Origin of the sequence: Streptomyces sp. NBC_00207 (genome assembly GCF_045160965.1) — a bacterium.
In the GTDB taxonomy this organism is placed as follows: domain Bacteria; phylum Actinomycetota; class Actinomycetes; order Streptomycetales; family Streptomycetaceae; genus Streptomyces.
In genome coordinates, this window is the sequence record NZ_CP130715.1 from 3169407 (window position 1) to 3226606 (window position 57200).

Consider the following 57200-nt stretch of genomic DNA (forward strand, 5'->3'; position numbering starts at 1 on the left):
GCACACCGACGGCGTGACGGAGGCCCGGGACGCGGCGGGGCACTTCTATCCCCTGGCCGCCCGGGTGCCCGTACTGGCACGGGACCCGGGGGGCCTGGTCCGGGCGGTGTGGCGGGACCTCGCGGCCTTCACGGACGGCGGTCCGCGCGACGACGTGGCCCTGCTGCTGCTCTCGCTGGACGGACCGGGATGACGCGGCGGTCCGGCCTACGACTCCTTGATGAACGCGCGCACCAGCTTGCAGGTGACATTGGACGGCCGGTGGATCCCCGTCCGGACGGCCATCGTCCGGATCTTCCGGTTGGTGGCGCGCCGAGGGTCGTACGTCCCCGAGTCGAGCAGGGATATCGCCAGCCGCATCGCCTTCAGACGGCGGTTGTGGCTCTCGTACCACTCGCGGGGCAGGCCCGCCGGCAGCGGCTTCTTCTTGACGGGCTGGACGGTGGTGGCAGTGGCCATCTACAGCCTCCCAAACGGTAGTTGGCTTCCTGTCGTTCTTCCTCGATTTTACCGGGGACCACTGACAAAAGCCCCTGGCCAGACAGGCCCTGGGTAGGGTTGGCGGCATGGAGATCTGGATCAATCCCGCCTGTTCCAAGTGCCGCAGTGCACTGACCCTGCTGGACGCCGAGGGCGCCGACTACACCGTGCGCCGGTACCTGGAGGACGTGCCCTCCGAGGACGAGATCCGCGAGGTGCTCGGCCGGCTCGGGCTGGAGCCGTGGGACATCACGCGCACCTCGGACCCGCTGGCCAAGGAGACCGGCGTACGGGAGCTGCCGCGCGAGGAGACCGAGGCCGCGCGCGGGCAGTGGATCGCCCACCTGGCCGCCCACCCGAGGCTGATCCAGCGCCCCATCATCACCGCCGAGGACGGCACGGCCGTGGTCGCCCGCTCCGAGGACGCCGTCCGCGAGGCCCTCTCCCGCAAGGCCTAGTTCGTACCGGCCCGGCGGCGCGCTACGCGGCCTGGTCCGCCAGCCGGCGGGCGATCTCCCCGGCCGCCGTCAGCGGCAGCGCGTGGTGCGCGACGCCCTGCAGTACGTCGACGCGCGCGCCCGGCAGCGCCTCGCGGGCGGCCCGGGCCGCGCGGGCGGCGTCGTGGCAGCGGGCGTGCTCCGCGAACAGGACCTCGACCCGGGTGCCCGGCGGTTCCGCGAGCGTGCCCAGGTCCGGGCGCGGCCCGGTGACCGGGCGTACGGAGGGAAAGCCGGCGCTCTCGCCCTGCAGCCGCAGCCAGGCCGGGTCGAGGGCGGCCCCGCGGGTCTCCCAGCCGAGGAAGGAGCGGATCCGCTCCGGGGTGGGCCGCACCAGGACGGGCAGCGCGCGCAGTACGTACCCGGGGCGGAGCCCGGCGAAGACCCCGGTCGGGTCGAGCAGCACGAGGCGGCCGAGCCGGGCCGCGCGCGCGGCGGCGTAGTGGGCGGCGATCCACGCCCCGTACGAGTGCCCGCCGAGCGCGACCGGTCCGTGCGGGCCGAGACCGTCGAGGACCGCGTCGAGCCAGCCGACCAGGTCCGCGGCGGACCGGAGCGCCCGCCCCGGCTCCGGGACGCTGAGCCCGGGGTCGCCCACCAGGTCCACGGCGTGGATCCGGTGCGTGCGGGCCGCCCCGGCGGCGGCGCAGGCGCCCCACACGGTGGAGGTGGACCCGCCGCCGGGCAGCAGCACCAGCGGCGGGGCGCCGGCCGGGCCGCAGCTGTTGACGCGGGTGATCCCGTACGGGGTGGGCAGGTCGACGGTCTCGACGGGCCCGGGCCACTGGCCGAGCACCTCGTCGTAGGCGGCGCGGAAGGAGGAGGCGCGGAAGGAGGAGGTCCGGGACACGACGGGCTCCGATGTCTCGCTGGGCGATAATCTCGCTCAGCGAGAGATCCTAGACGGAGGCGATGTGGACGACAACCGGCAACCCGGCACCCGGGAACCCGACAACCTGCAGCTGGTGCACCTCCTGCGGGCGGTGACCGTGGAGTTCGGCCTGCGCCAGGCGGAGTTCGCCGCCCGCAACGGCATGCACGCCACCGACGTGCGGGCCCTGATCTGCCTGCTCGACGCGGCCCGCGCGGGCGAACCGGCCACGGCCGGACTGCTCGGCGCCCGGCTCGGCCTCAACTCGGCGGGCACCACCTCCGTGATCGACCGGCTGGAGCGGCTCGGCCACGTGGCCCGGATCCGCGACGAGCGCGACCGGCGGCGGATCCTGCTGCGCGTGGAGCCGGCCGCGATCCGCCTGGGCCGGGAGTTCTTCGGCCCCCTGATCGACGGGGTGCTCCAGGTGCTCGACTCCTTCGATCCCGCCGAACGGGACACCGTGCGCCGCTTCCTGACGGCCACCCACACCGTGTTCACGGGGGCGGGCGCGACGGCCTTCATCTCGCCCCCACCTCGCACCTCGTAGGGTGGGATTCGCACCAAAGAGGGACGAAGCACACCAAAGGATCCGTCGTGAACGAGCAGCAGCAGCCTCAGACCAGCCCCGGCGCATCCCCGGTCGCGCCGCGGCGGCGGGGGGCCGACTGGATGTTCGGCGGGGTGTACGGGACGGTCCTGGCCAGCGGGCTGCTGGCCGCGCTGGACCAGAAGGGCGGGGACTTCACCCCCTTCTACGACGCCAGCTGGGTGCTCGTCACGGCAGCCACCGCCGCACTCGCACACGGCTACGCGCACCACATGGCCTCCCACCAGCAGGACTCCGCCTCGCACCGGTGGCGGATGCTGGTCCTGGCGCTGTGGCACGAGTGGCCGATGATCGCGGCCACCCTCCCCACCGTCCTGCTGCTGGTCGCCTCGGGGATCGCCGACTGGGACTCGTACGGGGTGACCGCCGTCGGGCTCGGCCTGAACACCGCGCTGCTGTTCGCGTGGGGTTCGGTCGTGGCGCTCCGCGTGGGCTACGGGATGACCTCCGCCCTGCTGATCGGCCTGGCGGACGCCACCATCGGCCTGGCCATCATCGTGGCGAACGCGGTCATCAAGTAGCCCGGCCGGCACCTCACCCGGCCATCACGGCGCCCGTCCCGGCCGTCACCCCACCCGGTCGTCGCGTCACCCGGTGAGCTGCGCCTCCGCCTCCGCGAGGATCTCCGTCAGCCGGGCCCCGAACTCCGCTCCGCGCGGATCCGGCACGCCCGTGCGGGCCGCGGTGAGCAGCGCGTCCAGGGCGCGGCCGTAGGCGCCCGGTACGTCGCTCCAGCCGGGCAGCTCGTACACGCCCTCGGTGCCGCGCAGTTCCAGGCCCACACCGGCGGCGGCGCGCGGCGCGCCCAGGCTGAGGACGGCGGTGCTGGCCGCGCCGGAGGCGTGCCGCAGTGCCAGCTGGACCACGTCGGAGGGGCCGCGGGTGGCGCTGACCCCGGTGACGTCGCCGAGGACCGGGATCAGTACGGAGAGGGCGTGCGGGCCGACGTCCCACAGCCCGCCCTTGGCCTTGCGCCAGGGCGAGTCGGCGTACGCGCTGGGCGTGCCGTCGGGCGGGAAGACGGCGCCGAGCCAGTGCGCGGCCGCGGTGAACCAGCCGGAGCGTCCGGCCTGTTCCGTGACCCAGCCGGCGGTGGGCTCGGCGAAGCGCAGGGTGAGGAAGACGACGGAGGCGACCCCGTGGCGGGCGGCCGCGTCGGCGACGGCCCGGGCGTCCTCGACCGTCGTCGCGACGGGTTTGTCGAGCAGCAGGTGGCAGCCGGCGGCGGCCGCGCGCACGGCGAGCGGGGCCTGGACGTCGGGCGGCAGGGCGAAGGCCACGGCGTCACACTCGGCGAACAGCTCGTCGGGGTCTTCGTACACCTTCACGTCGTGCGCGCGGGCCAGCTCGGCCGCGGCTTCGGGCCGGCGGCCCCACACTCCGACGAAGTCGGAGCCGGGGTGCGCGGCGAGGGCGGGCGCGTGGGTGCGGTGGGCCCAGGGGCCCGTGCCCAGCAGCCCGACCCGCGGTCGGGGGTCTCCGGCGGGGTTCAAATCAGACGAAATGCTCACGCGTTCAGTCTGCCCCACTGGGACGGGCGTTCCACCACCAACCCGCTCGCGCCCCGCACAGCCCACCCGACCTGCGGCGTAAACCTCGGTAACACGGGGTTCACACATGGGCAACGGAAGGGAAATCGCGGGCGGGCACGCTGCGGTCATCACCGCAGCGATGAAGCAGCGACCAGCAGCACCCGCAGAGTCTGAGGATGGGGCCCGTGAGCTACAAGGCTGAGTACATCTGGATCGACGGCACCGAGCCGACGGCGAAGCTTCGCTCCAAGACGAAGATCCTGGCGGACGGCGACGCGCTGCCGATCTGGGGCTTCGACGGATCGAGCACCAACCAGGCCGAGGGCCACGCCTCCGACCGCGTGCTCAACCCGGTGTTCTCCTGCCCGGACCCGATCCGCGGCGGGGACAACGTCCTCGTGCTGTGCGAGGTCCTGAACATCGACATGACCCCGCACGAGTCGAACACCCGCGCGCTGCTGCGTCCGATCGCCGAGAAGTTCGCCTCCCAGGAGCCGATCTTCGGCATCGAGCAGGAGTACACGTTCTTCGACGGCACCCGCCCGCTCGGCTTCCCGGTCAACGGCTTCCCGGCGGCGCAGGGCGGCTACTACTGCGGCGTCGGCTCGGACGAGATCTTCGGCCGCGACATCGTCGAGAAGCACCTGGACCACTGCCTCGCGGCGGGCCTGAGCATCTCCGGCATCAACGCCGAGGTCATGCCCGGCCAGTGGGAGTTCCAGGTCGGCCCCGTCGGCCCGCTGGAGGTCTCCGACCAGCTGTGGATCGCGCGCTGGCTGCTCTACCGCACCGCCGAGGACTTCAACGTCTCCGCGACGCTGAACCCGAAGCCGGTCAAGGGCGACTGGAACGGCGCGGGCGCGCACACCAACTTCTCCACGAAGGCGATGCGCGAGGACTACCGCGCGATCATCTCGGCGTGCGAGGCGCTGGGCGAGGGCAGCAAGCCGCTCGACCACGTGAAGAACTACGGCGCCGGCATCGACGAGCGCCTGACGGGCCTGCACGAGACCGCCCCCTGGAACGAGTTCAGCTACGGCGTCTCGGACCGCGGCGCCTCGGTCCGCATCCCGTGGCAGGTGGAGAAGGACGGCAAGGGCTACATCGAGGACCGCCGCCCGAACGCGAACGTGGACCCGTACGTCGTGACCCGCCTCATCACGGACACCTGCTGCACCGGCCTGGAGAAGGACAACCTGGTCTGACCGTCCGGTCACCCCGAGCGCACCGACGACGCCCGCCGAGCCCCCACAGGCCCGGCGGGCGTTGTCAGTGCCGCGTGCCACGGTTGTCCGCATGACGGCGATCAGGATCCACACGGAACGCGGCGAGTCCTACGAGCGGCCCGCGCTCGGCACCCTGTCCCAACTCGTGGAGCGCATCGGCGCGGACGGCGACCGGTTCGTCATCGTCGAGCGGCTCGCCGAGGACCCGGACGTCTACATACAGGTGTGGCACGACGAGGGGGACGACTACCAGCTGGAGCACCGGGACGGTTCCGCGGACCGCCACTTCCAGGCGTACCTGTCCACGGCGGCAGAGGTGGTCGAGGTCATGGCCCGCTGGGCTCGCCAGGAGAAGGCATGGGACCTCGGCCCGGCCTGGCAGCGCCTGGAGCTCCCGGTGGAGTAGGGGCAGGCCGGTCGCGTGGGACGGTTCCGCCCACGATGCGATACGGGTGGTCGGGCCGGACGGGCGGAAGCGGCCGGGGGGTTGATGGATTGTCCGGGTTTGGAAGGCACCTAGGCCGGAATCTGAGATTCCGATCCAGGATATGAGACGCAGCCTGCCCGGGAGGGAGGACATCTGCTTGAATGGGGCCATGGCCAGCCATTCGCACACCTCGTCAGGTCGCAGCGACCTCGAGCCGTTCTGGCCCTCCCGTCAGGATCACGACTACGACCGGGAGTGTTGCCGCGCGAAGAACGCGCCGGCCCTCTAAAGCCTCCGGGACCTCCTTCCGACCTTCCCCCAGGCCTTCGGTCTGCGCGGTGCGACATCGATGACGTCCGTACGTCTCCCTGCCGACCACTCCGCGTGAAAGAGCTGACCACTCATGGCGAACACCCGTTCCCTCACCTCCGCTTCCGCTGCGACCGCTTCCCTGACCTATCCGCCTCATCCGCGCCACCGGCTGCGCTCCGTGGACCGGGACGAGGTGGCCCGGGTCGTGGACCTGCTCCCGCCCGGCGCCACCTGGCTGCCCGCGCCCCAGCACACCCTCCCGACGCTCCCGGGTCAGCCGCCGATGGTCGGCTACCTCGTGCTCGTACCGGCCGACCAGCAGCCGCCGCTCGGCTTCGCCCCGCACGCCGTGGCCGCCCCGCTCGCGCCCGCCCCGGTCCCGGCCACGCCCGCGACGGCCGTGACGGGCGACGCCCTGGTCCGCATCGACTCGGCGCAGCGCACCGCCGAGGTCGACGGCCGGGTGCTCGACCTGACGTACCTGGAGTTCGAGCTGCTGGCCCATCTGGTGCAGCACCCGCACCGGGTGCACAGCCGGGACCAGCTGGTCACCACGGTCTGGGGCTACGGCCACGTCGGCGACGGCCGGACCGTGGACGTCCACATCGCCCGTCTGCGCCGCAAGCTGGGCGCGTCCCACCGCAGTGCGATCCAGACGGTGCGCCGGGTGGGCTACAAGTACGCGCCCTGACCGGCCGGTCGGCGTACGCGGCGGGCCCGTACTCCCGGGTGGAGTACGGGCCCGCGTGCGTCAGAGGGTCAGGCGGCCGGACGGCCGCGGCGGCTCAGGCGGCCGAGGCGGCCCCGGCGGCGGCCTTGGCGCGCCGGCCCGCGACGAAGCCCAGCAGGACGTCGACCACGAGGAAGACGACCAGGCTGATTCCGAGCAGCGGGATGAACCAGCCGACCACGGCCGTCACCGCGGCCAGCGGCAGGAGCGTGGTCGCCGGCAGCTTCCGCCAGGCGCCGCGCGGCTGCGCCCGGCCCGCGGACAGCTTGCGGTCCTTCGTCGGACGGCGCAGCCACCACATGCGGTAGCCCCAGAAGACGAGGAACATCACGGCGACGGCGAGCGCGGCCAGCACGATCTGGTTGGCGAGCCCGAAGGTCTGGCCCATGTGCAGGTCGATGCCGAAGCGGGTCATCTTGGCGAGCAGGGGGTAGTCGGCGAAGCGCAGTTCGTCCATGACCCGGCCGTCCGCGGGGTCGACCGCGACCGCGTCGAAGTGCACCGGCACCTGCTTGTCCTGCTCCTTGATCACGTATCCCTTGCCCTTGGCGGGCAGGGTCACGCGGATCGCCTCGGTGACTCCGGCATCCCTGGCGGCCTCCACGGCGCGGTCGAGGCCGACGTCGGCCGTGGGCGCGGGGGCGGGCATCTGCGTGCCCTCGGGCATGGTGTGGCCCGCGTGTTCGTCGGCGCCGGACTCCGCTCCGGGCTTCAGCTTGGCGGAGACGGCCGGCGTGGCCCCGCCGAGGCTGTCCTGGAGCTGCCCGATGTTCTCGCCGGCGTACTTCGACCAGGTCAGGCCGGTGGCGGAGAGGACGACGAGGCCGGCGACGGACCACAGTCCGACGACCCCGTGCCAGGACAGGGTGCGGCGGCGGCCGGTGGCCTTGCGGTCCGGGAGGACCAGCTGCGACGTCCGCTTGCGGCGGCGGCCGATCCACAGGGCGAGGCCGCCGAGCGCGACCACCCACATCCAGCTCGCGGCGAGTTCGCTGTAGTTCCGGCCGAACTCCCCGAGCTGGAGGCTGGAGTGGAACTCGCTCAGCCAGGCGCGCAGGGGCAGCGCGTCACCGACGGTTTCGATCTGCCCGCGCACCTCGGCCGTATACGGATCGACGAACACGGTGAGGGTCTCGCCCTCCGGCAGCCCCTCGCTCTCCATGATCACCCGGGTGGTGGCCTCGGCGTCGGGGGCCGGCCACACGGACAGGACCGAGCCCTCGGGGGCGGCGCCCTTGGCGGCCTCGACCTGGGCGCTGAGCGGCAGGACGCTCTCGCCGACACGGACGACGGTCAGCTCGTCGGAGTAGGCGATCTTCTCGGCCTGCCAGGAGGCCGCGTAGAGCAGGCCGGTGGCGGAGGCGAGGAAGAGCAGCGGGGCGATGAGCAGGCCCGCGTAGAAGTGCATGCGCAGGAGCAGCGGCCGCAGGGCGGCCCAGCCGCCGCGGCTCTTGGGTATGTCGGATGAGTCGGCGTCCGGGGTGCGGACGTCCTGTACCTCGTCAAGGGACATGGTGGTTCCTCGGTGTGGGCGAAGGCATGGGGACATCGGCCCCAGGGCTCGCCACCCCTCTCGCCGAGGGAGCGCCGGGTCAGGCGCGAGCAGGACGGCCGGGGGCCGTGAAGCGGGGGAACGGGCCGGATCCGGGCGGCCCGCGGCGCACCACGGCGTGGGCGTGCACGGCCCCGCGCAGGCGGCGCGGCCGCTCGCAGGGGACGGGGAAGGCGGGCGCGGCCGGTACGGCGGCCACCCGCGCCCGCACCAGGGCGAGTGCGCGGGCGAGCGGCCGGGCCGCGTGGAGGGCGGCGGCGCCCAGGACCCGGGCCAGCCGGAAGACGGCGGCCTCGCCGCGCGCCAGCCAGGCGGCGCAGAGCAGCCCGGCGAGGAGGTGCGCGGCGATCATCCCGACGCCGCCGTCGGCGGCCATCCCGGCGAGGCCCGCCATGTCGGCCGTCCCGGCGGCGTCGGCGAATCCGGCCGCATCGGCCATCCCGGCCGGATCGGGCATCCCCGCCAGGTGCGCCGCACCAGGGGTTGCGGAGGTCATCGCGTCGCCGGCGCCGGCGCCTGCCGTGTGGTGGTGGTGCCCCTCCGCCGCCGCGGGGGCGGCGGCGACGTGCGCCGCGGCCCGGCTCCCCGAGAAGAGGAGGTGCAGCACCCCCTGGACGGCGAGCACGGCCGCGGTGATCCCCACGGGCCCCCGCCGCCGCCCGGCGGCGAGCCAGGCGAGCCCGCCGGTCACGGCGAAAGCGCTCAGAAGGCCGATCAGGGGAACATCCGTGCCGGACATGTACGAATGCCCCACCGCACCCAAAGCCACGCACACCGCCGCGAATATCGCGGCCCGTGTGGCGCGCAGGGGCGCGGATTTTTCAGACATGGCCGGGACATGTTCGCACGGGGCCCGGTGGTGCCCGCCAGAGGGCGGTATCCGATCATGGAAGCGTGAATCCAATTCCACTGGGAGCGGTGTACGCCGGCGGAGTCCAGCTCGGGGCGTACGCCCTGGAGCGGATGGACGCGGCGGAGCGGGAGCGACTGCTCCGCACCTGCTCGACGAACGTCGACAACCTCGCCGCCGGGCGCTGGGAGACGCTGCTGAGCAGCGCCGTCGTCGTCGAGGAGCCGATGCCCCTGCCCTACGCCCTGCTGCTCGTCGCGGTCCTCGGATACGCCGAGTACGCGTACGGCGCCTGGTGGACGGCCGCGGTGTTCCTGTTCGGGCACGCCACGGCGACCCTCCTCGTGTACGGCGCCCTGCGCAGGACGACCGATCCGCGAACCCGGCGCGCCCTGGACGTGGGGACGAGCTACGGCTTCAACGCCGTGCTCGGCGCCCTGACCTCGGCCCTGCCGCGCGGGGCGGTCCGCACCGCCGCCCGGGCCGGCCTGCTCGCGCTCGCCGCGGCGCCCGTACTGAAGCGCGGGCGGACCTTCACCGACGCCGGACACCTGGCGGCGCTCGGGATCGGCATCGGGGTCTCCCTGGCCCTCGATTGCCTTTCCGGTGTGAAACATCAGAAAATTGCCTAAATCGCCGCATGACTGCACTGCTGGAGCCGCCACGATGACCGCCACCCCCTCCACCACCGTCGCCAACCTCCGCGACCTCGGCGGCACCCCGCTCCCCGGCGGCCGCAGCGTCCGCCCCGGCCTGGTGCTGCGCTCCGGCCAGCTCGACCGGCTCGACCTCGACGCCGATCCTGCGGTGGCCGCGCTGGGTGTGCGGACCGTCATCGACTTCCGCACCGACGCCGAGCGCGCCGACCACCCCGACCGGATACCCGGCGGGGCCCGGCTGCTGATCGGCGACGTCCTCGCGGACAAGCTGCGGGAGGCCGGCAAGAAGCCCGCCGCCTCGCAGCTCAAGGACCTGCTGTCCGACCCGGCGGTGGCCGAGGAGCACCTGGGCGGGGGCAAGGCCCAGGCCCTCTTCGCCGACACCTACCGGTCCTTCGTGAACTCCGGCTCCGCGCAGGCCGCGTACCGGATGCTGCTCACCGAGGCCGCCGACCCGACGGCCGGCCCGCTGCTCTTCCACTGCACGGCCGGCAAGGACCGGACCGGCTGGGGCGCGACGGTCATCCTGGCGCTGCTCGGGGCGGACGCCGAGACCCTGATGGCCGAATACCTCTCCGTGAACCCCGCGGTCAAGCAGGCCTTCGCCCCGATGATCGAAGGTTTCACCGCGGCCGGCGGCGACCCGGACATCGCGCTCGCCCTGATCGGCGTCTTCCCCTCCTACCTGGAGGCTGCGCTGGACGAGGTGGAGACGCGCTACGGCTCCATGGAGAAGTACGTCCGCGAGGGACTCGGCGTCCCCGACGAGACCGTCGACGCACTGCGCGCCCGCCTGGTGGCCTGACCCGGCACCCCCCGCCCCACCGTCCCGCCGCCCCGGCGACCGGGCTGGCAGGCCCTCCGGACGGGTGACCATCCGACGATTCGCTCGTTCTGCTGAACGTGACTGCGCCGGATACCGCCACCCGCCCCCTGCCTCCCGTGTCTCCCGTGCCGCCGGACGTCGAGCAGGCCGAAGCCGCCATCGTCGAGCACTACCCGCGGCTGGTGCGGCTCGCCTATCTGGTGCTGCCGCCCGCCCTCGGCCGCAACCGGCGCGTGCTCACCGCCCACTCCCTCGTGCAGCGGGCGCTGCCGCGCGGGCGGCGGGACTCGGCGGCGGCCGCGGCGGCCGTGCAGGGCGGGGTTCCGGGCCAGCGGGCCGGGGCGGACGACTCCGGTTACGCCTACGTCCGGCTGCGCGTGCTGCGCGCCGCCCTGGAGGCGGGGATCCCGCTGACCTTCCGGGCGCTGCCCCGGCGCGCGCAGCTCCCGCCGCTGCTCCCCCAGGTGTGGGGGCTGCGGCTGTTCCCCCGCTCGGGCGGGGCCGAGGAGCTCGCCCTCGACCAGTGGCTGGCCACCCTCGACGGGCCCGGCCGGGCCGCCTGCGTGCTGCGGGCCCTGGAGCGGCTGCCCGAGCCGGAGGTGCTCCGGGTGCTCGACGAGGCGGGGGTGCCGGATCCGGCCGCCGCCGTCGCGGAGTCCGGGGATCCGGCGAACGACGCCCTGTTCGCCTCCCCCGAGTTCGACCCGTGCGTGCTCCAGGCCCGGCCCACCGACCTGCTGCGGCGGCGCCGGCTCGGCAGGGCCGCGCTGGCCGCCGCGGCCGCCCTCGCCGTGTGCGGGGCGCTGCTCGCGCTGCCCGGCGGGGGCTGGGGATCGGACGGGGCCGCCGCCCCGCTCTACTCCCGCAACGCCGAGGCCGAGCAGGCCCTGGATCCCGGGAAGCTGGTCCGGGCCGCGCCCACGCTCTGGCGCACGTCCTCCCGTACGGACTTCTCCACCTGGCCCGCCCGCGGGGACCGCGTCGACGACGAGGCCCTGCTGCGCCGGGCGCTGGCGGTCTGGGCCCGGCCCGGCTCCTCCGTGGTCGTCTCGGCCACCCCGGGATCCCCCGCCGGGCCGCCGATGGGGCCGGCGCAGCTGCTGTTCGCGGGCGCCGTCGACCAGGCCGTCGTGGTCCTGTTCCACGACGGCCTGCGGGTGGTCCGCTACGCCGAAGCGCGCACGGGGACCACCGGCGCCGCCCTCGACTTCGCCCGGACCGACGGCGCCACGGCCGACACCGCGACCGCTCTGGTGCTCAGCCGCGTCGACGGCAACGTCCGCTACCTCACCGCCCCCTGGGTCACCGGCGCGTCCCTGCGGGACCTGCTCAAGCCCGGCGGCCCGGCGGCGGTACTGAAGCCGGCTCCCGACGGGGTGACCCCGCCGGTCGCGAGCCCGGCCCCGGCGGGCAGCTGTACGAGCTGGAACGCCCTGTCCCTGACCGGCGACGGCACCACCCGGCTGATCACCGACCTCGGCGAACTGACCCCGGCCCGGCTGACGTCGGGCGCGCCGGGCGCCGAGCGGGACGTGACGGAGGCCGCGGAACTCGGGGACTGGTCGAAGATCGCCTGCCTGCTGCCCTCGGTGCGTTCGCACGGGGTCCGTACGGTCAACGCCTGGACGTACGCGAAGCAGCCGCTGCCGGAGGGCGACGGTACGGCGGCCTGGCTCTGTACGCGGGCCGAGACCTGGCAGGGAGCGGCGGACCGGGTGCAGGCGCAGTTCCTGGCCCCGGGCTCGGCGACGGCGGCGCAGGCGGCCAAGTCCGAGGGGTCCGTGGCGTGCGGGCCGCGGGAGCCGCGGGTGCTGGCGGGCGTGCTGTGGAAGTCGCGGGCGGGCCAGTGGTACGTCCTGGCGGCGGGCAGTGCGCAGTTCGCCTCGCTGTCGGTGTCGGGCGGCGGGGTGAGCGGGTCGTCGAACGGCAACCGGCTGGCGGTCAAGGCTCCGGCCGGTGCGCAGGTGGACCTGTCGGGCAGGCTGACGGACGGGACGAAGGCGGGGACGCTGCGCTAGGCGGGGAACGCACCGGGAGGGGGCGGCGGGCCGGGCTGCAGAGGCGGGTGAAGATTCAACGACCAAGCCCGGTCGAGGAGTTGGCGGGATCCGGACATGACGGTCGTAGCGTGCACATGGCATGATCGGCTTCCGGTTACCGATCGGTAATCCCCCACACCCCTCACCCGCCTGAAGGTCAACCACGTGCGCATGCTCGCCCGACGCCTCCTGCTCCCCGGCCTGACCGCCCTCGCGCTCGCCGCCACCGGCTGCTCCTCGACACCCCACACCGGCGCCGCCGAACCGGCCGCCCCCGCCCCCCTCACCCCGTCGGCCGACGGCACGTCCCAGCAGCTCGACGTGGCCGCGGCGCCACAGGGCTCGCCCACACCCGCGGCCGTGTCCCGGGGCGACGGCAAGGGCAAGACCGAGAAGTCCTCGCTGAAGGTCGCCTCCTACGACAGCAAGAGCGGACGGGCCGTCATATCCACGGCCCCCGAGGGGCCCACCCGCGCGCCGTCCCCGGGCAAGTCCCCCGAGGCCGCCAAGCCCGTCGCGGCGGGCGACGTCATCGCCAGCGCCCCGGCGCCGGGCGCCCCCAACGGCCTGCTCGCCAAGGTCACCGAGGTCGTCGGCAAGACCGACCGCGGCACCGAGGTCAAGACCGCCGCCACGACACTGAACTCCGTCCTGGGCGACGACAAGGCCGACGGCAAGGTCCCCGTCGACCCGGCAGCGGTCGTCGTCGAGCCCCTGATGAAGGGCGTCACCTTCTCCTGGGCCAAGGGCGACGGCCTGAAGTTCGGCCCCGAGGGCGCCAAGCTGCCGCTCGGGAACCTCCGGCTCGACGTCAACGCCTCCGTCGACACCGCCCCGGACGCGCCCGCCTCGGCCGGCGCCTCCGTCTCCGGCTTCGTCCAGCTCGCCCCGCAGGTCGAGTTCCAGTACGACGGCAGCAAGGGCGGCGGCGCCGGCCCGCGCGGCGCCTACCTCGGGATGAGCGGCGACTGGTCCTCGCAGTGGAAGCTCCAGGGCCGCGCCGCCGCGAGCACCGGAGCCCCCAAGCGGATCCCCTTCGCCAAGCTGCACAGCTCCCCGGTCATCCAGGTCGGCCCGGTTCCGGTCGTCGTCAACCTCGACCTGACCACCTACATCCAGGTGGAGGCCGACGGCCGCGTGACCCTCGACGTCCAGCAGGACGTCAAGGGCGACTTCAAGGTCGGCGGCAGCTACGCCTTCGGCAAGGGCTGGACGCCGGTCAGCACGTCGAACGTCCAGAGCACGCCGGTCCAGGCGACCGTCACCGCCAGCGGGCGCGTCAAGGGCGCGCTCGGCGCCGAGGCGTCCGTCGGCCTCTACGGCGCGGTCGGCGTCACCGCCGACTTCGCCCCCTACCTGCGCGGCGAGGCGGACGCCAAGGCGACCGCGTCCAGCGACGGCAAGACCTCCGTCAGCGGCGCCTGGGCGGTGTACGGCGGATTCGACCTGAGCGGCAACCTCCACCTCCAGCTGTCCCTGTTCGGCACGCCCGTATTCGAGCGCAAGATCCCGCTGGGCGCCCTGAACCGCGAGTGGGCGCTCGCGAGCGGAAACACCGGGCGGTAGCCGCACGGCGGCTTACGCCGGCCCCCTGCGCGAGAAGTCGGCGCAGGGGGCTTCTCACTCCCAGTACCCATCAGTACATTGACAGCATGTCTAATACGCCGCTCGCGCCCGCCCCCGTGGCGTCGGAACACGTGGACCTGAGGCCCCGGAACGTGTCCTTCGGCTGGGAGGACACCCCGCTCCACTGGCTGCCCGGCGAACCCTTCGCCGGACACATGATCAATGTGCTGCACCTGCTGCTCCCCGCGGGCGAACGCTGGTTCGTGCACGTCTACAAGCAGGTCCTCCCCCACATCAAGGACGAGCAACTGCGGGCCGACGTCGTCGGCTTCATCGGCCAGGAGGCCATGCACGCCACCGCCCACGACGACGTGCTCCCCCACCTGAAGCGGCTCGGGCTGGACCCCACCCCGTACACCGCGCAGGTGGACTGGCTGTTCGAGAAGCTGCTCGGCGACCGGACCCTCCCGCCGGGCAGGGCCCGGCACTGGTGGCTGATGGAGCGGGTCGCGATGATCGCGGCGATCGAGCACTACACGGCGTTCCTCGGCGACTGGGTGCTGAACGCCGACGCCCTGGACCGGCGGGGCGCCGACCCCACCATGCTGGACCTGCTGCGCTGGCACGGGGCGGAGGAGGTCGAACACCGCTCGGTGGCCTTCGACCTCTTCATGCACGTGGACGGCAACTACCGCCGCCGGGCCCGGACCTGGGCCACCGCCTTCACGGCCCTGGTCTTCCTGTGGCAGCGCGGCGTGCGCTTCTTCATGGAGAACGATCCGCAGCCGACCGGCGTCAAGGCCTCCTTCGGGCAGTTCTTCCGGGCGGGGCGGCAGGGAGTCCTGCCGTCCACCGGCGCCATGCTGAAGTCCATACCCACGTACCTCTCCCGCACGTACCACCCCTCCCAGGAGGGCTCGACGGCCCAGGCGGTGGCCTATCTCGCCACCTCCCCCGGTGCGAACGGCGGTGCCCGGGCATGAAGCGCGCCCTCGTGGTCACGGCGGTGGCCGGTGCGGCCTGGATGACCAGGCGCGCCCTGAACCGCCGCATCGGGAAGTCCCCGCTCTGGCCCCTGCCAGCCCTGGACACACCGGTCTCGGGCCACTCCCCGCGCCGTGCGCTGCGCGCACTGGTCGTCTCCCGTACGGAGCCGGCGGAGGGCGTGCTGCAACTGGCACTGGAATCCCCGGACCTCCCGGCGTGGACCCCGGGCGCGCACGTGGACGTCACCCTGCCCTCGGGGCTGGTCCGCCAGTACTCCCTGTGCGGCGACCCCGCGGACGGCGGCAGGTACACGATCGCGATCCGGCTGGTCGAGGACGGCCGCGGCGGCTCCCGCGAGGCGCACGACCAGCTGGTCGAGGGCGCCGAGCTGGAGCTGCGCCCGCCGCGCAACCGCTTCGGGCTGGTCCCGGCGCCCTCGTACGTCTTCGTCGCGGGCGGCATCGGCATCACCCCCATCCTGCCGATGCTCCGGGCCGCCACGGCGGCGGGCGCCGACTGGACCCTCCTGTACGGGGGCCGCTCCCTCGACTCGATGCCCTTCCTGGACGACCTCGCGGCCTACGGCGACCGGGTCACGGTCCATCCCGAGGACGAGGTGGGCCTGCCCGACCTGGCCCCGCTCGCCCAGGCGGCGCCGGGCACCCTGGTCTACTGCTGCGGACCCGAGCCGCTGATGCAGGCCGTCACGGCGGCGGCCCCGGACCCGGCGGCGGTCCACCTGGAACGCTTCTCGCCGGCGGCGGCGCCCGGCCCGGCGAAGCCCTTCACCGTCGAACTCCGACGCTCCGGACGGGTCGTCGAGGTCGCGGCGGACGAGACCACCCTGGCCGCGGTGCGCCGGGAGCTGCCCGCCACCCCGTACTCCTGCGAGCAGGGTTTCTGCGGGACCTGCCAACACCGCGTCCTGTCGGGCGCGGTGGACCACCGCGACGAGCTGCTCACGGACCAGGAGCGGGCGGACTCGATGCTGTTGTGCGTCTCGCGCGCGAAGGGGGACCGCCTCGTCCTGGACCTGTGAACGCTCCCCAGTAGGGTGTCCGCATGACAACCGGGGTGCGACGCAGGATGGGTGTCGAGGAGCGGCGGCAACAGCTGATCGGGGTGGCCCTGGAGCTGTTCAGCCACCGGTCGCCCGACGATGTGTCGATCGACGAGATCGCGGCGGCCGCGGGGATATCCCGGCCGCTCGTCTACCACTACTTTCCCGGCAAGCTCAGCCTGTACGAGGCCGCGCTGCGCCGGGCGGCCGACGAGCTGGCACTGCGCTTCGTGGAGCCCCGGGAGGGGCCCCTCGGGGCGCGGCTGCTGCGGGTGATGGGGCGGTTCTTCGCCTTCGTCGACGACCACGGGCCGGGTTTCTCGGCGCTGATGCGGGGCGGTCCGGCGGCCGGCAGCAGCCGGGCCAACGCGATGATCGACGAGGTCCGGCAGGCGGCGTACGAGCAGATCCTCACGCACCTGGGCATCGGGCTGGAGGATCCCCCGGCGCGGCTGGAGCTCGTGGTGCGGTCCTGGGTGTCGCTCGCCGAGTCCACGGCACTGATCTGGCTGGACGGTCGCAGGATCCCGCGGGGCGAGCTGGAACTGCAGCTGGTGCACGACTTCGCCGCGCTGGCCGCGGTGAGCGCCGCCTACGACGCGGAGATGGCGGGGATCCTCGTACGGATCCTGGCCGACGAGCCGGCCGACGGACCGTTCGGGGAACTGGTCGGGCGCCTCGGCGGGCTCGTTCCGGGCCCTTGATCATCGGCAGCACCTGATCACCGATAATGCCCGCGTGATCATTGACGACGGGATCTTGTTCCGGCGGGCCGCGGAGAAGGACGCCGGCACGCTGGTGCGGCTGTACGACCAGGCCGCCCGCTGGATGCGGAAGCACGGGATCGACCAGTGGAAGCCCGGTGACAAGGACGCCGCCCACTTCCGCTCGCGCATGGGCGACGGCGAGGTGTGGCTCGGCGGCGACTCGGACGGCCGGGTGATCGGGGCCTACGAGCTGTGGTGGTCCGACGAGGAGGCGTGGGGCGTCCAGCCTCCGGTGGCCGGGTACGTCCACCGCCTGATGGTGGAACGCGAGGCCGCCCCCGCCGGCGCCGGGCGCCGCCTGCTCGAACATGCCGAGCGGCGGATCGCCAGGACCGGACGGGAGCGGGCGCGGCTGGACTGCGTCTCCACCAACCCCCGGCTGCTCGCGTACTACCGGGGTGCGGGCTACCGGGTGGTCGGGGAGCTCCCCAACAAGGTGGGGAAGGACGGCAGGACCTACGGGGTGATCCTGCTGGAGAAGCGGCTGGACGAACTCACCGTCGTTTGAAGACCGAGACGGTGCGGGCGGGGACCGTGAACTCTCCTGTCGTGGTGTCGTACGCGGACTGCCTGACCGTGGGGTCGGAGCCGGCGGCCTGGACCGGGTGCAGCCGGTAGGCGGTGCCCGCGAGGGCGGGGACGCGCTGGGGCTGGGCGGTGGGGGTGGCGTTGAAGACCACCACCAGGTCGCCCAGGGTCATGGTGATCACGCCCGGGGTCTCGTCCTTGCCCGAGAGGGGGAAGGCCAGCCGCGACTGGACCGCCTCCGCCGTGGTGAGGGCGAACTCCGGCTCGGTGGTGCGGATCTTCAGCAGGTCGCGGTGGGCCGCCGCGGTGGCGGTGATGTCCCCGCAGGTGGGGGCCGGTCCCGTCAGGAGGGGCTTCGCGTGGAGCCACTTCGAGGCGTTGTCGGCGGCCGGCGGCAGGCCCCGGCCGAAGCCGTTGCCGCTGCGGCAGTCCCACTGGATCGCGTTGAACCAGTCGCCGCTGTCGTAGGAGTTGCGGTCCAGGGACTTGGAGCGCAGCAGGTCCGTGCCCGCCTGGGAGAGGGAGGGGCCCTGCGAGAGGGTGGCCGTCGCCATGGCCAGGACCTGCATGCGGGCCTTGTCCGCGTTGCTCGTGGCCGGCGGGAGCTTGTAGGTCAGGGCGTCGGCGAGGGTCTCGTTGTCGTGGGCGTCCGCGTAGGCGAGGGCGTCACCGGGGGCGGCCGCGTAGCCGGCCGGGGCCCCGTTGTAGTCCAGCTCGGAGCCCTTGGTGCGGCGGCCGGTGGTGTCGGTGAAGGCGTACGAGGCGAGGTTGCCCGACAGGCCCACCTTGATCAGGTCCTGGGCGTGCAGCAGGCGGGCCTTCTGCTCGGCCGGGGTGCCGTTGGCGGGCGAGGAGTTGGGGCTGGTGAACAGGCCCGAGGCGAAGCCCTGGACGCGCGGGTCCTCGTCGAAGGGGCCGCCGCCGCGGACCCCGTCGCGCGCCCGGTCGGAGAAGGTGGCGATGCCGGTTCCGGCCATGTTCTTCTGCGTGGCCTGCACGAAGCGGGCGTCGTCGGCGACCTCGCCGAAGTTCCAGCCCTCCCCGTAGAGCACGATCTTCTTGCCGTCGACCCCGTCCTTGGCGAGGGTCAGGCCGTCGAGGGCCGTGCGGACGGCCAGGATGTTGGCCTTCGGGTGGTGGCCCATCAGGTCGAAGCGGAAGCCGTCGACCTTGTACTCCTTCGCCCAGGTGACGATCGAGTCGACGACCAGGCGCCCCATCATGGCGTTCTCGGGGGCGGTGTTGGCGCAGCAGGTGGAGGTGGCGACGGAGCCGTCGGCCAGCAGGCGCTGGTAGTAGCCGGGGACGATGCGGTCGAGGACGGACTTGTCCGACTGGCCGGCGGCGACGGTGTGGTTGTAGACCACGTCCATCACCGTGCGCAGCCCGGACCCGTTCAGGGACTGGACCATCCTGCGGAACTCGACGGTGCGGGCCGTGCCGTTCGGGTCGCTCGCGTAGCTGCCCTCGGGGACGGTGTAGTGCAGCGGGTCGTAGCCCCAGTTGTACGCGTCCTTCGCGGCCGCGGCGGCCACGCAGGCCTGCTGCTCCTGCGAGTCCGGCGCGTACACCGCGAGGTCGCAGGCGGGCTCGGTGCGGTCCGCCGGCTTCTCCGGGATGGTGCCGATGTCGAAGGCCGGGAGGAGGTGGACGTACGAGGTTCCGGCGGTGGCCAGGTCGCGCAGGTGCTGCATGCCCGCCGAGGCGGTGTCGGTGAAGGCGAGGTACTGGCCGGGGTGGGTGCTGGTGCGGTCCGCGACGGAGAAGTCGCGGATGTGGAGCTCCTGGATCTGCGCGGAGGTGAAGGGGACGGGTGCGGGCTTGCGCAGGTCCTTCCAGCCGGGCGGGGCGAGCTTCGGGTCGGCCAGGTCCACGGCCAGGCTGTGGGTGGAGTCGGCGGTCAGGGCGGTGGAGTACGGGTCGGTGACCAGGTTGCGGACGATCTGCCCGGTGGTCGGGGCCCAGACGGTGACGGCGTAGCGGTACGGCTTCCCGGTCCAGGAGCGCTCGCCGCGCACCGACCAGACGCCGGTGGCGTCGTCGCGGCGCATGGCGACCGTGCGGCCGTCGAGTTCGAGGGAGACCTGCTGGGCGGTGGGGGCCCAGACGGAGAGGGTGGGGCGGCCGTCCTTGAAGACCGGGCCGAGGGCCGCGGTCGTCGCGTACAGGTCGTCCAGGACGCCGGCGAGCTGGACGCCGGTGGCGGCGAGGACGGCGCCGTTCGCGGCGCGGGCACTGGCGACGAGCTGGCCGCGCAGGGCCTCGCGGACCCGGTCGCGGTCGCGCGGGTCGACGGTGTACGCGGCGTACGCGGACAGGTGCGGGAACTTCTTCTTCTGGGCGGCGGTGAGCTCGGCCCGGTTCAGCCGCAGCCACTGGGCGGGGCCGGTCAGGGTGCCGTTCTCCGCCTTGACTGCGCCTTCGCGGGAGGCGAGGAGCTGGACGGAGGCGGCGGCCGCGGGGGCGTTCCAGGCCAGGGTGTCGCGGTCGATCCAGACCGCCTGGGACTTGGTGAGGTCCAGGGCGGCCGAGGAGCCGGCGGGCTGCGGGAGGAGGTACTTCTCCTTTCCGCCGAGCATCCAGACCTCGTGGCCGGTGGCCTTCAGGTCCAGGGACTGGTCGGAGGGGAGGTCCTTCTCGTCGCCCTTGTGGAGGATGTAGCCGAGGCTGGTGGCGCCGGCCGAGAGCGGGACCTCGTAGACCGCGCCGTAGGAGTCGGTGCGGGCGGGCAGCAGCGGCTTGGACCAGTCGGTCGGGGTCGCGGCGCCGGTCCAGACGTGCAGGCCCCAGCCGTCGTAGGCGCCGTCGGGGCGCTGGTAGTGCAGGACGGCCTTGGCCTGGTCCTGCGGCGGGTAGGCCGGGCGGTCGGTGCGGGCGGGCTCCTTGCCCTGCTCCAGCCAGATCTCGCCGGTCTTCGTCACGTCGATGGTGCGGTCGGCGGCGACGTCCTTGTTGCCGTCCTTGTCGATGACGAGGTAGCCGACGGAGGAGGCGCCGGGCTTCAGCCTGACGTACGCGAAGGCGCCGTAGGCGTCGCGGCCGGTGAAGCCGTGGCCCTCGGGCCAGGGGGTGGCTTCGCCGTCGGCGAGGTCGCCCCAGGCGTAGAGCCGCCAGTTCGTGTAGTCGCCGTCGGGGCGGTTGTAGTGGACGACGGCGTAGTCGCGCTGGGTGGCGGTGGGGATCCCGGCGGGCGGGGCCTGGCCGGCGACGGATTCGGCGAGGGCGCTCGCGGTGCGGCCGGCGGCGTCGACCACGACGGCCTTGTAGCGCAGGGCGGTGCCGGCCGGGGCGGTGACGTGCTGGGTGACCTTGTAGGGGGCGTGGTCGGCGGAACCGAGCACCTGCCACTTGTCGTTGCCGCTCTGCGCGGCGAAGACGACCCGGTTCAGGCCGCCGCCGGTGACGTCGGCGGAGAGCTCGACGGTGCCGGTGGCGCCGGGGGCCGGGGCCTTGAGGCTGAGGGAGGGCTTGGCGGTGGGGGCGGCGAGGGGGGCGACGGCCTGGAGGACCACCGAGCCGTAGGCGGGGACGACGACGGTGAGCTTGCCCGCAGCGGAGGCGCGGAGCAGGGCGGTGCCGCCGTAGAGGGTGCGGTACTGGGCGCCGGCCGGGGCGTCGATCTCGACGGTGCGGGACTCGGCTCCGTTGTTGGCGGCGACCAGGTACTCGGTGCGGCTGCGGGCGTCGGTGCGCGCGAAGGCATAGACGGAGCCGTCGGCGAGGCGCTCGCTCTGGATGCCGTCGCGCAGGGCGGGGTGGGCCTTGGTCAGCTTCGCGAGAGCACTGATCTGCTTGTAGAGGGGGTGCTCCGGATCGTAGGCATCGCTCGCATGCGTGCGCACCGTTCCGAGCTGGTCGTCGTCCAGGTAGTCGGCGACCTGCGAGGCGAAGAGCGGCTGGCGGGAGTCCTTGTCGCCGCCCGCGCCCGTGAAGCCCTGCTCGTCACCGGAGTAGATCACCGGGTTGCCCCGGGAGAGGAACATCAGCTCGTTGGCCAGCCGGTAGCGGTCCAGCAGCTCCTGCTCCCCCGCGCCCGGCCGGTCCTGCTTCAGGAAGGTGCCGAAGCGGCCCATGTCGTGGTTGCCGAGGAAGGTCACCTGCTCGTAGGCGTTGGCCTTGTCGCTGGTGTACCGGTAGTCGTCGCCCAGGACAGAGGCCAGCCGGCCGGCCCCCGCGCCCTGGGAGGCGTACGCGCGGATGGCGTCCTGCAGCGGGAAGTCGAGGGTGGCGTCGAGGCGCCCGCGGGTCACGTACGGGGAGGTGACGGCGGTGTCGGCGGAGTAGACCTCGCCGAACATGAAGAAGTCGTCACGGCCGCGCTTCGCCGCGTACTGGTCGAGGGCGGTCGCCCACTGCGTCCAGAACTCGGTGTTGACGTGCTTGACGGTGTCGATCCGGAAGCCGTCGATGCCGAAGTCCCTGACCCACTTCTCGTAGATCTTCTCCATGCCGTCGACGACCTCGGGACGCTCGGTCCACAGGTCGTCGAGGCCGAAGAAGTCGCCCTGGTCGGAGGATTCGCCGGCGAAGGTGGAGTCGCCCCGGTTGTGGTACATCGTCGGGTCGTTGAGCCAGGCGGGGACCTTGAGGTTCTTCTTCGCGTCCGGCACGAAGGGGGTCCTCGGGAAGGACTCCCCGTCCACCTTGGGGAACTTCCCCTTCCCCGCCGCGTAGTCCTTGTCGTCGAAGGGCACGCCGTCCTTCGTCAGGTACGGGAACGCCCCCTTCGACAGGTACGAGTAGGACGCCTCCCGGTAGTCGACGACGTCCGCGGTGTGGTTGGTGATGACGTCGAAGAAGACCTTCATCCCCTTCCCGTGCGCCGTGTCGATCAGCCGCTCCAGGTCGGCGTTGGTGCCGAAGTGCGGGTCGACCTGGGTGAAGTCGGTGATCCAGTAGCCGTGGTAGCCGGCGGAGACGTCATCGCCCTTGCCCTGCACCGGCTGGTTCTTGAAGATCGGCGCCATCCAGATGGCGGTGGTGCCGAGCCCCTTGATGTAGTCCAGCCGGTCGGTGAGCCCTTTGAGGTCACCGCCCTGGTAGAAGCCCTTGTCCTTCGGGTCCAGGCCGGTTTCCAGGCGGGAGCCGGTCAGGCCGCCCCGGTCGTTGCGCGGGTCGCCGTTCGCGAACCGGTCCGGGAGCACGAAGTAGAACTGGTCCCGGGTCAGGTCGTGGCGGGCCGGCTCGGCGGCCAGCTTCGCGTCCGAGGGCGGGGCGGGCGGCTTCGCGGCGGCAGCGGCCGCGGCGGGGAGGGCGGGCAGGAGCGTCACGGCCAGGGCGGCGGCGAGCACTCCTGCGGCAGGGCGTATCAAGGCGGGTCTCCTTGTGTACGTGTCGCAGGGATGAGGGCCGCCCGGCGGTGGCGGGGAGAGAGTGGTGCCGGGCGGCCCTGGTCGGTGGAGCGGCGGCTCAGTTGCGCCAGGTGTCGGTCAGCGCGACCTTGCCGCTCGCGGGGACGGTGGCGGTGCGGTTCGCGCCGCTCTCCCAGGTGACGTTGCCGGCGGCGTCCTTGCGGACGTACTTGTACGCGAAGGACGTGCCGGCCGGGAGGGTGACGTCGAGCTTCCAGACCGGGTAGGCGGCCGCGTCGAGCTTGAGGGCGGCGGCGGTGTTCCAGGCGCCGAGCTCGGCCCGGTCACCGGTGACGTAGATGTTCTGGCCGGGAACGGTGGTGGCGTTGACGGCGAAGGAGGCCCCGGCGGAGCCCGCCGGGGTACCGGAGCAGGTACGGGCCCCGGCGTGCAGGGCGAGGGCCGTCCCGGCCGCGACGGTGGCGGTGAACTGCCCGCCCGAGCCGACGGTGACCGTCCGCCCGCTCTGCACGTCGCAGTAGTCGCCGCCCGGCAGCGAGGTCTGGAAGGTCCGGGTCAGGGCGGAACCCTCGTGGTTGATCACCACGTACGCCTTGGTGCCGCGCCCGAAGGCGATCTGGTCGCCGCCGTTGTCCCACCAGTTGCCGACGGACTGGCCGCGGGCCGTGTTGCGGAAGCCGACCATGGAGGAGATCTCCCGCCAGGCGTGCTGGCACTTCCAGCCGTCGGCGTAACAGGCGCTCACCGCACCGCCGTTCGGCGGGCCGGCGTCCTTGTCGGTCCACTCGTAGCCGGAGTGCACGTCGGGCGAGCCGTACGGCCAGGCCAGCGCGAAGACACTGGCCAGCGTGTAGGCGGACCCGTCCTTGTAGCTGAGGGTGTCGCCGCCCCGCTCGGTGTCGTGGTTGTCGACGAAGACCCCGGCCTGCCCGCTGGGCATGTAGCCCCAGGCCTCGCCGAAGTTCTTCAGGTAGGCGAGGTTCTCGCTCTGGAAGACCCGCTTGAGGTCCCGGGCGTACCGGAACTCCTGCACGTCCCCGTTGCCGAGGTACTCGCTCGGCGAGACGGCCTCCCCGGCCCCGTGTATCGCCTCCTGCTTCCAGTACACGCCGGGGTTGGTGAGCCGGGACTTGATGTTGGCGAGGTCGGCGGCGGGCATGTGCTTGGCGGCGTCGATCCGGAGGCCGTCCACGCCCAGCGACAGCAGGTCGTTCAGGTACCCGGCGATGCGCCCGCGCACGTGGTCCTCACCGGTGTCCAGGTCGGCGAGCTGCACGAGCTCGCAGTTCTGGACGTTGCCACGGTCCTGGTAGTTCGAGATCGAGGCCCGGCAGTCGTCCATGTCGGCGCCGGAGTAGAGGCCCGGGTAGTTGTACTTCGTGTACGAAGTACCGCCGGTGCCCGTGAAGGTGGCGCCGGCGTCGGCCGGGCCGGCCATGTGGTTGATGACGGAGTCGGCGACGACCTTGACGCCCGCGGCGTGACAGGTGTCGACCATGGCCTTGAAGGCGGCCCGGTCCCCGAGCCGCCCGGCGATCTTGTAACTGACGGGCTGGTACGAGGTCCACCACTGCGCGCCCTGCACGTGCTCCTGCGGCGGCGACACCTGCACGTACCCGTACCCGGCGGGCCCGAGGGAATCGGTGCAGGCCTTGGCGACGGAGTCGAAGCGCCACTCGAACAGGACGGCGGTGACGTCCTTCTCACCGGGCGGCGCGGCGGCGGCCTGCGGCCCGAGGCCCGTGAGGGTGGCCGCGGCAAGTGCGGTGGTGGCGCAAAATGTTGCAGCTCTGACGGCTCTGGCAGGCATGCGGGGGGCCTCCTGGCGGAAGAGGTGGGGATTGGAGCGACCGTAGGGGCCAGGTAGGAGCCCTGCAAGAGTTTGCGCAAGAGATTGCAGAATTGTTTCCGAGGCGTGTCCTGCTACACGGCGCCCCTGGACTCCGGCCCCGGCACAGCGAGTTCACGCCTCGGGACACGGTCGCGACACCCTCCCCCCGCCGGGTACGGGCACCCGACGTACGGGCCGGGCCCCACGGCCGGCCTCACCCGCGACCGGCATCGCCCGCGGGGGTGGAGTACGTACGGGACGGGAACATCCGGTCACACCGGGCGGGATGTTTTTCGACCGGCGACAATAACTCGATCTCAATTCCTGCCCGATTACTGCTGAACGGGCGCTTCTCCATCCGGACCGGCGTGCGGCGACAGCACCCTCCGAACCGGCGCGATATGCCTTCGAGGACACACGGCGTCGACGGAAGGCTGAAGACGATGGTCGGGCGAAGGAATTTCCTCATGGCCGGGGCCGCCGGGGGTGCGGCCATGCTCTCGGGGAGCGGTCAGGGACAGGCGCACGCGGATCCCGGTCCCGGCCATCATCACGGTCACGAACCGGCGCCTTCGGACGCCCCGATTCCGAAGACTCCTCCGCTGGAGAAGTTCGTCGACCCGCTGCCCACGCCGGAGACGGCCGTCCCGGACACCTCCGCCTATCCGGGCGCGGACTACTACGAGTTCACGATGCGGCCCGGCACCTGGCAGTTCCACCGGGACCTCGGGCCGGCCGACGTGTGGGGCTACTGGGCCAAGAATCCGGACGATCGCCACCGGCCGATCGGCATGGGCTATCTCGGGCCGACCATCAGCGTCATCAAGGACCAGCCGACGGTCGTCAAGTACCGGAACAAGCTGCCGACCACGCACCTCTTCCAGTTCGTCATCGACGCGATTCGCAGCGGGGACCCCCAGCTCGCCCCGATCGCCCCGCCTCCCTACACGAGCGAGCCGCCCTTTCCCGAGAACGTCAACGTATGGAACGTCGTGCACCAGCACGGCGGTTTCACACCACCGCAGTCCGACGGAATGCCCCTGCATTCGTTCAGCCCGGACGGTATCCACGCCGAGTCCTACACCACGCTGGAACCGGACCGCGTCAAACGCAACGAAGCGATCTGCGCGTACACCAACCACGAGCGCTCGTCCATGCTCTGGTACCACGATCACGGCATGGGGATGACCAGCGTCAACGTCTATGCGGGCCTCGCCGGCCTGTACCTCATCCGCGACCCCGCCGACGAGCGGCTCGGGCTGCCGCAGGGCGAGTTCGAGGTCCCCCTCATCCTGCAGGACCGGACCTTCCACCCGGACGGCAAGCTCGCCTACACCATGACCCAGCAGGAGGGCGAGGACACCCCGGTCGTCAACGGCAAGGCGTACCCCTTCCTGGCCGTCGAACCGCGGCGCTACCGGCTGCGGATCCTCAACGCCTCGAACGAGCGCTTCTGGCGGCTGAGGATCGACCCTCCCAGGGACGTGGTGCTCCAGCCCAATCTTCCGTTCTGGCTGATCGGCACCGACGGCGGATTCCGCGCCCCGCTGCAAATGCTGAATTTCCTGATCGGGCCGGCCGAGCGGTACGACCTGATCGTCGACTTCAGCGGGATGCCCATGGGCTCGAAGTTCACGCTGACGAACTACCACGCACCGGTGCACTACCCGGGCGTGCCCGGCCAGGGACCGGAGATCTCGGAAGTCATGCAGTTCCAGGTCACCAAGCCGCTGTCCGGTGCGGACCGGACGACGCCGCCCAGGAAGCTGAAACTGCCGGCGGTCGCACCCATCGAGCCGGAAACGGAGATCCACCGGCGGGAATGGGTCGTGTACCAGCACAAGCTCTTCAGCACCATGACGTTCAACGCGGTGCCCTTCATGGAGCCGTCCCAGGACTTCATCAAGGCCGGTGAGAAGGAGATCTGGGAGTACGTCAATCCCAACCACGACGCCCACCCGATGCACGTCCACCTCGTCAACTTCCAAGTGCTGAACAGGCAGCCGATCGACGCGGCGGCCTACCAGGCGGATTACGAGAAGTGGATCGACGGGGGCCGCAAGGCGGCGGACAAGCCGGTCCTGGGGAACTACTTCACCGGCCCGCCGATCCCGCCGGACCCGGACGAAGCGCTCTCCTACAAGGACACCTTCAAGTCCTATCCGGAGACGGTGACCAGAATCGTCACCGACCCGTGGAGCCCGCCGATGGAAGAGATCGCCGGGATTCCGAACAGCGCAACCGTGCTCCCGGCGACGTACGTCCACCACTGCCACCTCCTCGAACACGAGGACGACGACCTGATGCGCCCGTTCACGATCGTCGACCCCGGCGCCCCCGACGTGGAACCGGGCGGCGACGGCGGCCACGGCGGCGGTCACGGCCACTGACGGCATCGCCCGTCGGCGGCAGGCTCCCGGCGGGGCGGAACAGGCCCGCACCGCCCCGCCGGAAGGTCTACGGCACCTGCGCCGTCGAGCCCCGGACCACCAGCTCCGGCTGGAAGACGTACTCCGTGCGCTGGACCGGGGTGCCCGAGACGGCCTCCAGGAGCGCGCCCACCGCTGCCGTCGCCATCGCGCGCACCGGCTGGCGGACCGTCGTCAGCGGCGGATCCGTGAACGCGATCAGCGGGGAGTCGTCGAAGCCGACCACCGACACGTCCTGCGGCACCCGCAGGCCCCGCTCGCGCGCCGCGCGGATGACGCCCAGCGCCATCGGGTCGCTTCCGCACACGATGCCCGTGCAGCCGCGGTCCAGCAGGGCCATGCCCGCCGCGTGGCCGCCCTCCACCGTGAACAGGGTGCGCTGGATCAGGCCTTCCGCCTCCGCCTCCGGCACGGCGGCGAGGAACCCCTGCTCCTTGCGCGCCGACGGCACGTACCGCGTCGGGCCGATCGCCAGGCCGATCCTGCTGTGGCCCAGGTCCTCCAGGTGCCGCACGGCCATGTCGGCCGCCGCCCGGTCGTCCGGGGAGACGAAGGGCGCGCTGATCTGCTCGTTGAAGCCGTTGATCAGCACGAAGGGGACCCCGCGCGCGGCGAGCCGCTGGTAGCGGGACGGGTCCGCGTGGGAGTCCGCGTGCAGGCCCGACAGGAAGACCATCCCCGTGACCCCGCGCGCCTCCAGCTGCTCCACCAGCTCGTCCTCGGTGGCCCCGCCGGGGGTCTGCGTGCACAGCACCGGCGTGTACCCGTGCCCGGCCAGCGCCTGCTCTATGACCTGCGCGAAGGCCGGGAAGATCGGGTTGGTGAGCTCCGGGATCAGCAGTCCGACCAGGCCGTTGCTGCGCCGCTTGAGCCGTACGGGCCGCTCGTAGCCGAGCAGGTCGAGCGCGGCCAGCACCTTGTGCCGGGTGCCGGCCGCGACGCCCGCCTTGCCGTTGAGCACGCGGCTGACCGTCGCCTCGCTGACCTGGGCCTGCGCGGCGATGTCCGTCAGCCGGAGGGGGGAGGTCACCCCGACGTCACCCGCCACCACACCGTGGTGTCGGCCGGCAGCACGCCGTCCTCGACCGCCTCGCCGCTGGAGAGCAGGGCCTCGCCGGCGACGGGGAACCGTACCGCCGTGCCGGTGGTGTTGGCGGTGCAGAGGAAGTTCCCGCGGCGGAAGACCAGGACTCCGGCGGGAGCCTCCTGCCAGTCCACCGACTCGCCCGCGCCCAGGTCCGGGCGCTCGCGGCGCAGCCGCAGGGCGGTCCGGTACAGCTCCAGGGTGGAGGACGGGTCGCCGGTCTGCGCCTCCACGCTCAGCTCCGCCCAGGAGTCCGGCTGCGGGAGCCAGCTGCCGCCGGTGCCGAAGCCGTACGGGGCCTGCGTACCCGACCACGGGATGGGGACCCGGCAGCCGTCGCGGAAGCCGTCCTGTCCCGCCGCGCGGAAGAACGACGGGTCCTGGCGGACCTCGTCCGGCAGGTCGGTGACGTCGGGCAGGCCGAGCTCCTCGCCCTGGTAGACGTACGCCGAACCGGGCAGCGCCAGCATGAGCAGGCTCGCCGCGCGGGCCCGCCGCAGACCGAGCTCGCGGTCCCCGGGCTCACGCAGCTGGGTGCCGAGGCCGGCCGGGTTGGCGAAGCGGGTGGCGTGCCGGGTCACGTCGTGGTTGGACAGCACCCAGGTGGTGGGGGCGCCGACCGGGCGCATCGCGGCCAGCGAGCCGTCGATGACCTCGCGGAGCGCCGTCGCCTCCCAGTCGCTGGTCAGGTACTGGAAGTTGAACGCCTGCTGCATCTCGTCGGGGCGGACGTAGCGGGCCGTGCGCTCGACGGTCGGGGTCCATGCCTCGGCGACCAGGACGCGGTCGCCCTCGTACTCGTCGAGGATCCGGCGCCAGGAGCGGTATATCTCGTGGACGCCGTCCTGGTCGAAGAAGGGCATGACGTCGTTGCCGAGCAGCTTGAGCTGGTCCCTGGCACCGAGGTCGGGCAGTCCGGGCGCCTTGACCAGGCCGTGGGCCACGTCGACGCGGAAGCCGTCGGCGCCGAGGTCGAGCCAGAAGCGCAGGATCGAGCGGAACTCGTCCTGGACGGCCGGGTGCTCCCAGTTGAAGTCGGGCTGCTCGGGTGCGAAGAGGTGCAGGTACCACTCTCCGTCGGCGACCCGGGTCCAGGCGGGCCCGCCGAAGATCGACTCCCAGTCGTTGGGCGGCAGTTCGCCGTTCTCACCCTTGCCGGGACGGAAGTGGAAGCGCTCCCGCAGCCGGGACCCGGAGCCTTCGCGCAGTGCCTGCTTGAACCATTCGTGCTGGTCGGAGCAGTGGTTCGGGACGAGGTCGACGATGATGCGCAGGCCCAGTCCGTGGGCCTCGCGGATCACGGCGTCGGCGTCGTGCAGGGTGCCGAACATCGGGTCGATGGCCCGGTAGTCGGCGACGTCGTAGCCGGCGTCGGCCTGCGGGGAGGCGTAGAAGGGGCTGAGCCAGACGGCGTCGACGCCCAGCTCCTTGAGGTAGGGCAGGCGGCTGCGGATGCCTTCGAGGTCCCCCATGCCGTCCCCGTTGGAGTCGGCGAAGCTGCGCGGATAGACCTGGTAGATCACCGCGTCTCTCCACCAGCCGGGCAGGGTGCCGGTGGAGGTGGGAAGTGCGTCGGCGAGGTGCTGGGTCATGTCGTCCTTGGAGAGGTCGGGCCGGTGATGCGGGAGCAGGCGGGTGGTCAGCCCTTGGTGGCGCCTGCGGTCATCCCGGCGACGAGGTGGCGCTGGGCGAAAACGAAGAAGATCGCCGCGGGGATGGCGATGAGGACCGATGCGGCGCTCATCGCACCCCAGTTGGAGGTGTACTGGGTGACGAAGGTCTGCAGGCCGCCGGCCAGGGTGAGGTTCTCCTCGCCGACCATGAAGGCGGAGGCGTACGCGACCTCGCCCCAGGCGGTGATGAAGGCGTAGAAGCCGGTGACGGCGAGGCCGGGCTTGGCCAGCGGCAGGATCAGCCGCCAGAAGGTGCCGAAGGGGTTGAGCCCGTCGACCCGGCCGGATTCGTCGATCTCCACCGGGATGGTGTCGAAGAAGCCCTTCATCATCCAGGCGCAGAACGGCACGGCGATGGTGAGGTAGGTGATGATCAGGCCGATCGGCTGGTTGAGCAGGCCGAGGTCGCCCATCAGGTTGTAGAGCGGCACGATGAGGATGGCCATGGGGAACATCTGCGTGATGAGCAGGGTCCACATGAGCGGCTTCATGCCGGGGAACTTGAAGCGGCTGACCGCGTATCCGGTGGTGGCGGCGATGAACACACCGAGGACGGTGGTGACGCCGGCGACCAGGACGGAGTTCCCGAACCAGCTGAGGAAGTGGCTCGACTCCAGCAGGTACGTGTAGTTGCCGAGGGACGGTTCCTTGATGAAGTCCGTGGTGACCGCGTGCTCGGCGGGCTTGAGGGAGGTCAGCAGGATCCACAGCACCGGGAACACGGCGATGACGGACGCGCCGAGCAGGGTGAGGTGCAGTCCTACGGAGGCGAGCGGGGAACGGCTGCCCCGGGTACGAGCGTCGGTCATGGTCACCACACCTCTCCCTGCTTGCGCAGCGAGCGCCGGTAGACCAGCGCGAAGATCATGAGCAGGGCGAGGATCAGTACGCCCCAGGTCGCGGAGCCGGCGAAGTCGCGCGGGCTCGACACGAACGCCTCGCGGAAGGCCTGGGTCACCAGGATCTCGGTGGAGTCGCCCGGTCCGCCGCGGGTGAGCAGGAAGATCACCGGGAACATGTTGAAGGTCCAGATGGTGGAGAGCAGGATCACCGTCATGCTCACCGCGCGCAGGCCGGGCAGGGTGATGTGCCGGAACCGCTGCCAGGCGCTGGCGCCGTCCATCTCGGCGGCCTCGTAGAGCTCGCCGGGGATCGACTGCAGTCCGCCGAGCAGGGCGACCATCATGAAGGGGACGCCGAGCCAGACGTTGACGGCGACGACCGAGAACTTGGCCCAGGTCGGGTCGTCGAGCCACGGGATCGCGGCGATGCCGCCACCGTCGAGGATCTTGTTGAGGATGCCGTTGTCACGGTTGAAGAGGAACCGCCAGGCGAAGACGGAGACGAAGCCGGGGACGGCCCAGGGCAGGATGAGCGCCATCCGGTAGGCGGCGCGGCCCCTGAAGTCCCGGTTGAGCATGTTGGCCAGGATCAGGCCGAGCGTGAAGGTGACGGACACGCACGCGACGGTCCACACCACCGTCCACACCAGCCGCTGCAGGAACACCGGGTCGCCGAGGACGTCCACGTAGTTGTCGAGTCCGACGAACTCGTACGTGGCCTCGATGTGGCGGGCGCCGATGGTGCGCGAGACGTTGCGCTCGTTGGCGTCGGTCAGCGACAGGTAGATGCCGCGGACGAGCGGCCAGCCGATGATCACGCCGAGGACGAGCACCACCGGGGCGATCATCGTCCAGGCGTACCAGTGGGTGGCGAGGGCGCGCCTCAGTCCCCCCTTGGTCCCACCGGGAGCCTTGCTGTCAGTCCTGCGGCTCCGGCCGCGGGCGGCGGTGTCGTCTCCGACTCCGTCGCCCGCGGCCTTCGCCACCGACTGGCTGGTGTGAGCAGCCATGGTTTCGTTACTTCCAGCCCTTGAGGATCTTGCGGAACTCGACGCCGGCCGACTTGGCCGCGTCCTCCGGGCTCGACGCCCCGGTGATCGCCTTGGTGTATTCGACCTTCAGCGGCTCGAAGAGGGAGCCGTTCTCCGGGATCCAGGCGCGCTCGACGGCCTTGTCCACGGCCGGCTTGAAGAACTGGACCATCTCGCTGCCCTTGACGTCCGGCTGCTCGTAGGCGGCGGTACGGGTCGGCAGCAGGCTCAGCTCCTTGGCGGACTGCACCTGGACCTCCTGCGAGGTCATGTACTCGACGAAGGCGTGCGCGGCGGCGCGGTTCTTGGAACCGGCGTAGACGCCGAGGTCGTGGCCGCCCTGCGGGGCACCGGCCTTGACGGAGCCGGCCGGGACGGCGGCGATGCCGAGGTTGGCCTTGTCCTTGAACTGGTCGCCGGCGTAGGTGTCGGCGACGGCCCACGGACCGTTGATCATCATGGCGGCCTCGCCGGACTTGAAGGCCGTCTGCATGTTGGTGTAGCCGTCGGTGGCGTTGGTGATCGCCGCACCGGAGGTGACCAGGTCACGAGCGGTCTTGAAGGCCTTGACGCCCGCCGCGTTGTCGACGGTGACCGCCTTGTTCTTCGCGTCGACGAGGTCGCCGCCCTCGCCGTAGATCAGCGGGAGGAACCAGTAGGAGTCGTCGCCGCGCAGGTAGAGAGCGGCCTTGCCGGTCTTCCCCTTGATGGCGGCGGCGGCGGTCTTCAGCTCCTCCAGCGTCTTGGGGGGCTGGACGCCGGCGTCGGCGAGCATCTTCTTGTTGTAGAAGAGGCCGAGGGTGTCGATGACCTGCGGCACGGCGTAGGTCTTGCCCTCGAACTTGCCGCTGGCCGCGGCCTGCGGCAGGAACTCGCTGTCGACCTTCTTCGCCATGTCCGCCGGGACCTCGTCGAGGTAGCCGAGGGAGGCGAAGTCCGCGACCCAGCCGACGTCGGCACGGATCACGTCAGGCGCGTCGGAACCGCTGCTGAAGGCGTTCTTGACCTTGTTCTGCGCGTCGCCGTACGGGACGTTGACGTACTTGACGGTGACCTTCGGGTGCTTCGCGGTGAACGCCTCGGCGATCTTCTGGAAGCTGGCCTTCTCCGCGTCGTTCGCGGTGTCCCACCACGTGACCGTGCCGGAAAGCTCGCCGCCGGCGTTCGCTCCGCCGTCGTCCTTGGTGTCACCGCCGCAAGCCGTCGCCGCGAGCGCCAGGGTCGCGACCAGCGCGGTGGCCGCTATGCCACGCCGCATATGAACTCCTTCGATGATCCCGGCCGCGCCCTCGCGGTCCTGAGTTGCCAGGAACGTAACAAGACTGAAAGAGGACCGAAAGAGCTTGCGCAAACTTTCTGCAAGCGGAGGCGATCGTTACATCCGTGTGTCCGTACGGTTGCCGCAGCTTGCTGTTAGTTCGAGTCACCTTCGACTGCCCGGGCCCGCAACCAGGGGGCGTGTACCCGCGTTGACCCCGATATGACCCACGAGTCGACGGCCGTCCAGCTTGCAAGCTCTTCCAGCAACGCGACCGCGAGCGGTGGCTGGTGGCGCGATGCAGTCATCTATCAGGTGTACGTGCGCTCCTTCGCCGACAGCGACGGCGACGGCGTCGGCGACCTGCGCGGGGTCCGCTCCCGCCTCCCCCACCTCGCCCGGCTCGGGGTCGACGCCGTCTGGCTGACCCCCTTCTACGTCTCCCCGCAGGCGGACGGCGGCTACGACGTCGCCGACTACCGGGCCGTCGACCCGCTCTTCGGGGACCTCTCCGACGCCGACGAGCTCGTCCGCGCCGCGCACGCGCTGGGGCTGCGGGTCATCGTGGACGTGGTGCCGAACCACACCTCCGCGCAGCACCCGTGGTTCCGCGCCGCCCTCGCCGGGGATCCGGCGGCGCGGGCGCGCTACCTCTTCCGCCCGGGGCGGGGGGCCGACGGCTCGGAGCCCCCGAACGACTGGGAGTCGATCTTCGGCGGCCCGGCCTGGACCCGGGTCGCGGCGCCGGCAGGCGAGGGGGGCACCTCCCGGCCGGAGGCCGGGGGAGAGTGGTACCTGCACCTCTTCGCCCCCGAGCAGCCGGACCTGGACTGGGGCCACCCGGAGGTCGCCGCCGAATTCGCGTCCGTCCTGCGCTTCTGGCTCGACCTCGGGGTCGACGGCTTCCGCGTCGACGTGGCCCACGGCATGGTCAAGGCCCCCGGCCTGCCGGACATCGGCCGCGGCGCGCAGGCCACCCTGATCGGGACCGAGCCGCTCCCCTTCTTCGACCAGGACGGGGTCCACGAGATCCACCGCGGGTGGCGCCGGCTCCTGGACTCCTACGAGGGCGACCGCATCGGCGTCGCCGAGGCCTGGGCCCCCACCTCCGAGCGCCTCGCCCTGTACGTCCGCCCCGACGAACTCCACCAGGCCTTCAACTTCCGGTTCCTCAATTGCCCGTGGGACCCCGCCGCGATGCGCACCGTCATCGACGAGTCCCTGGCCGCCACCACCTCCGTCGGCGCCCCGACGACGTGGGTGCTGTCCAACCACGACGTCGTACGCCATGTCACCCGGTACGGGGGCGGAGCCCGCGGCCTCGCCCGCGCCCGGGCCGCCGCGCTCCTGATGCTGGCCCTCCCCGGCTCGGCGTACCTCTACCAGGGCGAGGAGCTCGGCCTCCCGGAGGTCCTGGACCTCCCGGACGAATCCCGCCGCGACCCGGCCTTCCGCCGCGGCCGCCGCCACCAGCTCCCCGAAGCCCCCGCCGAACCGGCGGCCGAGCTGCAGCCCGCCGGTCCGCAGGCCGGGCCGGAGGCCGACGGGCAGGAGGGCTTGCGGGACGGGTGCCGGGTGCCGATTCCCTGGTGCGGATCGGAGCCGCCGTACGGCTTCGGGCCGACCGGGAGCTGGCTCCCGCAGCCCGCCGGCTGGGGCGGCCTCACCGTCGCCGCCCAGACCGGCGACCCCCACTCCACCCTGGAGCTCTACCGCGCCGCCCTGGAACTGCGCCGGGCGATGCCCGGCCTCGGCGCCCCGGAGGCGGGCACCGGTCCCGCCGCCGAAGCCCCGTACCGCTCCGGCATGCGCTGGCTGCCCGCGCCCGAGGGGGTGCTCCTCTTCACCCGCCCCGGTTTCGCCTGCACCCTCAACGGCCGCCCCGACCCGGTCGAACTTCCCGCGCCCGGACGCCCCGTACTCTCCAGCGCCCCGGTGGAGACGGACGGCCGCACCGTCCGGCTTCCCCCGGATTCGTGCACGTGGTGGTCATTGTGAACGTCCGACCGGTACAGTCCAATCCCGTGACCGCACGGCTAGCCGACATCGCAGCCCAGGCGGGGGTCAGCGAAGCCACAGTCAGCCGCGTGCTCAACGGCAAGCCCGGTGTGGCCGCAGGCACCCGCGAGTCCGTGCTGGCCGCGCTCGACGTACTCGGCTACGAGCGGCCCGTGAAGCTTCGCCAGCGCAGTGCGGGGCTCGTCGGTCTGATAACTCCCGAACTGGACAACCCGATCTTCCCGGCGCTCGCCCAGGTCATCGGCCAGGCGCTGACCCGGCAGGGGTACACACCGGTCCTGGCCACGCAGACGCCCGGCGGCTCCACCGAGGACGAGCTGACCGAGATGCTGGTCGACCGCGGGGTCTCCGGGATCATCTTCGTCTCCGGTCTGCACGCCGACACCACGGCCGACATGGGCCGCTACGACCAACTCCGCGGGCAGGGCGTCCCGTATGTCCTCATCAACGGGTTCTCCGACAAGGTGCAGGCCCCCTTCGTCTCCCCCGACGACCGGGCCGCGATGCACCTGGCCGTCACCCACCTCACCGCGCTCGGCCACACCCGCATCGGCCTCGCGGTCGGCCCGAAGCGCTTCGTGCCGGTCCTCCGCAAGATCGAGGGCTTCCGGCTCGGCATGAAGGAGCGGCTCGGACTCGGCGAGGCCGAGATCGAGGAGCTCATCCAGCACTCCCTCTACTCGCTGGAGGGCGGCCAGGCCGCCGCGGCCGCGCTGATCTCGCGGGGCTGCACGGCGGTCGTGTGCGCGAGCGACATGATGGCGCTCGGCGCGATCCGGGCCGCCCGCCAGCAGGGGCTGCGGGTGCCGCAGGACGTGTCGGTGGTCGGCTTCGACGACTCCCCTCTCATAGCGTTCACGGACCCGCCGCTGACCACCATCCGCCAGCCCGTGCAGGCGATGGGGCAGGCGGCGGTGCGGACCCTGCTGGAGGAGATCGGCGGGACCCCGGCCCCGCACAGCGAGTTCGTGTTCCTGCCGGAACTGGTGGTGCGCGGCTCCACGGCCTCCGGCCCGGGGCAGCGGCGCGCGGCGTCTCGTACCTGAGACGGACCGGCTGCGCCGAAGACCGTCCCGAGGGATGATCGGAGGCGAGAACGCATCTGGCAGACTCTCTCCCCATGGGTGAATCGAGCGTGAAGACACTGGAAACCCGGACGGATGTCTCCTCACCCACTGCGGTCGAGACGGAGACCCGCCCGGGTTCCGACAGTGCCCTCCTCTCCCGGCTGCGCGCCCCGCGGCGGCCTCGGATCTGGTTCGAGGTCCTGCTCATCGCGGTGAGCTACTGGACGTACTCGCTGATCCGGAACGCGGTGCCCGAACAGAAGACGATCGCCCTGGCGAACGCCGACTGGATCTGGGGGGTGGAACGGAACCTCGGCATCGCCATCGAGGAGTCGGTCAACCACGCCGTCAACTCCGTGACGTGGCTGATCGTGGGCATGAACTACTACTACGCCACGCTCCACTTCGTCGTGACCATCGGCGTGCTGGTGTGGATCTACCGTTTCCATCCGGGGCGGTACGCCGCCACGCGCCTGGTCCTCTTCGCCACCACCGGTGTCGCCCTGGTCGGCTACTACTTCTACCCGCTCGCGCCGCCCCGGCTGATGAACGGGCAGAACTTCGTCGACACCGTGCTGGTCCACCACACCTGGGGCTCGATGGCCTCCGGGAACCTCAAGCAGATGTCGAACCAGTACGCTGCGATGCCGTCCATGCACATAGGGTGGTCGCTCTGGTGCGGGCTGACGATCTTCGCGGTCGCCTCCGCCCCGTGGGCCCGCATCCTGGGCCTGCTCTACCCGACGGCGACCCTCGTCGTCATCGTGGCCACCGCCAACCACTTCTGGCTCGACGCCGTGGGCGGCATGATCTGCCTGGCGTTCGGCTACACGGTCTCGCGTTCCTGGTACGGCTCGATGCCGCACCGCCTGCCGCGCCACCCGCAGCCCGTGGGTCCGCACCCCGCGACGGAACTGCTGAACCGCTTCCGAACCCGCGCCTGAGGCCTGACCCGGGTCCGGGTCACCCACCGCGCAGCCCCCGCCGCAGCCACACCTGCCCGCCGGCCGTCACGAGCCCCGCTCCGGGGCCGGCCGCGCCCGGGGCCCCCTGCGCCGGCAGGACCTGCAGGCCCGCCCCATCCGCATCCACCTCCGCCGGCAGGACCGGTGCGCCCGGCTCCGGGCGCACCGGTCCTGCCTTTCAGTGCGCCCGGACGGCCGGCCGCGCACCCACCGGGGCCCATTGCCGCGCCTGCCTCCGAGACCTTCTTTCCTGTTCGGAAAGAAGGTGGTACTTTCCTCATGAGAAAGTACTCGGAAGATCGATGACCAGGGACACCACCATGACCGCCTACGACGCCCAGACCGCCCTCGACGCCATACGTCACCGTCGGGAGCAGACCTTCGAGGCGTACCTGCGCCACGCCCAGTCCCGTCCCTACCTGATCGTTTCGGCGCTGGGCCTGTTCGCCGTGTCCTCGTCCTTCGATCTGCCGAACCCCTGGAACACCTTCGCGGTCCTGGCGGGGAACGGCCTGACCCTGGGCGGGCTGTTCGTGCACCATCGCCGGGCGCCCGTCCGCCGCAAGACCACCGGCTCGGAGGCGCTGCTCTACGTGGCCGTGGGGGTCCTCCTCCTCGCCCTCTTCTGGACGGCGGCGATCGCCGGCTACTTCCTCGACCTGCCGGCGCGGCACACGCTCGCCGCAGCCGTCACCGTCCTGGGGATCGTGGTCGCCTCGTACGCGTTGCGCCCGGTCATCGAGAACATCGCCCGCGGGAACGGCCACGGCTGATGGATCCCGACTTCGACGAATTCCTCCACGTTCCGGCGCGACTCTCGATCGTGGCGCTCCTGGCTCCGGCCGACTGGGTCGAGTTCGGTTTCGTCCGGGACGCGGTGGGCACCAGCGACTCGGCCCTGTCCAAGCAGGTCGCCGCGCTGGCGGACGCCGGGTACGTCGAGGTCCGCAAAACACGGAACCCCACGGGCCGGCACACCCACCTCCGCCTCACCCCGCACGGGCGCCAGGCATTCCAGCGGCACGCCTCGGCGCTGGAGAGGATCGTGGCGGCGGCGCGCATACCTCTGGAATAGCGAACGCGTCGTGCACCCTCGGCGTGCCTCAGGAAGATGCGGCGGCCTTCTGGATGCGGGGGACGAAGAGCCGGGCCAGGTTGTGGACGGTGGCCGGATCCAGGGAGCTGCCTCCCCCGTCCTCCAGCCTCACCTTGGCGATGACCGTACCCAGGCACATGATGAGGTCGAGGCCGTCCAGACTGCCGGCGTTGCGGTAGTACGCGTGCCCCTCGACGCCGGGAACCGGAGTCACCTCCGCCTTGCCGTATGTGGCCGACCAGTCCTTCTCCCTGGCGCACGCGGCCCCGGCGGCCGGCTTGTCCGCGTAGGCCTGGATGTCGAAGTAGGCGGTCTCGCCGAACGCCTCGAATTTCACCGAGCCGTTCGCGATGCGGGTGCAGTCCCAGTGCGCGTCCGGACCGCACTCCGCCGCGGACTTGGGCTGCTCCTCGACATTCGCGCGGCCGGTCTTCGGTTTCCAGCCCTTCATCGACTCCGGGTCGGGAAGCGCCTGCCGGAACCGCTCCTCGGTCTTGAACACGGTGTCGAAGTCCACCGTTCCGCCCTTCGGCTTGCCCGAATCCGCTCCCGTGCCCGCGGTCGCCCCCGCTGCCGGCTTGTCGCCGGTCGGCGGCTTCTCGCCCGTCGGACCGGAACCGCCGCCCCCACAGGCGGTGGCCAGCGCCGCCAGCGCCATCAGAACCGCCGTCATCGAACCCGTGCCGGACCTCAACTGCATTCCCCGTTCCCCCGGTTCGCCGGACCAGCCCTTCAGGCTGTCGCATCGTCAGATGATCCTGACAGCCGCCCCCGAACGAATGAGACGGGGGTGGCCCCGGCCGCGTCACTCCACGGCCCTTCAGATGGGGAGCGAGGCTCGATTCACGGGAAAGGACCGACATGTCGCATGCGCGTGTGCAGCAGCTGTCCGATCAACTGGTCGCCAAGTGGACCTCGCCGCAGGGCGTCGAGCTGATGGCCGCGGGGGCCGTCCTGGTCGGCGGCCTCCTCGCGTACGGGCCGCTCAGCCTCCAGGAGGCCGGCGGCCTCCTGGACTGGCCCGCCGACGAGGTCCTGGACCGCTTCCACTCCATGAAGTTCGACCTGGAGACCGACGACCGGGGCCGCGTCATCGGCGCGGGCGTCTCCCTCGACGACCGGCGCCCCCACACCGTGCAGCTCCGGGGGCAGCAGGTCCACGGCTGGTGCGCCATGGACGTGCTGATGTTCCCCGTCGTCTTCAAGGAGCCGGCGAGTACGGTCACCTCGCGCTGCCCCACCACCGGGGAGCCGATCAGGCTCACCGTCACCCCCGACGGGGTACACGACCTGAGCCCTTCCACCGCGGCGGTCACCCTCGCTCCCGCCACCGGCGCGGATATTCGCGAAGTGTTCTGCAACCGCGTGAACTTCTACGCCACTGCGCATCTCGCCGAGGCGGCCGTGGAACGCGACAGTGATCTCGCCGCATGCTCCGTCGACGAGGCCTGGGCCCTCGGCAAGCGCCTCGCCGATCTTTTCTGACCCCGGGGAATTCCTCCGAATGGGGCCGCGGGAAATGGGCACGCTCTCGGCGCGCTCTTCACCGCGCCCGCCGACGCCGTGATCCGACGCACGGTTGCGTGACATGCGTCACGGTGCACCCCTCGGCGCCGAACCCCTTCCCGGGCGTGCTCCGTCATCGACATTTCGACATTTGTCCGTTTTGGATTCGACATTCCCCTCTCCGGCGGGAACGGAATCCGCGCTACCGCCGGACTTGTCGTCGACTTCCCTGGTCACGGGCATTCCTGAAGACACATCACATGGTTGTGCAAGTGACCTGATCGTGACCATGCACGATCATCGGCCCGTTTCAAGCCGGGTGTCGAATGCCCCGCGTGTACGCGAAGCAGAAACTTGCCAGGTCATTGGCGGTCTTCTAAGAATGTCGCTATTCCGGCGTCCCGCAGTTCCGGCGCCGGGAGCTTCGCGATCACCGAATGAGGTCACGCATGCAGAAGCATCGGAAGAATAAGCCGTACCGGAAAATAGTCATCGGCGTCGGCGCGCTGGCAATCGTGGGTGTTCCCACGGCCGCCATGGCCTGCTTCGACACGGACGACAGCGGCCGGACCCGTGCCGCGAGCCACCAGGGCCAGCGCCCGTGGCACTACGCGCCCTCGGCCACGCCGAGCACCCCGGCCCCCGTGGACGTTCCGACGACGCCGAGCAGCCCCCCGGCCGCCGAGCCGAGCAGCCCCGCCGCGGCGCCCGCGCAGCCGGTCGTACGGACCTCCCCGCCCGCGCAGCCGAAGCCGGCCAAGCCGCCGGTCGCCCCCAGGACGCCGCAGGCGCCCGAGCCCCCGAAGACCTCGGCCCCGTCGGTCCCGCCGGCCTCCGGCTCCGTCGCCGCGGTCCTCGCCCTCGTGAACCAGGAGCGCGCCGCCGCCGGATGCCCGGCCGTCGCCCTCAACGCGAAGCTCACGAAGGCCGCGCAGGACCACAGTGCGGACATGGCCTCCCACAGCAACATGTCCCACACCGGCTCCGACGGCTCCGACCCGGGCTCGCGCATCACCCGCGCCGGGTACACGTGGAGCACGTACGGCGAGAACGTCGCCTACGGCTACAGCACGCCCGAGAAGGTCATGGAGGGCTGGATGAACAGCCCCGGCCACCGGGCGAACATCCTGAACTGCTCCTTCAAGGAGATCGGCATCGGCCTGGCGCAGCCCGGCAACTACTGGACGCAGGACTTCGGCACGGCGCGCTGACCCGGTGCCTGCCCGGTGGAGCGGACCGCGGACCCACGAAGGGTCCGCGGTCCGCTCCGCCCGTTCCGGTCACAGCCTGAACAGCACTCCGCGCCAGGTCCAGCCCGCTCTGAGGACCGTGTTCTGCAGGGGGTTCTTCACCAGCCCCGTTTCGAAGCGGAACGTCTCCACCTTGCGGCGGCGGCCGTCGGCGCCCCGCTGGAACTCCCACTGCTTGTAGACCGCCTTCGCCGGTCCCCGGCCGTACTGCTCACCGGAGTGTTCGAGCGAGGGCTCCCACCGCTCTTCGAGTACGCGCACCTCGTGCTTCCCGGGGACCAGTCGCATGCTGGTCTTGAGGGTCAGCCGCATCTCCCTGACGCGGCATTCCACCACCAGGTCGGCGCGCTCCTTCGCGGTGCCCTCGCGTACGGCGAACAGCTGATCCGGGCCGCCCAGCGCGAGCAGCGCCGCCCGGAGCTCCTCGGCGGCCTGCCGCGGGACGCTGCCGGCCGGATGCCTGGTGCCGGTGCGGTTGTCCCAGAAACCCACCCTCAGCCCACCGCCCCGGTGTCCGGACGCACGGTGCGCACGAAGTCCTGGAAGTCGCCCAGGACGCTGTCGTGCTGTGCGGCCGTGGCCGTGAGCGCCAGCCTGATCATCGCCCGCTTGTGCGGGTCCCCGGTGTCCACGAGGGACAGGTACACCTGGGACTGCACGAGCTCGAGGCGGGCGCCGTCGGTGTCGGCCGCGAAGCTCAGCCGCTGGGTCAGTGCGGGTGCGTCCTCGGAACCGACCTCGCGGCGGTGGACCACCTCCACCGTGTCGGCGAGATCGCGCAGCTGCTCCACCGACGCGTCGGCGATCTCGGCCAGTGTCACCCCGTCCTTCGGGAACCCGCCGTCGATGGTGATGTTGGCGGTGAACCCGGCGTCCGACTGCGGATGCACCGCGGCGAAGGCCACTCCCGGGTCGAACCCCTCCGGGCGGGCCGGGACCCAGCCCTCCGGCAGCCGGAACTCGAGCGGCACCGGCAGTGTCGTGGGCATCCGGGGCCCTCCTTCCATGGAAACGGACATCAGTCGAGCAACCAGTCCTTGAAGTCGCCGGCGGCGTCGCCGACCGCGTGCGCCGTGTCGCCGACCGCGTCGGCCACGTCGCCGGCGGTCTTGGACACCTTCGCAGGGTCGACGGTGATCTCCAGGCCCAGGGCGCCGCCGACGAAGGGCGAGGCGCCTGCCTTGCCGCCGATCTTGTACACGCCGGTCTCCTCGTCCTTCTTGTACCCCCACCAGGCCTCGGCACCGGGCCCCACCCATCCTTCGGCCGTCAGGCCGACGCCGATGCCGCCTGACTCCACGCCTCCGTTGAGACTGCCCTTCCCCCCGACGAACGCCTTCGCGCCGACGGTCAATTCCTCCTTGGTCGCCTTCGCGCTGGCGCTGAGCTCGCCGCCGAGGAAGCCCTCGGCCCGCCCGTAGACGCTCTGGTACTCGCCTCCGGCCCGGCCCTCGGCCAGTGCCCGGATTCCCGCGGACACCTCGGCCTTGCCGACCAGGCCCTTGTCGGTGAAGCCGTAGTTCGCGGTGAACCGGCCTCCCTCGTAGATGTCGGCGACCCCGGACAGCTTCAGCGACCCGATGCTGCCCTCCCCCTTCGCGGTCTCGTGGAAGAGGTCGGCGTAGGCCTTGAACGAGCCCTCCTTGCCGTACTGGCCTGCGCCGGTGGTGCTCGTGCCGGTCTCCCAGCCGTCGGTCCTCGTCCTGATCTTGGCCTCTTCGAGCTTCTTGGCCTTCGCCAGGTCGCCCTCGGCGTAGTTGTTGAAGCCGGTGAGGGTCTCGTCGGCTCCGGTGCCCTGGCCCAGGGCGTCCCTGTTGCTGTCGTTCACGGCCGCCACGAGGGCGTCCTTGACGTGCACGTCGGCGTCGGAGGCGGCCTTCACCCGGTCGTCGATGTGCTTCTGCCACTTGCCGACCGCGGTCCGGATGGCCTCCTGGCCGTCGGGGTCGTGGTGGTAGGCGCTGCGCTCGGCGGGCGTCAGCTTGGCATAGTCGAAGGCGACGCGCCCCTGCTCCGACACGGTCATGCCGGCGGCGATCGCGTCGTCGCGTGCGCTCTCCAGCTTCTTCTTGAGGTCGACGAGCTGTTCGTGCGCTCCCCGCAACAGGCTGGCGACCGCCTTGGCCTGGTTCTGCGCGGCGGAGTACTCGTAGCGGGTCGCCGTGAACTTCGTGCGCGCCGCCGCGGCGCTGACACCGACCCAGTTGTCCCCCATGCTGATCTTCTGGACGGTGTCCCCGTAGCGGGTCTCGACCTTCTTCAGCTCGCCCGCCATCGAGTCCCACTTGGCGGCGGCCGTCGTCAGCAGGCCGAGGTCCGTGGTCATGACTTCGTAGTAGCTCGGCACCGGATCCCCCTATATCCCGTGCAGTTGCGACTGCGACGCGAACTGGTTGCCCAGGCCTATGTCATTGCGTGCGAAAGAGCCCGAGGCCCCGCGCAGTGCGGCCTTCTCCCCGGACAGCCGGCCCATCAGGGTCTTGACCTGCTGGTCCCACGTGTCCGCCACCTTCTTCAGGCCGGCGGCCGTCTCCCAGCCCTCGAAGCCCTTCTGGGCGGTGCCGGTGGCGTCGTCCGCGTGCTCCGCGGCGGTCTTGGTGGCGGGCTCCAGCTCGTTCTGGATCGTGTTGGCCGCCGCGTTCTTCTCCGCGGGCGTCGAGGCGAAGTCCTTGGAACCGCCCGGAGCGAACAGCGATGACGACGGCGGGGTGACCCCCGGCGCGTACGGGACCACCGTCGGCGCGGTGACGACCGGAGCGTAGGGGCCCGCCGGCGGCGCGGTGACGCCCGGAGCATGAGTCCCCACCGGCGGCGTGAGGCCGGGAGCGTAAGGCCCCAACGGCGGCCCGCTGTTCAACCGCATGCCTGTCTGCTGGTCCGGCTCCGGACCTAATGCGTCTGCCATGTTTCTGCCTCCCCGTGAACAGAGGCTGATCATATGCAAATCGCGAAGGCAAGAGCCATAGCCGGATGGCCAGTTGGGCCACCCGGTTCCGGCCCCGGGCATCATCCGGCACCGTGCGCCCGCGAGCGGCTACGCGCCGTAGAACAGCTCGTCGACCACCGCCCGGGCACGGCGGGTGATGCGCCGGTAGTCGTCCAGCATCTCCCCGACCGTGCCTTCGGCGTATCCGAGGTAGCGGCCGACCGCCGCGAGTTCGCGGGCCTCCGACGGGAAGGTGTCCCCTGCGCGGCCGCGGACCAGCATCACGGCGTTGCGGACCCGGGTCGCCAGGACCCAGGCCTCGTCCAGGATCTGCGCCTCGTCGGTCGGGATCAGTCCGGCCGCGTGGGCGGCCGCGAGCGCCTGGCGGGTACGGGTGGTCCGCAGGCCCGGTTCGACCCAGGCGTGCTGCATCTGGATCAGCTGCACCGTCCACTCGACGTCGCTGAGGCCGCCGCGGCCGAGCTTGGTGTGCAGGGTCGGGTCGGCGCCGCGCGGCAGCCGCTCCGACTCCATGCGGGCCTTGAGCCGGCGGATCTCGCGTACGGCGTCCTCGCCGAGGCCCTCCATCGGGTAGCGCAGCGGGTCGATGAGCTCGATGAAGCGGCTGCCGAGGTCGGCGTCGCCCGCGACGGGTTCGGCGCGCAGCAGGGCCTGGCTCTCCCAGGTCAGGGACCAGCGCCGGTAGTAGGCGGCGTAGGAGGAGAGCGTGCGGACCAGCGGGCCGGAGCGGCCTTCGGGGCGCAGGTCGGCGTCGATGAGCAGCGGCGGGTCGGCGGTGGGCAGCTGGAGCAGCCGGCGCATCTCGGCGATGACGTTCTGGGCGGCTTTCGCGGCCTCCTGCTCGTCGACGCCCTCGCGCGGTTCGTGGACGAAGAGGACGTCGGCGTCGGAGCCGTAGCCGAGCTCGTGCCCGCCGAAGCGGCCGACGCCGATCACGGCGAAGCGGGTGGGCAGCGTGTCGCCGTAGTGGCTCTGGACGGCGGCGCGCAGGGCTCCTGCGACGGTGGCGGCGGTGAGGTCGGACAGGGCGCCGCCGACCCGGTCGACGAGGGCGCCGTGGTCCTCCTCGGCCGGATTGTCCTCCGTGCCGTAGGAGCCGATGATGTCGGCCGCGGTCGTACGGAAGAGCTCGCGGCGGCGCACGCCGCGGGCGGCGGCGACGCCGGCCTCGGCGGTCTCAGCGCGGCCGACGGCGGCCATGACCTCCTGTTCGAGGGCCTCGTGGGTACGGGGCTGCAGGCCTTCGGGGTCGCCCAGCAGGGCCACGGCCTCGGGGGCGCGCATCAGCAGGTCGGGGGCGAGGCGGCCGGCGGACAGGACGCGGGCGAGGTTCTCGGCGGCGGCGCCCTCGTCGCGGAGCAGCCGCAGGTACCAGGGTGTCTTGCCGAGGGCGTCGGAGACCTTGCGGAAGCCCAGCAGGCCGGCGTCCGGATCGGCGGAGTCGGCGAACCAGCCGAGCAGCACGGGCAGCAGGGTGCGCTGGATGGCGGCCTTGCGGGTGACGCCGGAGGCGAGCGCTTCGAGGTGGCGCAGGGCGGCGGCCGGGTCGGCGTACCCGAGGGCCTCGAGGCGCTGGCCCGCGGCGCGCGGGGAGAGCCGGGTCTCGCCGGGGGTGAGCTGGGCAACGGCGTCGAGCAGCGGCCGGTAGAAGAGCTTCTCGTGCAGGCGGCGGACGACGGAGGCGTGCCGGCGCCAGGCCTTGTTGAGTTCGGCGACGGGCTCGGTGCGCAGTCCCATGGAGCGGCCCAGGCGCCGCAGGTCGCTCTCGTCCTCGGGGACGAGGTGGGTGCGGCGCAGCCGGTAGAGCTGGATGCGGTGCTCCATGGCGCGCAGGAAGCGGTACGCGTCGTGCAGCTGGGCGGCGTCGGCGCGGCCGACGTAGCCGCCGGCGGCGAGGGCGTGGAGGGCGTCGAGGGTGGTGCCGGAGTGCAGGGTGGCGTCGCTGCGGCCGTGCACGAGCTGGAGCAGCTGGACGGCGAACTCGACGTCGCGCAGGCCGCCGGGACCGAGTTTGAGCTCGCGGTCGACCTGGGCGGCGGGGATGTTGTCGACGACGCGGCGGCGCATCTTCTGGACGTCGGGTACGAAGTTCTCGCGCTCGGCGGCCTGCCAGACCAGGGGCGTTATGGCGTCGATGTACTGACCGCCGAGGTCCGGGTCGCCGGCCACCGCGCGGGCCTTGAGGAGGGCCTGGAACTCCCAGGTCTTGGCCCAGCGCTGGTAGTAGGCGATGTGGGAGGCGAGGGTGCGGACGAGGGGGCCGTTGCGGCCCTCGGGGCGGAGGTTGGCGTCGACGGGCCAGATGGTGCCCTCGACGGTGGTCTCGGAGCAGATCCGCATGAGGTGGGAGGCGAGGCGGGTGGCGGCCTGGATGCCCTTGCCCTCGTCCGTGCCGTTGACCGCCTCCCCGACGAAGATCACGTCGACGTCGGAGACGTAGTTGAGCTCGTTGCCGCCGCACTTGCCCATCGCGATGACGGCGAGGCGGCACTGCGCCGCGTCCTCGGGAGCGGCGGCGGAGGCGATGCGCAGGGCCGCGCGGAGGGTGGCGGTGGCGAGGTCGGCAAGCTCGGCGGCGGTCTCGGCGACGTCGATGGTGCCGCAGACGTCGCGGGCGGCGATGGAGAGCAGGCAGCGGCGGTAGGCGACGCGCAGGGCGACGGGATCGTGCGCGTCCGCGAGCCCGCGCTCGAACTCGGGGAGTCCGGGGTGCAGGTCGGCGGCCTCGTAGGTGACGAGGGTCAGCCAGTCGCGGGGATGGCGGGCGAGGTGGTCGCCGAGCGCCTCGGAGGCGCCGAGCACGCCGAGGAGGCGGTCGCGCAGCGGTTTGGCGCTGACGAGGGTGTCGAGGAGGCCGGGCAGCTCGCCGGACGGCTGCGCCTCGGCGAGGCGGACGAGCCCGAGGAGTGCGAGGTCGGGGTCGGCGGTCGCCCCGAGGGCGTCGAGCAGCACCGGATCGGCGCGTACGGCCGCCAGCGCTTCGGCGTCGAGCAGCCGGGCTGCGGCGGAGGGGTCGGTGAAACCGCTGCGGAGCAGCCGGATGAAGGTGCTGCTCCTGCGTCCCGGGACTGTCATCCCGCCGCCTCCTGCGGTTGTTGCTGCCACTGCCCTGGCGTGCCTGTGGTGAGCGTATCCGGAGCAGGCGTTCGACTCACCGGCAGTACCATGACGGTGATTATCGGATTATCCGAATATTTGATGCGTGATGGGGCCCGCTCCCCGCCGACCGGCCACGAGGAGCCCCATGTCCGACGGACACCCCCGCACCGGCTGGAACGGCCGGCCGGAGGCCTGGCCGTCGCCCGGGGGGCCCGAGGAGCAGACCTACCAGGCCTACCAGGCCGATCCCCTCCAGCCCCACTCGACCCACCACTCTCATCAACACCAACACCCCTACGCGCTGCACCAGCCCGAGCCGGGCCGCGCACCGCACGAGGCCGAGCGCGCCTACGCGCACGACGAGCCCGGCGATGCCTACGCACCTCAGCAGCCCCAACAGGCCTACCCGCACCACCACGTGGACCCGGCGCAGCAGGCCCACCCGCACCACGGGGCGGGGCCGACCCGGCACACCGACCCGGCCCACTGGCGTCACGGGGCCGAGCAGGCCTACCCGCAGCACGGGGCCGAGGCGCACGCGTACCCGACTGGCGGAGCCCAGCAGGCCCAACACACCCACCTGGCCCACCCGACGGGCGGGCCCGAGGCGTACGGGCCTCGGCAGGCCGGGGAGAACCAGGCCTACCCGCCCCGGCAGGCCCAACAGGGCCCGCAGGCCCACCCGTACCAGGGGGCGGAGCCGGCCCGGCACGGCCACTTGCCCCACCAGGCCGGGGAGGCCTGGGCCCACGGACCCCAGCAGACCCAGCCGTACCACCAGGCCGATCCGACCCAGCACGCCTACCAGGCCCCTCGGCCTCACGAGGCCGAGCAGACCCACCCTCCGCAGGGAGCCGGCGCTCACGGGTACCCGCCGTACGAGGCCCAAGCCCACGCGTACCCGCCTCACGGAGCCCAGCAGGCCCAACACACCTACCTGCCCCACCAGTCGAGTGGGCCCTACGGGCCTCAGCAGACCCGACAGGACCACCTGCACCACGAGGCGGAACAGGCCCAACACGCCTACGCGCCGCACCAGATGGGAGCGGTCCAGTCCTACGGGCCCCAGCAGACCCACCCGTCCCACCAGGCCGACCTGCACCATGAGGCGGAGCCGACCCCGCACGCCTACCCCTCTCCCCGGACCGAGCAGGCCCCGCACGGAACCCCGTCCCGCCGGCCCGATGCGGGCCAAGAGGCTCCGGAGGGCGAGGTTCCGGAGGCCGGGGGTCCGGCCGGCGGGCGCAAGGCCGCGCGGCTGGCCCGTGAAGCCGAAGGTACCGGTGGCGGCGGCCGGCGCGGCCGCGCGAAGGCCCCCGCCGCGCCGCAGACCGCACGCGGTCGCCGCCGCGCCGGCGGCCAGGGCGGCTCCGGCGACGCGAACGAGGAGGGGAACGGGGGCGGGAATGGACACGGGGACGGGCCCGGGCACCGCCCCGAGGCGGCAGCCGTAGCGGCAGCCGGCCGCGAAGCGCGGCCGAACCCCCGCCACCGCCGGGCCCGCCTCGTCAAGGCCGTCGCCTTCTGCGCGGCCACCGCCGCCTGCTGCATGCTGGTGCTCCGCGGCAACGAGGCCCTCGACCGCCTCGCCACCCCCGCCGGCCCCGACAGCGCGGCCTCGGCCCCCGCTGCCGTCGCCGACGCTCCGGACCCCGGCCGGGTACTCCAGATCATCGCGCACCCCGACGACGACCTGTACTTCATGAATCCGGACCTCCGTTACTCCATATCCGCCGGTCACCCCGTGACCTCGGTCTACCTCACCTCCGGCGAGGCGGACGGCATCAACGCGGTCCCAGCCAAGGAGGCCACCACCGCCCCCAACAAGGCCGCCTACGCCGAGGCCCGCCAGAACGGCATCCGCGCCGCCTACGCCAAGATGGCCACCGGCGACCGCAGCAGCGCCTGGAAGCGCAGCGTCGTCCCGACGAAGGGCGGCGGCCAGGCCGAGGTCGACGTCCTCGTCGCCAAGCCGGAGGTCAATCTGGTCTGGCTGCAACTGCGCGAGGCCGGCAACGTCTTCGCCGACGTCCCGGAGAGCCTGCACGGCCTGTGGGACGGCAAGGTCGCCCGCCTGGATTCGATGCTCGCCTCCGGATCCCCGGTCAAGCAGAGGTTCTCGTACTCGAAGGACCAGGTCGTCCAGACCCTCGTCGGCGTGCTGGAGCAGTACAAGCCGACCACGGTCCGCTCCCAGGACCCGACCCCCGGCCGGTTCCCCGACACCAAGCGGTACACCGACCACCAGGACCACTTCTACGGGGCGCGCTTCGTGCAACTGGCCACCGCCGCCTACGCGAAGGACGTGAAGGACCGCCCGCACTTCGCGGTGCAGAACTACCTCGGCTACTTCAACGGCTCCCTCCCCAGCGCGCTGGACCCGGGCGAGGCCAAGGAGAAGCTGGACATCCTGGACACCTACGCCTGGCTCGACCGGCAGAACCACTGCGGCAGCGACGCGGGCTGCGGCGACCTCAAGGTCGCCGACCATCCGGCCGGCAACCGGTGGTCGGACTCCATCAACTACGCCCGCGGCAACAGCACCACCTGGCTGGCCTCCGACAAGGAGCTCGGACTGTGGGCCTTCAAGGTGCTCGACGGCCAGGTCGCCGTCTGGCACCGGCCCGGCCTGGTCGGCCGCTGGAAGGGCCCGGACCTGCTGCCCGGCGCCGGCATGGACCCGGGCGTGAGCACCGTGACCCTCAAGGACGGCCGGATAGCGGTCTTCGGCACCCGCACCTCCTTCGGCGCGAAGCCCACCGACTACAGGCGTGAGGTCGTCTACACCGTCCAGAAGGGGGCGGAGACCGATGGGTTCGCGGAGTGGCAGTCGCTCGGCACCCCCGAGGCCGCGGACGAGACCTGGACCTCCGACATCAGCTCCCCGGCCGTGTCGATCGACGGCACCGGGCAGCCGGCGGTGTACGTCCGCGACGGTTCGTACACCCTGCGCGGCCGGGTGCAGCAGGCGGACGGCGGTTGGGGGCCCTGGGAGAAGTACGGCGGAGCCGATCTGCACGGCACCCCGGCCACGGCGACCGACGGCGCCGGGCGGCGCATGGTGTTCTCCGCCACCTCCAAGACGGTGGTCGGCTGGGTGCAGCCGAAGCCGGGCGCCCCGCTGGGTCCGGTCACACCCACGGGGCTGCCGGACACCACGCTCCCGCTGACCGCGGAGGGGCGTGAGGGCGGGGTGCGGCTGTGGTTCCGCAAGCCCGGTTCGGGCAACGTCCGTACGGCCCTGATGACGGGCGACGGCGGGCTGAAGCTGAACAACATGACCGACCTCGGCGGGCTCCAGGGCTTCGGCTCGGTGACGGCGAGCGGTCACGTGCTGGCGGGCCGCTCGGCGGGCGGGCAGCTGGGCTCGGAGGTCGGCCCGGGCCGGCCGTGGGAGCGGTCGCCGCTGATGTTCGTCGGCGCGCCCTCCTCCGTGATGACCGGGAAGAGCATCGTCAGCCTGGCGGTGGTGGGGCTCGACGCGCGGCTGTACGTGACCTCTTCGGCCGACGCTCCGGACGCGTACCTGGCGCCGTGGCAGCCGGTGGGACCGCGCAACACGGCCCCGTAGAAGGACCCGTGGAAACCCCGTAGAGGAGGGCTGCGGAAGAGGGCTGCAGAAAGGGGCCAGAGGCGGACGAAGCACCTCCGCATACAGGTCGCATACCGGGATCAAAACCCCACAAGGCGCCGTCACATCCGGTCGCTTCCGGAAAGTGGCAGTCATCGGCCGAATCGGTGAACCAAGTTCCCCGATTTGGCCTCTCTCTGACTGCTCAAGCGGTTTCTCCGCCCGGACCGAACCCAAGGCGTGACCCGATGCCCGTGACCCGTCGCCGCTTCGCGGCCCTGCTCACCGTGCTGACCGCCGGCGCCACCGGCGTGCTCTCCGTGGCCACCGGCCAGCAGACCTCGGCCGAGGCCACCCAGGAGAAGGGCCCGACCGCCGTCCTGCCCGCGAGCGTCACCGCCGGATCGGTCGTCCAGGTCGTCGCGCACCCCGACGACGACCTCTTCTTCATGAACCCGGACCTCAGCCGTTCCCTGCTGGCCGGCACCCAGGTCACCACCGCGTACCTCACCTCCGGCGAGTCCGACGGCCGCAACGAGGCCGGCGGCGGCCAGGCCAAGGACCCCGAACAGCCCGCCGACCGCACCCACTACGCGGAGGCCCGGCAGAACGGCATCCGCTCCGCGTACGCGCAGATGGCCACCGGCGACCGCACCAGCGCGTGGAAGCGCACGGTCATACCCACCGACGGTGGCGGCCGGGCCGAGCTCGACGTCCTCATAGCGAAGCCGCAGGTCAACCTGGTGTGGCTGATGCTGCGCGAGGCCCGCAGCACCGGCGGGGACAACCCCGAGAGCCTGCGCGGCCTGTGGGACGGCCGGATCACCGCACTCGAGGCCCAGCTGACCTCCGGCACCCCGGTCAAGCAGCCGTTCTCGTACACGAAGGACCAGCTCGTCCAGTCGATAGCCGGAGTCCTGGACCGCTACCGGCCGACGACGATACGGATGCAGGACCCGACGCCGAACCGGTACGGGGACAACGGCCGGTACACCGACCACCAGGACCACATGTACGGGGCGCGCTTCGTGCAGGCCGCCACCGCCGCCTACGCCGCCCAGGTCCAGCGCCGCCCCCACTTCTCGGTGCAGAGCTACCTCGGCTACCACAACAGCACCCTCCCCCACTCGCTGGATCCGCAGACGGCCGAGACGAAGACCGGCTACCTGCGCACCTACGCCTGGCAGGACCACCAGGACCACTGCGGCAGCCCCTCGGGATGCGGCGACCGCAAGGTCGCGGGCAACCCGACCGGGCGCAACTGGGCCCAGTCGCTGCGCTACACCCGCGCCGACAGCACCTCCTGGCTGACGCAGGGAACGCCCGGCCGCCTCTGGGCGTTCGCCGCGCTCGACGGCCAGATGGCGTACTGGACGCGGGGACCCGGCGGCGACTGGGCGGGCCCGGTCCTCCTCCCGGGCACGGGCATCGACCCGGGCGCGGCCACCGCCCGCCTCCCCGACGGGCGCATCGCCGTCCTCGCCACCCGCACCGGCTTCGGCTCCGTGCCCGCCGACTACCGGCGCGACGTCGTGTACGCCGTCCAGGCCGCGCCCGACGGGCCGTTCGGGCCGTGGCAGTCGCTCGGCACCCCCGAACGGTCCGACCAGGAGGGCACCTCGGCGATCAGCGCCCCGGCGGCCGCGGTGGACGCCCAGGGCCTCCTCACGGTCTACGTCCGCGACTCCCGCCGCACCCTGCGCGCCACGGCCCAGCTGCCGGACGGCGACTTCTCCCCCTGGCAGCGCCTGGGCGGCGACGACCTGCAGGGCGACCCGGTGACGGCGGTCGACACCGCCGGCCGGCGCCACGTGTACGCCACCACCACCAAGTCGGTCCTGGCCTGGACCCAGCCCGCCCCGGGCTCCGCCCTGGCCGGACCCTCGCCGACGGGCCTGCCCGCCACGACGGTCCCCCTCTCCGCCGCCCCGGACGGCGCGGGCGTCCGCCTGTACTTCCGCCGCCCGGACTCCGGCGTCGTACGCACCGCCCTGGTCACGGCGGGCCCCACGGCCCGGCCCCAGGTCTCCAGCGTCACGGAGGCGGGCGGCCGGGCCGGCTACGGCGCGGTCGGCGCCGCGGGCCGCCTCGTCGCGGGCCGAGGCGAGAACGGCACCATCAGCACCACGGGCCTCGGCGGCCCCCCGGCCTGGGTGGAATCCCGCATGCTCTTCGCAGGCGCCCCCTCGGCCACCCTCGAACCCACCGGCACCACCACAACAGCCGTCCTGGGCCTGGACGCCGAACTCCACACCACGACCACCCCCACCACTCCCACCACCCCCACCTGGCACCGCGCGGTCCGCTGACGCCCGCGAAGCCTGCTCACCACCCGCCGTCGGCTCACCCCCAGGGCGGCTTGTCGCTGATGGCGGTCGGCCCGGGACCGGGCCTGGTGGCGGCGTCGGTCAGCGGTAGAGGTCGATCGTGAAGCGCCTCTCGCCCCTACCGGTCGTCTCGGCGTGGACCGAGCCACGAGCCCGGTCGAATTCCCCGGTGCCACCCGTGATCGCGTTGTCGAACGAAGGGGGAGGCCCCGCGTTGAGATGGCCGAAGACCATCCCCTGCACGGAGAGCTGGCCGCCCGGGAGGGTGTAGGTCACGACGCGCTCCTCCGCTCCGCCGAGGGCGACCCGGATGGTGGTGCAGGTGCCGCCGGTCTCGCCGACCACTTTGTCGTCCTGGTCGAGGAGTTCCGAGCGGAAGACGGTCCGATCGCCCTGGGCGGGGCCATGAGTGTGATGACCTGATGTTTGCCCTTGTCGTGGGCGGAATCGCCGTCCGTCGCGGCGGCGGCCGCGACGGGGGCGCAGCAGACGGCACCGGGAAGAGAGAACCCCCCGCCCCAGCCTCCACCCGACCCCCTTGCCCCATCTATCGAAACTCGATAGATTTCGATCGCAACTCGATGGAGGGATGAGTCATGGGCAAGCTGACGGTGTGGGCGCTGCGCGCCGTGCTCGGGGTGGTGCTCGTCGGCACCGTGTTCGTGCAGGCATTGATGGTGTGGGCGTTGGCCACCGACCCGGAGGACGGGTCGCTCCCGCTGACCCCGCTGCGGGTGATCACGATGCTGGGCATGGTGTCGGCCCAGGTCGCCCTGGTCTGCGTAGGGCGGCTGGTGACGATGGTGCGGCGCGGCACCGTGTTCTCGCCCGCCGCCTTTCGGTACGTGGACGGCGTGATCGGCGCGATCGTGGCGGCCGCCCTGTTGTGGTTCGCGGTCACGGCCGTCAATGCGCCGGGCCAGCGGGAGGACCCGGGCGTCACCGTCATCATGGGCGGGATCGGCGTGGCCATCCTCGGGGTCGCACTCATCGTGCTCGTCCTGCGGATGCTGCTCGCCCAGGCCGCGCAGATGCAGGCCGAGCTGGACGAGGTGATCTGATGCCGATCACCGTCGACATCGACGTGATGCTGGCCCGGCGGAAGATGTCGGTGGGCGAGCTCGCGGACCGCGTGGGCATCACGCCCGCCAACCTGGCGGTACTCAAGAACGGCCGCGCCAAGGCCGTACGCTTCGCGACGCTCGCCGCGCTCTGCGAGGTGCTCCAATGCCAGCCGGGCGACCTGCTGCGCTGGGAGGCCGAGGACGCCGCCGGCGAATGACCCTCCCCCTCGAAGCCCGTCCTTCCGGCACGGAAGGACGGGCTCGCCGTTGGGCCGCCGGCCAGGACTTGTCGCCGCGGTGCCTTCCAATGAGGCGAGCAGCCGGGTCGAGGGCCTCTCCAGACCGCCGCACCTGTCCAAGTGCCGGCGTACACGTGGACGTCCCCACGCGCGTACGGATGAACGTGGGCACGTTCCGATGTGCTGTGCCTCAGTCGCCGCATGCCGCGGCGAGGCCGATTCGGGCTGCCCCGAGGCCGGCAGACCTGCCCCCAGTCACCTGCCTTCGAGGCCCTGAGCGATTCGCCGTTCAAGCCTGACCCGGCAGTCCGGCCACTCCGATGCGGTGATCGAAAAGATCGCGGAGTCACGGAGAAGACCGTCCTCGCCCGGAGCCCACGACCGGGACCAGTTCCGCAGCACGCCTTCGAATCGGGCGCCCACCCCTTCGATCGCGGCCCGGCATCGGCTGTTCCTCGCGTCCGTCTTCAAATCGAGACGTGCCACCCCCCAGTTCTCGAACGCGTGCCTGAACAACAAGTACTTGGCCTCGGTGTTCACCCCCGTGCCCTGAGCCGACGCGGCAAGCCAGGTGTAACCGACCTCGATCGCGCACAGACCCTCTCCAGCCGGCCACAGCCGTGGATCCCAGTAGGCCGTGGCCCCGACCGCCCGCCCCGATGCACGCTCCACCTGTGCGTACGGAGCCAGCTTCCCGGCGGTGGCGCGGGCGAGCTGAGCGTCTATGTATCCCTCAACCTCGGCCGCCGTAGGCACCCACGTGAACCCGTACGAGCTGCGGTTCTCCTCCGCCGCCGCAGCCAAGTCCTCCGCATGGCGGTGCCCCAGCGGCTCCAGGCGCACGCGTGTGCCGTCCAGAACCGGTCCCTCAAGCGCGAAGGTCATTGATCACCACTCCAGTGCGAGCCCAGGTTGATCATTCTGGGCCGCAGGGTTCCAGAGCCATCGCCCCATGTCGCATGAATTACGCGGAGCCGGACAGGCCCGGCGGGGGGCTGAATACTGGGGACATTCATCTGTACGCAGCCGGCGAGTCAGGGCATACCACTCAGGGCCAGCGGCTGAGTGCCGCTGGCCCTGAGTGTGTTCCGACCCCGGAAGGCCGTCTGACCTGCCCTTACAGCACCGGGAGGTTCTTGCGGAGTTCGAAGGCCGTGACCTCCGAGCGGTATTCCTCCCACTCCTGCTTCTTGTTGCGCAGGAAGAAGTCGAAGACGTGTTCGCCGAGGGTTTCGGCGACCAGTTCGCTGCGTTCCATCAGGGAGATGGCCTCGCCGAGGTTCTGCGGGAGGGGTTCGATGCCCATGGCGCGGCGTTCGGCGTCGGAGAGGGCCCAGACGTCGTCGTCGGCGCCCGCCGGGAGTTCGTAGCCCTCCTCGATGCCCTTGAGGCCGGCCGCGAGGAGCACGGCGTAGGTGAGGTACGGGTTGGCGCCCGAGTCGATCGAGCGGACCTCGACGCGGGAGGAGCCCGTCTTGCCCGGCTTGTACATCGGGACGCGGATCAGGGCGGAGCGGTTGTTGTGGCCCCAGCAGATGTACGAGGGGGCCTCGCCGCCCGCGCCGGCGCTGCGGGAGGAGCCGCCCCAGATGCGCTTGTAGGAGTTGACCCACTGGTTGGTGACCGCTGCCGTCTCGGCGGCGTGCTTCAGCAGGCCCGCGATGAAGGAGCGGCCGACCTTGGAGAGCTGGTACTCGGCGCCCGACTCGTAGAAGGCGTTGCGGTCGCCCTCGAAGAGGGAGAGGTGGGTGTGCATGCCCGAGCCCGGGTATTCCGAGAAGGGCTTCGGCATGAAGGTGGCCTGGACGCCCTGTTCGAGGGCGACCTGCTTCATGACCAGGCGGAAGGTCATGATGTTGTCGGCCGTGGAGAGGGCGTCGGCGTAGCGGAGGTCGATCTCCTGCTGGCCGGGGGCGCCCTCGTGGTGGCTGAACTCGACCGAGATGCCCATCGATTCGAGCATGGTGATCGCCTGGCGGCGGAAGTCCATGCCCACGTTCTGCGGGGTGTGGTCGAAGTAGCCGGAGTTGTCGGCCGGGACCGGGCGGGTGCCGTCCAGCGGCTTGTCCTTCAGCAGGAAGAACTCGATCTCCGGGTGGGTGTAGAAGGTGAAGCCCAGGTCGGAGGTCTTGGCCAGGATGCGCTTGAGGACATAGCGGGGGTCCGCGAAGGACGGGGAGCCGTCCGGCATCAGGATGTCGCAGAACATCCGGGCGGTCCCGGGGGCCTCGGCGCGCCACGGCAGTATCTGGAACGTGCTCGGGTCCGGCTTGGCGATCATGTCGGACTCGTAGACCCGTGCGAAGCCCTCGATCGCGGAGCCGTCGAAGCCGATCCCCTCGTCGAAGGCCTGCTCCAGCTCCGCGGGGGCGACCGCGACGGACTTCAGGAAGCCCAGTACGTCGGTGAACCACAGGCGCACGAAGCGGATGTCGCGCTCCTCAAGCGTCCGGAGGACGAATTCCTGCTGCTTGTCCATGCCTTCATCCTCGCAGTTCAGACGGCCTGTGCACCACCGCCTCGTGGGTCGGGGCACAGTCGGGCCGGCCCAGTATCGCCAGTGGTGGTTTCCGCCACATTACGCACCCGGGAAAGCTCGCGGCACCCCCGCACTGACCTCGGAGCGGTCATGAGCATTACCATCTGCGGCCATGGGGGGCCTGCAGTACGTGCAGCCGGGGCGTCGGGGACGTCCCGGGCTTCGGCGTGTCCTCCTGACGGTGGCCTTCGGGGCGCTGGTCGGGGTGCTGACCGGCGCGCTGTTCCTGTGCGCTTCCCGGTCGGGCGAGTCGCCCGTGTCGCAGGGAAGCGCCCGGGCAGGCTCGCAGGCCGGGCCGCGGGCGCACGGCTCGGCGCACGGCGCGGCGCACGCCGTCTGCGTGTCCCCGTACGACCTGCCCGGCTGCTCGTCCCTCGCGCACGTGACCCCGGGTGTCCTGCCCGTACCGCCGCCCGCCGTGACCGTGCCGGGCGGCGAGCCGCCGCCCGCCGCCGAGGCCTCCGGGCCGGGCCGGATCCGGCCGCCCGGGCCGCTCGCACGCGCCCCCGACCTGCATGCCCTCCAAGTGCTG

Annotated in this window: 49 protein-coding genes (2 of these 49 cut by a window edge); 28 read left to right on the plus strand and 21 right to left on the minus strand. The window is 72.0% G+C overall.

Annotated elements, in window-relative coordinates; translation table 11 throughout:
* Positions 1 to 193, plus strand: the 3' portion of a protein-coding gene (locus tag OG472_RS15075; protein WP_405941533.1) for a PP2C family protein-serine/threonine phosphatase. 890 nt of this gene lie to the left of the window's left edge; 193 of the gene's 1083 nt are visible here — the last part of the coding sequence; its start codon lies beyond the left edge, outside the window; the stop codon is at positions 191 to 193.
* Positions 194 to 207: 14 nt separating this feature from the next.
* On the opposite strand, the gene OG472_RS15080 is transcribed toward OG472_RS15075, so the two are convergent.
* On the minus strand, positions 208 to 459 hold the full coding sequence (locus OG472_RS15080; RefSeq protein WP_401601423.1) for a hypothetical protein: 252 nt from the start codon (positions 457 to 459) through the stop codon (positions 208 to 210).
* 107 nt (positions 460 to 566) lie between these two features.
* Between OG472_RS15080 and OG472_RS15085 the strand changes: the two genes are divergently transcribed.
* Complete coding sequence (locus OG472_RS15085) at positions 567 to 938, plus strand: ArsC/Spx/MgsR family protein (RefSeq protein ID WP_401601426.1); 372 nt, start codon at positions 567 to 569, stop codon at positions 936 to 938.
* 22 nt (positions 939 to 960) lie between these two features.
* On the opposite strand, the gene OG472_RS15090 is transcribed toward OG472_RS15085, so the two are convergent.
* Positions 961 to 1827: an alpha/beta fold hydrolase gene (locus tag OG472_RS15090; protein ID WP_405941534.1), complete on the minus strand. Its 867-nt coding sequence runs from the start codon at positions 1825 to 1827 to the stop codon at positions 961 to 963.
* Between the two features lie 64 nt (positions 1828 to 1891).
* Here OG472_RS15090 and OG472_RS15095 point away from each other — a divergent pair, with 64 nt between their 5' ends.
* Both OG472_RS15095 and OG472_RS15100 read left to right on the plus strand, forming a co-directional pair.
* The gene (locus OG472_RS15095; protein ID WP_405941535.1) at positions 1892 to 2398 is read left to right on the plus strand and encodes a MarR family winged helix-turn-helix transcriptional regulator; all 507 of its coding nucleotides are present in this window, start codon (positions 1892 to 1894) and stop codon (positions 2396 to 2398) included.
* A gap of 47 nt (positions 2399 to 2445) precedes the next feature.
* Positions 2446 to 2979: a hypothetical protein gene (locus tag OG472_RS15100; RefSeq protein ID WP_401601436.1), complete on the plus strand. Its 534-nt coding sequence runs from the start codon at positions 2446 to 2448 to the stop codon at positions 2977 to 2979.
* Positions 2980 to 3045: 66 nt separating this feature from the next.
* On the opposite strand, the gene OG472_RS15105 is transcribed toward OG472_RS15100, so the two are convergent.
* Positions 3046 to 3963, minus strand: a complete 918-nt coding sequence (locus OG472_RS15105) for a Gfo/Idh/MocA family protein (protein ID WP_401602465.1) — start codon at positions 3961 to 3963, stop codon at positions 3046 to 3048.
* A 212-nt stretch (positions 3964 to 4175) separates the two neighbouring features.
* Between OG472_RS15105 and glnII the strand changes: the two genes are divergently transcribed.
* The 3 genes from glnII to OG472_RS15120 all read left to right on the plus strand — a co-directional run bounded on the left by glnII (position 4176) and on the right by OG472_RS15120 (position 6646).
* Positions 4176 to 5195 carry a glutamine synthetase gene (glnII, locus tag OG472_RS15110; RefSeq protein WP_401601438.1) on the plus strand — a complete coding sequence of 340 codons (1020 nt, stop codon included), beginning with the start codon at positions 4176 to 4178 and terminating at the stop codon, positions 5193 to 5195.
* 91 nt (positions 5196 to 5286) lie between these two features.
* Entirely contained in the window at positions 5287 to 5622 is a 336-nt protein-coding gene (locus OG472_RS15115; protein WP_401601441.1) for a hypothetical protein, read from the plus strand.
* A 424-nt stretch (positions 5623 to 6046) separates the two neighbouring features.
* Positions 6047 to 6646, plus strand: coding sequence for a winged helix-turn-helix domain-containing protein (locus OG472_RS15120; protein WP_401601444.1), 600 nt, complete (start codon positions 6047 to 6049; stop codon positions 6644 to 6646).
* 94 nt (positions 6647 to 6740) lie between these two features.
* On the opposite strand, the gene OG472_RS15125 is transcribed toward OG472_RS15120, so the two are convergent.
* Positions 6741 to 8198, minus strand: coding sequence for a PepSY-associated TM helix domain-containing protein (locus tag OG472_RS15125; protein WP_405829838.1), 1458 nt, complete (start codon positions 8196 to 8198; stop codon positions 6741 to 6743).
* A gap of 79 nt (positions 8199 to 8277) precedes the next feature.
* Positions 8278 to 9066, minus strand: a complete 789-nt coding sequence (locus OG472_RS15130; protein WP_405829840.1) for a hypothetical protein — start codon at positions 9064 to 9066, stop codon at positions 8278 to 8280.
* A 65-nt stretch (positions 9067 to 9131) separates the two neighbouring features.
* On the opposite strand from OG472_RS15130, the gene OG472_RS15135 reads away from it, so the two are divergent.
* From OG472_RS15135 to OG472_RS15170, 8 genes are all read left to right on the plus strand, one after another.
* Positions 9132 to 9719 (plus strand): rhomboid-like protein, encoded by a 588-nt coding sequence (locus tag OG472_RS15135; protein ID WP_401601452.1) that lies wholly within the window; start codon positions 9132 to 9134, stop codon positions 9717 to 9719.
* Positions 9720 to 9753: 34 nt separating this feature from the next.
* A complete protein-coding gene (locus OG472_RS15140; protein ID WP_401601454.1) occupies positions 9754 to 10551 on the plus strand; it encodes a tyrosine-protein phosphatase in 798 nt (265 codons plus the stop codon).
* A gap of 98 nt (positions 10552 to 10649) precedes the next feature.
* Entirely contained in the window at positions 10650 to 12590 is a 1941-nt protein-coding gene (locus OG472_RS15145) for a hypothetical protein (RefSeq protein WP_405829842.1), read from the plus strand.
* Between the two features lie 186 nt (positions 12591 to 12776).
* The gene (locus OG472_RS15150) at positions 12777 to 14177 is read left to right on the plus strand and encodes a hypothetical protein (protein ID WP_405941536.1); all 1401 of its coding nucleotides are present in this window, start codon (positions 12777 to 12779) and stop codon (positions 14175 to 14177) included.
* Positions 14178 to 14263: 86 nt separating this feature from the next.
* The gene (locus OG472_RS15155) at positions 14264 to 15160 is read left to right on the plus strand and encodes a metal-dependent hydrolase (protein ID WP_405829846.1); all 897 of its coding nucleotides are present in this window, start codon (positions 14264 to 14266) and stop codon (positions 15158 to 15160) included.
* Positions 15157 to 16203: a PDR/VanB family oxidoreductase gene (locus OG472_RS15160; RefSeq protein WP_405829848.1), complete on the plus strand. Its 1047-nt coding sequence runs from the start codon at positions 15157 to 15159 to the stop codon at positions 16201 to 16203. The genes OG472_RS15155 and OG472_RS15160 overlap by 4 nt, the downstream gene beginning before the upstream one ends.
* Positions 16204 to 16226: 23 nt before the next feature.
* Complete coding sequence (locus OG472_RS15165) at positions 16227 to 16928, plus strand: TetR/AcrR family transcriptional regulator (RefSeq protein ID WP_383572195.1); 702 nt, start codon at positions 16227 to 16229, stop codon at positions 16926 to 16928.
* 34 nt (positions 16929 to 16962) lie between these two features.
* Positions 16963 to 17499: a GNAT family N-acetyltransferase gene (locus tag OG472_RS15170; RefSeq protein ID WP_405941537.1), complete on the plus strand. Its 537-nt coding sequence runs from the start codon at positions 16963 to 16965 to the stop codon at positions 17497 to 17499.
* Here OG472_RS15170 and pulA read toward each other — a convergent pair.
* Together pulA and OG472_RS15180 are read right to left on the minus strand one after the other, a co-directional pair.
* Complete coding sequence (gene pulA, locus OG472_RS15175; protein ID WP_405941538.1) at positions 17486 to 22831, minus strand: pullulanase-type alpha-1,6-glucosidase; 5346 nt, start codon at positions 22829 to 22831, stop codon at positions 17486 to 17488. The genes OG472_RS15170 and pulA overlap by 14 nt on opposite strands.
* Positions 22832 to 22928: 97 nt before the next feature.
* Positions 22929 to 24641, minus strand: coding sequence for a carbohydrate-binding module family 20 domain-containing protein (locus OG472_RS15180; RefSeq protein ID WP_401601473.1), 1713 nt, complete (start codon positions 24639 to 24641; stop codon positions 22929 to 22931).
* Between the two features lie 488 nt (positions 24642 to 25129).
* Here OG472_RS15180 and OG472_RS15185 point away from each other — a divergent pair, with 488 nt between their 5' ends.
* Positions 25130 to 27052 carry a multicopper oxidase family protein gene (locus OG472_RS15185; protein WP_405941539.1) on the plus strand — a complete coding sequence of 641 codons (1923 nt, stop codon included), beginning with the start codon at positions 25130 to 25132 and terminating at the stop codon, positions 27050 to 27052.
* A 67-nt stretch (positions 27053 to 27119) separates the two neighbouring features.
* Here the strand turns inward: OG472_RS15185 and OG472_RS15190 are convergent, their stop codons facing one another.
* From OG472_RS15190 to OG472_RS15210, 5 genes are read right to left on the minus strand one after another with little or no spacing between them, the layout of a single operon-like run.
* Entirely contained in the window at positions 27120 to 28121 is a 1002-nt protein-coding gene (locus OG472_RS15190; RefSeq protein ID WP_383572180.1) for a LacI family DNA-binding transcriptional regulator, read from the minus strand.
* Positions 28118 to 29767: a glycoside hydrolase family 13 protein gene (locus OG472_RS15195; protein WP_405941540.1), complete on the minus strand. Its 1650-nt coding sequence runs from the start codon at positions 29765 to 29767 to the stop codon at positions 28118 to 28120. Before OG472_RS15195 ends, OG472_RS15190 begins: the two co-directional genes overlap by 4 nt.
* A gap of 47 nt (positions 29768 to 29814) precedes the next feature.
* The gene (locus OG472_RS15200; RefSeq protein WP_401601478.1) at positions 29815 to 30657 is read right to left on the minus strand and encodes a sugar ABC transporter permease; all 843 of its coding nucleotides are present in this window, start codon (positions 30655 to 30657) and stop codon (positions 29815 to 29817) included.
* Between the two features lie 2 nt (positions 30658 to 30659).
* Entirely contained in the window at positions 30660 to 31700 is a 1041-nt protein-coding gene (locus tag OG472_RS15205) for a carbohydrate ABC transporter permease (RefSeq protein ID WP_401601479.1), read from the minus strand.
* 7 nt (positions 31701 to 31707) lie between these two features.
* A complete protein-coding gene (locus OG472_RS15210; protein ID WP_401601481.1) occupies positions 31708 to 32979 on the minus strand; it encodes an extracellular solute-binding protein in 1272 nt (423 codons plus the stop codon).
* A gap of 222 nt (positions 32980 to 33201) precedes the next feature.
* Here OG472_RS15210 and OG472_RS15215 point away from each other — a divergent pair, with 222 nt between their 5' ends.
* The 5 genes from OG472_RS15215 (at position 33202) to OG472_RS15235 (ending at position 38105) form a co-directional block, all read left to right on the plus strand.
* Positions 33202 to 34977, plus strand: a complete 1776-nt coding sequence (locus OG472_RS15215) for a glycoside hydrolase family 13 protein (RefSeq protein ID WP_405941541.1) — start codon at positions 33202 to 33204, stop codon at positions 34975 to 34977.
* 26 nt (positions 34978 to 35003) lie between these two features.
* Positions 35004 to 36044: a LacI family DNA-binding transcriptional regulator gene (locus OG472_RS15220; protein WP_401601486.1), complete on the plus strand. Its 1041-nt coding sequence runs from the start codon at positions 35004 to 35006 to the stop codon at positions 36042 to 36044.
* Between the two features lie 74 nt (positions 36045 to 36118).
* The gene (locus tag OG472_RS15225; protein ID WP_401601488.1) at positions 36119 to 37009 is read left to right on the plus strand and encodes a phosphatase PAP2 family protein; all 891 of its coding nucleotides are present in this window, start codon (positions 36119 to 36121) and stop codon (positions 37007 to 37009) included.
* A 323-nt stretch (positions 37010 to 37332) separates the two neighbouring features.
* Positions 37333 to 37803, plus strand: coding sequence for a hypothetical protein (locus OG472_RS15230; protein ID WP_405941542.1), 471 nt, complete (start codon positions 37333 to 37335; stop codon positions 37801 to 37803).
* Complete coding sequence (locus OG472_RS15235; RefSeq protein WP_401601494.1) at positions 37803 to 38105, plus strand: winged helix-turn-helix domain-containing protein; 303 nt, start codon at positions 37803 to 37805, stop codon at positions 38103 to 38105. The genes OG472_RS15230 and OG472_RS15235 overlap by 1 nt, the downstream gene beginning before the upstream one ends.
* 28 nt (positions 38106 to 38133) lie before the next feature.
* Here the strand turns inward: OG472_RS15235 and OG472_RS15240 are convergent, their stop codons facing one another.
* Positions 38134 to 38826, minus strand: a complete 693-nt coding sequence (locus tag OG472_RS15240; RefSeq protein WP_401601497.1) for a hypothetical protein — start codon at positions 38824 to 38826, stop codon at positions 38134 to 38136.
* A 161-nt stretch (positions 38827 to 38987) separates the two neighbouring features.
* Between OG472_RS15240 and merB the strand changes: the two genes are divergently transcribed.
* Entirely contained in the window at positions 38988 to 39611 is a 624-nt protein-coding gene (gene merB / locus OG472_RS15245; protein WP_405829863.1) for an organomercurial lyase, read from the plus strand.
* 470 nt (positions 39612 to 40081) lie between these two features.
* A complete protein-coding gene (locus tag OG472_RS15250; RefSeq protein ID WP_405829864.1) occupies positions 40082 to 40843 on the plus strand; it encodes a CAP domain-containing protein in 762 nt (253 codons plus the stop codon).
* 69 nt (positions 40844 to 40912) lie between these two features.
* Here the strand turns inward: OG472_RS15250 and OG472_RS15255 are convergent, their stop codons facing one another.
* The 5 genes from OG472_RS15255 to OG472_RS15275 form a co-directional block, all read right to left on the minus strand.
* Positions 40913 to 41374 (minus strand): hypothetical protein, encoded by a 462-nt coding sequence (locus OG472_RS15255; protein WP_405941543.1) that lies wholly within the window; start codon positions 41372 to 41374, stop codon positions 40913 to 40915.
* A gap of 2 nt (positions 41375 to 41376) precedes the next feature.
* Positions 41377 to 41871: a hypothetical protein gene (locus OG472_RS15260; RefSeq protein ID WP_405941544.1), complete on the minus strand. Its 495-nt coding sequence runs from the start codon at positions 41869 to 41871 to the stop codon at positions 41377 to 41379.
* A gap of 29 nt (positions 41872 to 41900) precedes the next feature.
* Complete coding sequence (locus tag OG472_RS15265; RefSeq protein ID WP_401601507.1) at positions 41901 to 43208, minus strand: hypothetical protein; 1308 nt, start codon at positions 43206 to 43208, stop codon at positions 41901 to 41903.
* A gap of 30 nt (positions 43209 to 43238) precedes the next feature.
* Positions 43239 to 43787, minus strand: a complete 549-nt coding sequence (locus OG472_RS15270) for a hypothetical protein (RefSeq protein WP_405829869.1) — start codon at positions 43785 to 43787, stop codon at positions 43239 to 43241.
* 129 nt (positions 43788 to 43916) lie between these two features.
* Entirely contained in the window at positions 43917 to 46904 is a 2988-nt protein-coding gene (locus OG472_RS15275; protein ID WP_401601512.1) for a bifunctional [glutamine synthetase] adenylyltransferase/[glutamine synthetase]-adenylyl-L-tyrosine phosphorylase, read from the minus strand.
* A gap of 169 nt (positions 46905 to 47073) precedes the next feature.
* Here OG472_RS15275 and OG472_RS15280 point away from each other — a divergent pair, with 169 nt between their 5' ends.
* Together OG472_RS15280 and OG472_RS15285 are read left to right on the plus strand one after the other, a co-directional pair.
* The gene (locus OG472_RS15280) at positions 47074 to 50499 is read left to right on the plus strand and encodes a PIG-L family deacetylase (protein WP_405941545.1); all 3426 of its coding nucleotides are present in this window, start codon (positions 47074 to 47076) and stop codon (positions 50497 to 50499) included.
* A 248-nt stretch (positions 50500 to 50747) separates the two neighbouring features.
* Positions 50748 to 52808 carry a PIG-L family deacetylase gene (locus tag OG472_RS15285; protein WP_405941546.1) on the plus strand — a complete coding sequence of 687 codons (2061 nt, stop codon included), beginning with the start codon at positions 50748 to 50750 and terminating at the stop codon, positions 52806 to 52808.
* Between the two features lie 99 nt (positions 52809 to 52907).
* On the opposite strand, the gene OG472_RS15290 is transcribed toward OG472_RS15285, so the two are convergent.
* Positions 52908 to 53417 carry an allene oxide cyclase barrel-like domain-containing protein gene (locus OG472_RS15290; RefSeq protein ID WP_405943181.1) on the minus strand — a complete coding sequence of 170 codons (510 nt, stop codon included), beginning with the start codon at positions 53415 to 53417 and terminating at the stop codon, positions 52908 to 52910.
* A 5-nt stretch (positions 53418 to 53422) separates the two neighbouring features.
* On the opposite strand from OG472_RS15290, the gene OG472_RS15295 reads away from it, so the two are divergent.
* Together OG472_RS15295 and OG472_RS15300 are read left to right on the plus strand one after the other, a co-directional pair.
* Positions 53423 to 53887 carry a DUF2975 domain-containing protein gene (locus OG472_RS15295; RefSeq protein WP_401601523.1) on the plus strand — a complete coding sequence of 155 codons (465 nt, stop codon included), beginning with the start codon at positions 53423 to 53425 and terminating at the stop codon, positions 53885 to 53887.
* Positions 53887 to 54108, plus strand: a complete 222-nt coding sequence (locus OG472_RS15300) for a helix-turn-helix transcriptional regulator (RefSeq protein ID WP_365664462.1) — start codon at positions 53887 to 53889, stop codon at positions 54106 to 54108. The genes OG472_RS15295 and OG472_RS15300 overlap by 1 nt, the downstream gene beginning before the upstream one ends.
* A gap of 276 nt (positions 54109 to 54384) precedes the next feature.
* Here OG472_RS15300 and OG472_RS15305 read toward each other — a convergent pair whose 3' ends face one another.
* Positions 54385 to 55014, minus strand: a complete 630-nt coding sequence (locus tag OG472_RS15305; protein WP_405941547.1) for a GNAT family N-acetyltransferase — start codon at positions 55012 to 55014, stop codon at positions 54385 to 54387.
* A gap of 232 nt (positions 55015 to 55246) precedes the next feature.
* A complete protein-coding gene (locus tag OG472_RS15310; RefSeq protein ID WP_030717411.1) occupies positions 55247 to 56608 on the minus strand; it encodes a glutamine synthetase family protein in 1362 nt (453 codons plus the stop codon).
* A 172-nt stretch (positions 56609 to 56780) separates the two neighbouring features.
* Here OG472_RS15310 and OG472_RS15315 point away from each other — a divergent pair, with 172 nt between their 5' ends.
* A protein-coding gene (locus OG472_RS15315) for a hypothetical protein (protein ID WP_401601530.1) crosses the window boundary here: on the plus strand, positions 56781 to 57200 show its 5' portion. It continues 9 nt past the right edge of the window; the window shows 420 of its 429 coding nt (coding positions 1-420); it begins with the start codon at positions 56781 to 56783; its stop codon lies off the right edge, out of view.

Bases quoted from the DNA above. Each gene is read 5' to 3' on its own strand.
- OG472_RS15295 (WP_401601523.1), top strand. From the start codon at position 53,423: ATGGGCAAGCTGACGGTGTGGGCGCTGCGCGCCGTGCTCGGGGTGGTG.
- OG472_RS15115 (WP_401601441.1), top strand. From the start codon at position 5,287: ATGACGGCGATCAGGATCCACACGGAACGCGGCGAGTCCTACGAGCGG.
- OG472_RS15270 (WP_405829869.1), bottom strand. From the start codon at position 43,787: ATGGCAGACGCATTAGGTCCGGAGCCGGACCAGCAGACAGGCATGCGG.
- OG472_RS15275 (WP_401601512.1), bottom strand. From the start codon at position 46,904: ATGACAGTCCCGGGACGCAGGAGCAGCACCTTCATCCGGCTGCTCCGC.
- OG472_RS15195 (WP_405941540.1), bottom strand. From the start codon at position 29,767: ATGACCCAGCACCTCGCCGACGCACTTCCCACCTCCACCGGCACCCTG.
- OG472_RS15185 (WP_405941539.1), top strand. From the start codon at position 25,130: ATGGCCGGGGCCGCCGGGGGTGCGGCCATGCTCTCGGGGAGCGGTCAG.
- OG472_RS15210 (WP_401601481.1), bottom strand. From the start codon at position 32,979: ATGCGGCGTGGCATAGCGGCCACCGCGCTGGTCGCGACCCTGGCGCTC.
- OG472_RS15215 (WP_405941541.1), top strand. From the start codon at position 33,202: ATGACCCACGAGTCGACGGCCGTCCAGCTTGCAAGCTCTTCCAGCAAC.
- OG472_RS15125 (WP_405829838.1), bottom strand. From the start codon at position 8,198: ATGTCCCTTGACGAGGTACAGGACGTCCGCACCCCGGACGCCGACTCA.
- OG472_RS15310 (WP_030717411.1), bottom strand. From the start codon at position 56,608: ATGGACAAGCAGCAGGAATTCGTCCTCCGGACGCTTGAGGAGCGCGAC.
- OG472_RS15200 (WP_401601478.1), bottom strand. From the start codon at position 30,657: ATGACCGACGCTCGTACCCGGGGCAGCCGTTCCCCGCTCGCCTCCGTA.
- OG472_RS15120 (WP_401601444.1), top strand. From the start codon at position 6,047: ATGGCGAACACCCGTTCCCTCACCTCCGCTTCCGCTGCGACCGCTTCC.
- OG472_RS15165 (WP_383572195.1), top strand. From the start codon at position 16,227: ATGACAACCGGGGTGCGACGCAGGATGGGTGTCGAGGAGCGGCGGCAA.
- OG472_RS15085 (WP_401601426.1), top strand. From the start codon at position 567: ATGGAGATCTGGATCAATCCCGCCTGTTCCAAGTGCCGCAGTGCACTG.
- OG472_RS15160 (WP_405829848.1), top strand. From the start codon at position 15,157: ATGAAGCGCGCCCTCGTGGTCACGGCGGTGGCCGGTGCGGCCTGGATG.
- OG472_RS15230 (WP_405941542.1), top strand. From the start codon at position 37,333: ATGACCAGGGACACCACCATGACCGCCTACGACGCCCAGACCGCCCTC.
- OG472_RS15250 (WP_405829864.1), top strand. From the start codon at position 40,082: ATGCAGAAGCATCGGAAGAATAAGCCGTACCGGAAAATAGTCATCGGC.
- OG472_RS15260 (WP_405941544.1), bottom strand. From the start codon at position 41,871: ATGCCCACGACACTGCCGGTGCCGCTCGAGTTCCGGCTGCCGGAGGGC.
- OG472_RS15240 (WP_401601497.1), bottom strand. From the start codon at position 38,826: ATGCAGTTGAGGTCCGGCACGGGTTCGATGACGGCGGTTCTGATGGCG.
- OG472_RS15235 (WP_401601494.1), top strand. From the start codon at position 37,803: ATGGATCCCGACTTCGACGAATTCCTCCACGTTCCGGCGCGACTCTCG.
- OG472_RS15140 (WP_401601454.1), top strand. From the start codon at position 9,754: ATGACCGCCACCCCCTCCACCACCGTCGCCAACCTCCGCGACCTCGGC.
- OG472_RS15265 (WP_401601507.1), bottom strand. From the start codon at position 43,208: ATGACCACGGACCTCGGCCTGCTGACGACGGCCGCCGCCAAGTGGGAC.
- OG472_RS15280 (WP_405941545.1), top strand. From the start codon at position 47,074: ATGTCCGACGGACACCCCCGCACCGGCTGGAACGGCCGGCCGGAGGCC.
- OG472_RS15080 (WP_401601423.1), bottom strand. From the start codon at position 459: ATGGCCACTGCCACCACCGTCCAGCCCGTCAAGAAGAAGCCGCTGCCG.
- OG472_RS15130 (WP_405829840.1), bottom strand. From the start codon at position 9,066: ATGTCTGAAAAATCCGCGCCCCTGCGCGCCACACGGGCCGCGATATTC.
- OG472_RS15285 (WP_405941546.1), top strand. From the start codon at position 50,748: ATGCCCGTGACCCGTCGCCGCTTCGCGGCCCTGCTCACCGTGCTGACC.
- OG472_RS15155 (WP_405829846.1), top strand. From the start codon at position 14,264: ATGTCTAATACGCCGCTCGCGCCCGCCCCCGTGGCGTCGGAACACGTG.
- OG472_RS15225 (WP_401601488.1), top strand. From the start codon at position 36,119: ATGGGTGAATCGAGCGTGAAGACACTGGAAACCCGGACGGATGTCTCC.
- OG472_RS15180 (WP_401601473.1), bottom strand. From the start codon at position 24,641: ATGCCTGCCAGAGCCGTCAGAGCTGCAACATTTTGCGCCACCACCGCA.
- OG472_RS15205 (WP_401601479.1), bottom strand. From the start codon at position 31,700: ATGGCTGCTCACACCAGCCAGTCGGTGGCGAAGGCCGCGGGCGACGGA.
- OG472_RS15300 (WP_365664462.1), top strand. From the start codon at position 53,887: ATGCCGATCACCGTCGACATCGACGTGATGCTGGCCCGGCGGAAGATG.
- merB (WP_405829863.1), top strand. From the start codon at position 38,988: ATGTCGCATGCGCGTGTGCAGCAGCTGTCCGATCAACTGGTCGCCAAG.
- OG472_RS15305 (WP_405941547.1), bottom strand. From the start codon at position 55,014: ATGACCTTCGCGCTTGAGGGACCGGTTCTGGACGGCACACGCGTGCGC.